Genomic DNA, 55,540 nt, shown 5'->3' on the forward strand with positions numbered 1-55,540 from the left:
CACCGACCCCGCCACCCGCATCAGTCCGCACCTGCAGCAAACCGAAACGCCACCACCGGCACCATCCCCACCAGACGAACCCCTGAGTGACCCCTGGAACACCACCTGGAACACCGACGGGACCAACCCCCAACCGTTTTAGGGTCCTGAGCAAGTTCAAATATCCTGTCGATATGACGACACCGCCCAACCATGACGAGAGTTCCGAGAACGTGACCGACTTCGCTGACTTCAAGGCGCGGTTTGACGCCTTCACGGCCGGCTCGGGTTCGCCCGACGACTCAGCCCTTGCGTTCGTGGATGCACCGCTCAAGCCGCTCCCACTGCTGACACCACCTGACACTCCGGTTCTGTTCCGCCTCCGCGTCGACCTCGCCGATTCACACCCGCCGATCTGGCGGCGACTCACGTTGCCGTCGAACCTGACCCTCGACGTTCTGCACGACGTGCTGCAGACCGCGTTCGGCTGGACCAACAGCCACTTGCACCGATTCGCGCTCGCCACAGACCGCCACAGTCACGAGACGCAGGGGATCCTCACCCCTTACGACGTTGAGGAGGGCGACGAGGGCGTGCTGGAAAGCGAGCTGCGTCTCGATCAGCTCTTGGCGAAGAAGAATGACTGGCTCCGCTATACCTATGATTTCGGTGACGACTGGGACCACACCATCAAACTTGAAGACGTCCTGCCGCAGCAGGCGGTGACGGATGCCGCCGTGCGCTGTGTCGACGGTCGCCGCCGGGGGCCGGTCGAAGACGTGGGCGGGATTTACGGCTGGGAACACCTTCTTGCCGTGGCTGCGGGAACGACGCCACCTGACTATCCGGAGCAACGGGAGATCGCCTTCGAGATGGGCTTGCACCGGTTCGTCGACGAGATCGATCTCGCCGAAATCAACCGGGGTCTGGAACGGCTGGCGGGGTCGGACGCCGCACTCGGCTGGCTGCGCCGCCACACTTCCTCGGGCGGCACGCCTTCCAAGCTGGACATCCTCTTCGCGGGAGTGAGTCCGGACGCGCAGCGTCACCTCGCTGGCTACCTCGCGTCCGCAGACGTGGTGGAGCCGACGCCGATCGATGAGGCCGAGGCCGCGACGGCCACCGCGGTGATCCGGACATTCCTGGGGAACGTGGGCGGCGGAATCCGTTTGACCAGTGCCGGGTATCTCCCTCCCGCGCGCGTCCGGGCGCTGATGGAAGAGCTCGATACAGAGAAGATCTGGCGGGGCGAGGCGAACCGGGAGTTGCAAACCTACCCGCTGCTGTTTCTGCGGGAGACGGCTGCGCAGCTCGGCTTGGTGCGCAAATTCCGGGGCGACCTGCTGCTGACCAAGCGGGGTGCGCAGCTGCGCGATGCTCCGGTGGAGCTGTGGCAATACCTCGCGGCCCGCCTTCCGCTCGAGCGCAGTGATGACGGCCGGGACAGCGCATTGCTCCTCCTGATGCTCGTGGCCGCCGGTGAAGCCCGCTCTTGGGATCGCCTCCGCGAGTCGCTCGATCTGCTCACCTCAATGGTGGGCTGGACTTTTGGCGGGCGAGGGCGCTACGGCAACGACTCCGCGCTAAGCGACGCGTCAGACACCCGACGGGTGCTCGGCTGGGCTGGAACGGGCAGCCTGCTTCCGCCGAGCGGGTCGGTCTCGCACGGACTCGAAACGGATGCCGCACGGCAGCTTGCGCGTGCCGCGCTCACCCGCTGGACGTGAGCCCGAGATTCTCGCGAATGGACCTGCTCAACACCGTCTGGAACGACCCAGCCCGGCCAGGAGGAGCGTTGCAAGGCTGAGGGCGACACTCATGCCTAACCGGATTCCCATGCGTTCACCGCACTCCACCGCACGCATCGCCCTTTCGTTCAGGGTGAATGACGGCCCCACGCATCGGTGTGCGGCTCACGTCAGCACCGAGGACATCGACCAGATGGACGGTAGGACTCACACAATCCGCGCACGGCACGGACCAGTTCCTTCGATAAAATGGAAGTCACCTGCACGAGGAAGTGGTGGCGCAATCATTTGGAACCGGTCCCGGCGTCGTGCTGACGCTCACGCGAACGTCAGAGAACCCGACGTGAACGCTGAGCTGCCCGACCTCGAACGCACCGTCGATGAGGGCCTGCTGATCGCGGTGTCGGCCGTGCGCATGGCGGTGAAGAACGACATCATCGTTGGCGCGCTCCGCGAGCACGACGACTACGACGCCGCGCGGTACGCCGCCGATGCCCGCAGTGAGCTGCGCCACCTGGCCCGGCAAAACGAGGAGTACGCCCGGCGGGTCAGCCGGATGAGCAAGGACCTCGCGTCAATGAAATGGCGGCTGAGCCTGACCGACGACCAACGACACGACCTCAAGCAGTTCGCCCTGCGCTTGCGGGTGCACGAGCGGCTGGCTCTGGCCCTCGACGCCGTGGCCGATGATGACGACCAGGTGGGACGCATCGTTGCGAGTGCTCAACGGTCGGCGAGTGAAGAGGTCAGCTCGGCCGTCTCATCGAAGCTCATCGAACTGGCCGTCGATCAACGTGAACCCGACTACGCCGAGCATCGTAACGAGCGCCTGGAAGCGTTTGTGCTGATCAACCTGGCCATTTTGAAGGCCAAGCACGAGGCTGAAACCGGGGAAGAATTCAACGAATACTGAACAGCTGGCCGAGCACTTCGTCGAATGCCGGTGAGCTCAGTGTGACGAACAGCCCAACGTTGACGACGACCGTGAGCCAGAACGCGCGGCGAAAACGCGTCTTCTGCGTCTTGTGCCGAACAATTTGCTGTGCCACGATTGCGCCCGGCCAACCGCCGACCAATCCCCAGAGCAGAAGCGTTCGCTCCGATACCCGCCGGCGTGCGGTGCGGGCCCGGCGTTTGTCCACGAGGTAGAGCACGAAGCAGACCAGGCTCGCCGCCAGATACAGACCGGCCACCCACAGCGGCAGCGACCAGTACCAGCCGACGCCCAGGCAGACCACCGCGAAGCCGGCAATCGCGAGATAGCTGCCGCGGTCCCGGCGAGAGCAGGCGTCAACCATGACCTCATTTTACCAACCCGGTTTCCGGAACTATCGAGTTTTCGAATTGACGGCTACCGATATTCCGGATTCGGTTCAAATCCGAAGCGTTCGCCGCTGTCCCAGTCCTGGCGCAGGTTGCCGTACGCCGGGATGCCGCCGTTCTGCTTCAGGATCGAGGCGAGGTGCATGAGGTTCCAGCTCATGAACGTTGTGTTGCGGTTGGTGAAGTCGTTCTGCGGACCGCCAGACCCCTCGTCGAGGTAACTCGGGCCTGGACCGATTTCGCCGATCCAGCCGGAATCGGCGGCGGGCGGAATCGAATAGCCAATGTGCTGCAGGCTGTAGAGCAGGTTCGACGTGCAGTGTTTCACGCCGTCTTCGTTGCCGGTGATGATGGCGCCGCCGACCTTGCCATAGAAGATGTACTGGCCCTTCTCGTTGAATTCGCCCGAGTGGGCGTAGAGTCGTTCCACGATGCGTTTGGTCACCGAGCCGTTGTCGCCGAGCCAGATCGGCCCGGCCAGCACGAGAATGTCGGCGGCCTGCACCGCCTCGAACAGGGACGGCCAGGCATCCGTTGGCCAGCCGTGTTCGGTCATGTCCGGGTAAACTCCGGTGGCAATGTCATGGTCGATGGCGCGAATCAGGTTGACCTGCACGCCCTGCTCCCGCATGATTCGAGCGCTGAGATCGACGATGCCCTGGGTGTTGCTCACCTCGGGACTGCGTTTCAGGGTGCAATTGATGAAGATGGCGCGCAGGTCGGAGTAGTCAAAGGCTGCCGTGTCGGCGCGGCTGGTTTCATTCACCCAATGAGTAAATCACCCGGCCGAGGCCGATAACAGGGGTTGACTTTACCGTCGATGGCGCGCAACAGCCGGCGCTGCGACCTGAAAGCCGAAGCGCCCGGCTGATATCAGCGGATGCTGCCCGCTACTGGGTCAGTAGCCCGCGTCGTCCCGCCGCGCGTCGCAGGACCAGGCCGAGACCGGCCAGGTCCAGCAGCAGGATCAGGACCAAGAGGGGCAACGCGTTGGTCCCAGCACTGTCCAGAGTCGAGCCGAAGAGCGGTGTCATGTTCAACGCTGCGGGCGAGGAGTTGCCGGTGCTCACCGAGGCTGCATCGGTGCCGCGAAACAAGACCAATGTCGAGGCAGCCGGAATTGTGCTGGTTGTTGAGAACGGTTTGCTGGCTGAGGAATCACCGAATATTCTCCCGGCACTGTCGCTGAGTGTGATCGTTGCGGACACGTCGCTGATGATCTGGCTGCCTAGATGATTCAGCCGGCTCCGGGCATGCCGTGTGCCTCGGCGGCGTTGGCCGCGCAGATGCCGATGAGCGAGAGGCTCCCGACGGAAGATCGGATGCCGCGCCGGTCGTGTGGCCACCGCCGGAGTTGAGGCTGGTCCATGTAACTACGGCAGAGTGACGTGCGCGACAGGAGCGGCGACCGCAGCCACGATGGGCGTTACCGGCGCAGCGCCGGGAAACGCGACGACGTTGCCCGCCACGCTGTCTATCTCGGTGGGAAGCCCGGAAAGCAGCGCTGTCGCGATCGAGGTGAGGCGCGGGTGCGGCATCCGCTGTATCGCCGGAGCCTGGCGACAGAGCGCCGAGCAGCAGGGTGACAGCGGCGCACAGCAAGGCGACGCCGGTGCGAAGCAGGGCCAGTCGCAGGATGTGCCCACGCAATACCGAAATTATTTCGTCCATGAGACACACCCACCCTTATGGGAGATAGAGACTTCGGTAATTACTTTCTTATTTGAGAAGCGCCAACGAATCGGTGTCATCCCCAGAAATCTCAAAACGCGATGACCGCTTAAAAGGCGTTAAAAACTCCAAAAGGGTGTCTCGTGCGTGGCCGGGCATGCCCGCGCGGCGCGGGGAGGTCTCGATAGCTGGTATAGTTTTCAAGTGATCTCGGGGCGTTAAAGTTCGCGGAATCGACATGCGCTCGTAGCTCAACGGATAGAGCATCTGACTACGGATCAGAAGGTTGGGGGTTCGAATCCCTTCGGGCGCACAGATAAACCCCGTCTCATCAGACTTTTAGCTTGGTGGACGGGGTTTTCTCGTTGGGTAAGGTCCCGCTATTGTCCCGCTTTGAATAACGTAGCCAGTGCGTCGCGGGCCCCCGTCACTGACTTCGGGCAACTGATATAACTCTCCTTGGTCAGCGTGTCACTGGCATGCCCGGGCAAATCGGCCGCTGTTTGCGAGCCCTTATCCTCGCTAGTCACTGTGGCGGCAGTTTTGCGCAGCTCGTGCGTGACGAGTCCAGACATTTCGGCGGTCGCGCAAACGAATCGCCAGGCACGCGCAACATTCTTCGGGCTGTACGCCTAGCCGCTCGACGTGGAGAAGATTAGTTCGCCGCTGCGCGGCAACGTGAGGAGTCTGTCCGCAATCCAGTCCGGCACATCGACGGTGCGGCGCGAGCGAGGTGTCTTCGTCTTGCCTTGGTGCCGAGCGTTGGGGCCGCCATCGAAACTCTTGGGCAACTGAATAACTGTTCCGCTGACAGTGATTTGGGTCACCCCGCACCAGAGTCACATCCAGTATCTCTGTGTTGTTTCCCGCTCCTGAGTGTTGAACCGTCCCGGGTTTCATGCCGCCGTTTTGTTGGCGGCTTCGATATTTATCGGGCCGTTTGTTTCAGCGTCGTAGTTGCGTTCATATTCTTCGGGCGGCATGTTCCCGAGTGCGCTGTGCAGGCGCCGATTGTTGTACCAATCCAGCCAGTCGAAGGTGAGCTTTTCGACGTCAGCGAGGGTCTTCAATGGGCCCGCCACGAATGGTGAGGTCTTTGCCACGGCCTCGTTCTTGTAAAGCCCCATGACCGTCTCCGCGGCCGCGTTATCGTAGGCGTCGCCGATGGTTCCGCTCGAGGCGACGAGGCCTTCCAGAGCGACAGTCTCGGTGAATTTAATCGATGTGTATTGAGATCCGGCATCGCTGTGATGTATCAAACCGGGCCGTATGGCGTGGCCGGCATGGTCGCGGCGCCAGAGCGCCATATTCAAACAGACCTCAACGAACGGTGTGTCTTTGACCGTTGACGCATGCCAGCCCACGATCGCACGAGAGTACAGGTCGATTGCGAATGCCACGTAGACGAAGCCGCCCACGTCGGCACGTACGTGAAATCCGTTACCCAGCTGTGGTTCGGCCGGGGTGCACTGAAGTTTCGTTTGAGTAGGTCAGGGGCTTGAGGTGAGTCCTTGCCGGTCGAGGCCGACGCCCGGGGTTTCCGGCCCCGGACGAGGCCGTTCATGCCCTCGAGGCGCATCAAACGGTCGAACGTGTGCTTGGACACGTCAGCGAACCCGGCGCGGCGAAGCCACGCCGTCATCTTCCTCCGACCATAGAGGATCTCGGGTTGCTGACGACCCTGGACGTCTCGCACTTTCAATGCTTTGAGATGGTCGACGAGGACCGCGTCGCTCTGAACTTGCGCGGCGGCGGCGCGGGTCTTCCATGCCCGACATGACCGTGAAGTGACAGCGACGCCCTGCTCGCGCAGGACGCCGCACGTCAACTCGACTCCATGGCCGTTCGCCTTCATCTGGACGATGAAAGCGACTAGGGACGGTTGCGAGGGTCGAGCTCCCTGAGCTCAAGAAAGACGCGGCTGCTTTGAGGATGTCGTTCGTCTCGCGCAGGTCACGGTTCTCGCGCTTGAGGCGTTTGATTTCCTCGAGCTCCTCGGTCGTGGGCCCGGTGCGTTCGCCGGCGTTGGTCTGCGCCTGGGTGACCCACTTCCGGAGCGTCTCGGCGCCGATGTTGAGCTTGGGGGCCAGGTCACGGCACGCGGGCCACATTGACGGGTAATCCTTCAAACGATCAAGAGTCATGCGGACCGCTCGTTCGCGAACCTCTGTTGGGTGTTTCTTGGGCATATCCGAATCCTTTCACCAGAAAGAAAGCGGCAGGAAATCAGGGACGGTTCAGTCAGAGACCAAAAGAGTCACGCAGCCCACACGAATCATGACCAGCCTGCCAGCTGATAACCAGACCAGCTACAACCATTACAGAGACACCGCGAGCCAACAATCCTCCTGTGCATAACCCCCACCATGGCCGCACCCCGTGCCACGATCGCCGCATGCCTTACATGTGCATCCTCGAATGCCACGATGGCTCCTTCTATGTGGGCAGCACCTGGGACATCGACCGCCGCCTCTGGCAGCACAACGCCGGCGAGGGCGCCGCGTACACAAAACGCCGCCGACCCGTCAGGCTCGTCTACCTCGAAGAGTGCTCTCACATAGCAGATGCTTACGCCCGCGAAAAGCAGGTCCAAGGCTGGAGCCGCGCAAAACGCATTGCCCTGATCGAGAGCAGACTCAGCGATCTTCCCATCCTCAGCGTGCGCTCCAGCAAGACCCGGCCCGACGCGTCGCCGTCCGAGCCTGAGTAGCCCCCCGCTGGTCGAGGAGCCGGAACGCACTTCCCCGGCGTCTCGAGGTCGGCTCACCAGGTTTTGACTGCTCGCACGCTCGCGCTCAACCAGCGGCACGCACCTCGCCGGCGCCTCGAGACCTCATGAGCCGCGCGAGGAGGGCGAGCAGCCGCTAGCCGCGGGCCAGGGACACGCCCGACTCGGCGGCGAGCGCCTTGATCAGAGCAGATGCGTTCTCCTCCGACCACCCCGCGTCCACGGCAGCATCCACATAGTGTGCTGCGGCGGTGACACTGGGTACGGCTACCCCGAGTCCCGCCGCAAAGTCCTGAATCAGGCCCACGTCTTTCTGCATCAGCTTCAGTGCAAATGACGGCGCGTAGTCGTCGGCAAGGACCGCCGGGCCGACGCCATCAAAGATCGGCGACCGAAAATCGGTCACCTTCAGCACCTCAAGCACCTTCGGCAGATCCAGCCCCGCCTTCGCGGCGAGCGCGAGCGACTCCCCCAGTGCCAGCAGCTGCGAGGCCACCACCAGGTTGCCCACGAGCTTCATGCGCACTCCCGAGCCGCCGGGGCCCATCAGATGCACCGTCTCACTGATCGGCTCGAACACGTGCGCCGCCTCCGCAAACACGTCCGCGTCACCGCCCGCCACGATCCACAGTCCGCCACTGTTGGCCTCACCGCGGGAACCGAAAACGGGTGCATCGAGAAAGCGGACGCCGCGCGCGTCGTACGCCGTACGCTCAGCCGCACTCACCTCGGGGCTGATGGTCGACAGGTCAATTATGATCGAGCTGGTCTCCACGACGGAAGCCAAACCACCCTCGCCGAGCACCACCGCGCGAACGGCGGCGTCATTGCTCAGACAATACATGACGATGTCGGCCCCCGCCACGGCGGCAGCGGCGCTCGGGGCAGCGGTGGCGCCCGCGGCAACCGCTTCTGCCACCGGAGCCGCCGAACGGTTCCATACCGTCACGGTGTGAGAAGCAGCGAGCAGATTTTTCACCATGCCGAGCCCCATGGTTCCGAGGCCGAGGAATGCGATCGTGGTCATTTTGTGTTCTCTCCTGCTGTGATGAGCGCTGCCGGGGTGTTCGTGGCTTTCCAGGACTGTAAGAAACGAAGGAATGCTGTGGCGCCCGGATCCTGCAGCCCAATGCTGCGCTCCTGCAGCCATGAGGCACGGCCTCGACGGGACTGCAGTTCCTTTGATGCGATTACTCCCGCTTCGGCGGCGTTGATCGCCGCGTCGAGGGCACTCTCGCCCGCCGCAGCGTTCACCAGGGCGTCTGCGGCCGGGAACATGGCATCAAGAATGGTCTTGTCGCCGATCTTCGACTTGCCTCGCTGGCTGATCGATTCCGCCGCGGCCACCGCGAAGGCACCAATCTGGCCATCGGCGAGCGAGGTGGAGGCACCCCACACTTTCGAGCCGGCCAGCAGTGCACCGGCTACCAGAGCAGCCATGGTGGACGGGTTCGCGTTGGCGAACGCCTTGGCGCAGGCCAGCACCACCTCGGCGGGAGTCGAGTCGGCCGGAAGCACGGCCAGGGCCTCTTCCACGGCTGCGGCTCCGAGCGACACGGTGATACCGAGGTCACCATCGCCGAGGGCACGGTCAAGCTCGCCGAGTTCGTCCGAATAACTGGTGAACTCCCCGAGGCAATTGCGAATTGCGGTACTGAGGTCGTTTCCGTTCATGGGTGTCACGCTTCCTTGAAGAATGGGGATTCCGCTGGCGCGTTGAGCAGAGCGAGGCGCTCGTCGTTCAGCGCGAGCAGCGAGATGGAGGCTCCGGACATTTCCAGGCTGGTGGCATATTCACCGATGTAGTTCTTGTCGATGGTGATTCCCTGCTCGGTGAGCAGCTGGTGCACGCGGCGAAAGAGCAGGTACAGCTCCTCGAGCGGTGTCGCTCCCATGCCGTTCACGAGCACGGCCACGCGGGCGCCCGCGGTAATTCCAAGGTCGGCAACGAGGCGTTCCATCAGGGTTTCCGCGATTCGGTCGGCTGTTTCCACGGCTCCACGATGAAAACCGGGTTCCCCGTGGATGCCGATGCCCACCTCCATCTCACCGTCATCGAGGTCGAAGCTCGCCTTGCCCGTGGTGGGCAGAATCGTCGGCGACAGGCCAATGCCCATGGTGGCGGTGTTGTTGATGATGTCTTCCGCCACCGCCGCAACCTGCTCGAGGGAATCTCCCCGCTCGGCAGCAGCGCCGGCGGCCTTGAAGGCGAACATGATCCCGGCCACGCCGCGGCGGTCTGCCGCGCGTTCCTTGGGCTGGCTCGCCACGTCGTCACGGCCCACCGCGGTGAGCGTGGCGATTCCTTCCAGTTCCGCCATGTCGGTTGCGAGGTCGAAGTTGAACACGTCGCCGCCGTAGTTGCCGTAGAGGTAGAGCACTCCAGCCCCGCCGCTCACGGCTTTGGTCGCTTCGAGCACCTGAGCGGACGAGGGTGACGAGAACACGTTTCCAATCGCCACGCCGTCACACAGGCCGCGGCCCACGTAGCCCTTGAAGAGGGGAAGGTGTCCGGAACCGCCACCCGTGACGATGCCTACCTTGCCGGCGACGGGCGCATCCGCTCGCACCAGCACGCGTCGGTCTTCTCCCGGGGTTTTGAGAAGGCGGGGGTGAGCCAGCAGGATGCCCTCGACGAACTCGTCCACGAAGGCGCTCGGCTCATTGATTATCTTTTTCATGTGTATCTTGGTCCTTTTCCAGCTCAGGTTCGTATCAGGGAAGTGTCAGACGTCGGCGTCGCAACACCAGTCGGAGGGATGGTCTTGTGGGGTCGTCTCGTTCGCGTTGACATAACCGAGTCAAGAATCATGACCGCAATGAGGATCACACCCTGGGCGATGGCGTACTCATACGACGAGAGTCGAATGGCGGTGAATCCGCTCGACACCACCTGCAGGGTGAGGGTGGCCAGCACAACGCCGAAAACCGAGGCAAAGCCGCCGGTGGGATTCGTGCCTCCGAGCACCGCGATCACAATCACCAGCAGAACGTACGACGAGCCGTAATCAGCGGATGCGGTGGGGTTGCGCGCCAGAAACAGCACACCAGCCAGGCCCGCGAGCATGCCGCCCACGGTGTAGGTCTTCATGAGCACGGCGCGCGTCGGGATGGCCGAGTAGCGCGCTGCCACGGGGTTGGCGCCCTCCAGCTGAATCATGCGACCCAGCGCCGTGCGGTTCACGAGCACCGCCACCAGAATGGCCGTGATCACGAAAATGATGAACAGCACCGGAACGTTGGCGAGCGCGGCTTGACCGATGGCGCCCAGCACCGTCGGCGCCCCGTAGAGGGTCGACCCGCCGGTCCACACGATCGCGATCCCGTTGTAGATCTGCATGGTGGCCAACGTGGCCAGAATGGGCGTAATCCCCACCACGCTCACCAGGAATCCGTTAAAGGCTCCCCCGAGCATCCCCGCCACGATCCCGGCCAGCACAATCAGAAACCCGAGGCTGTTCGCCAGATCCGGGTTCGTGGCGGCAATGGCCGTATGCAGGGTCGAGATGGTGATGGCTGAGAAGTTGGCAATGGCCACGAGAGACAAGTCAATACCGCCGGTGAGCATCACCAGCATCATCGCGATGGCAATGATGCCAATTTCGGGAGCGGCAACGGCAATGTTCTGCAGGTTGATCGGGCTCAAAAACACCCGCGGGTTCAGAAACGTGAAGAGGGCCATGGCGAGCAGGAGCGCCGCCACCATGCGGCCGGCTCCCCGTTGAGCGCCGCCGGGGCGCACGAGGCGTCTCGTGAAGCGCCCCAGCTGATCATTGAGGTTGCGCAGCGGCGGGGGGTTCGGAGCGGATGCCCTGGCGCGCTTGTCTGTTGTCGGCGTCATGAGGCCATCTCCTGCTCTGTCTTCTGCTCCGTGTCGAGGTCCTGAATCACGCGCATGCGTCGGGCGTCCCGTCTCGCGGCAATGGCCTGGATACCCACACCCACGACGAGCAACACGCCTACGGCGGTGCGCAGCCAGGCGCTCGGCACGCCCACGAGCAGCAGGCTGTTCTTGATCACCTGCACGAGGAGAACCCCGAGCACGGTGCCGGTCACCGAACCGCGACCACCGAAGATGGCTGCACCACCGAGAATCACGGCGGCGATGATGTCGAGTTCTCCACCCACCAGGTCACGGGGATTGGCGCTGCGACTCAGCACAATATGAATGACACCCGCGATCGCGGCGAGTGCACCGACCAGCATGTACACCGAGATCTGTGTGCGCTTCACCTGAAACCCGGCGCGGCGGGCAGCTTCAATGTCGCCGCCGATGGCATAGAGGGAACGCCCGAACATGGTGCGCTTCAACATCCACCCCACGGCCAAGCACAGCACCAGAACGGGAACAACCAGCACGTGCAGGTAGGCCCGCCCAATGTCGGTGGTGATGTCGAACAGGTTGCTTGTGGCGAGGTCGGCCATCGATTTGGGCAGGTCGGCGTAGTAGGTGGCTCCCACGTAGGTGTACATCGCGCCGAAGAAGATCCCCTGGGTGCCGAGGGTCACAATCAGCGTGGGCAGGTTGAACCGGGCAATGACCACGCCGTTGATGAGCCCCAGTGCCGCTCCCACCGCAATGGCGATGAGGAAGATGCCGGGCAAACCCGGGTCGAAGCCGGCGCTCAGACAGAACGTCACCGTGGAGTAGCCGGCAAAGATGGCGATCGCGGCGAAGGACACATCGATGCCGCCGGTAATCACCACGATCAGAACGCCGAGGGCAAAGATCACTGGAACGATGGAGCTTCTCAAGATGGAGAACCCGGTGTTCAGGGTAAAGAATGTGGGGTTGGCGATCGACATCGCCACAATGAGCCCGAGGAGCACCAGGGCGAGGACGCCTTCGTTGTTGGTGCCGCGGAGTTTGCGCACGAGATCCATTAGGCCGACATCCGCTCTTGAATGGTGTCGACAGAGATTTGATCTCCGTCGAGAACGTGGGTGAGTCGACCATTTCGAATCACCAACACGCGGTGGCATGACGCCACGAGTTCCGGGGCGTCATCAGAGATGATGATCACCGACATGCCCGTGGCCGCCTCACCGCGCAGCAACTCCAGAATCTCTTCCTTCGAGCCGATGTCGACACCCACAGTGGGGCCGTTCAGCATGAGCACGGTGGGGGCCGTGGCCAACCACTTGGCGAGAACCACGCGCTGGGCGTTTCCGCCCGACAGCGTTCGAACGGGTGCTTCTGCGTGGGGGGCGTTAATCTTCAGCCCCGTAAAGAAGCGTTTGATGGTGGCCGCGGTTGCGGTGCGGCTCAGCATCCCCCACCGGGTGCGGTGGGAGTTGAGTGAGGCGGCCACGATGTTGTCGGCAATGGACTTGTTCAGGAACAACCCCTGGGACAGGCGGTCTTCGGGTACGTAACCGATTCCGGCCCGAACGGCGTCTTGAATGGTGCGAATGGTCGCCACCTCACCGCCCACCCGAATCTCCCCCGCGTCGGCGGGCGTCACGCCAAAGAGCGCCTCCGCAATCTCGGTGCGGCCCGATCCCAGCAGACCCGTGACGCCGAGGATTTCGCCGCGGCGCAGTTGGAAGGAGATGTCACGAAACGCACCGGCCAGAGACAGGTTGCTGACTTCGAGAGCGAGCGGTGCGGAGGCATCGAGCTCACTTACCACCCGGGATTCATCAACCTGACGCCCGGTCATGTGGTGTGAAATGGATCGCTGATCGAAATCGGATGTCGGACCGCTCACGACGCGTTGACCCGAGCGCATGATGGTGAGCCGTTGGGAGATGGCGAGCACCTCTTCGAGCTTGTGCGAGACAAACATCAACGCGACGCCCCGGGCGCGCAGGCGCTCTACGAGAGCGAAGAGTCGACTGACTTCGGTGTGAGTGAGGGCCGTGGTGGGCTCGTCCATGATGATGGCGCGCGCATCGTTCACGAGTGCGCGGCAGATGGCGGTGAGCTGCTTGTCGGCCACCGACAGGGAGCCCACTTCGCGGTCCAGATCGAGGTCCAGATCGAGTTCCTGAATGATGGCCGCCGCACGGGGCCGCACGGAGCGGGCCGAATACAGGCGCCGCCGGCCGGCCACCTCGGCCGTGAGCACGATGTTCTCGGCCACGGTCAGGTTGGGAAAGAGCGAAAAGTCTTGGTAGATCACCTGGATGCCGCCCTGAATGGCCGCATGCGCATTGATGTGGTCGAACGAGACACCATCAATGATGATTTCACCGGAGTCGGGGCGCTCGGCGCCCGAAATGATCTTGATCAGGGTGGATTTGCCACAGCCGTTCTCGCCGGCGAGACAGTGCACCTCGCCGGGAATCAGATCGATGGACACATCTCTGAGTGCGGGCACGCCCCCGAAACTCTTATTAATTCCTCGTGCCGAAACGAACGGGGTTGTCGTCGAAGCAATCGTCGTGGAATCCACAGCACTACCTTTCTCACCAGAGCGCTGGGGTGTGCACGTGTATCGTGCACACCCCAGCCGGTCGAACTACTTAGAAGTTGTACTTGGCCGCCGTGGCCGCGTCAGCTGCTACCGAAGCAGCACCGACGAAGACGTTGTCGTAGCCGTCCAGCTTCTTGAGCGAGTTGTAGCCCTCAATGCCGAGGTCGGTGCCGTCTTCGATGGTTCCACCGTCGGCGAGGATCAAGGCGATGGCCAGCTGTGCTTCACCGGCGAGAGCAGGATCCCAGAAGAAGATCTTGTCGATGGAGCCGTCGGCCAGGTACTGGTTGGCGACCGAGGGGATGGAGGTTCCCATCACGCACACCTGGTCTTCGAGGCCGGCTTCCTGCACGGCGCGGGCGATGCCGGGAACGTCGTTTCCGGCCGATCCCTGGAAGCCAGCGATGTTCGGGTACTTGGCCAGAACTTCCTTAGCTCGCTCGTAGGCCGTGCCCTGGTCATCCGTGCTTTCGATCGGCGTTTCCACGCGCGTCATGTTCGGGAAGTTCGCCTGCTGGTTGTCGTAGGCGGCACCCACCCACTCCATGTGGGTCTTGGCCGTCAGTCCACCCACGAACTGCACGTACTCACCCGTGTCACCCATGCACTCGGCGAGGTTGTCCATGATCTCGGAACCGTAGGAGGGGTTGTCAAACGCCTCAATGTCGATGTCCACGTTTTCGATGCCCGTTGCCTCGTGCGAGACCACGATGATTCCCTGGTCCCGTGCCTGCTTCAGCACCGAGCTGAGCGCCTCGGGCGAGTTGGGCACCACGGTGATGGCCGTGGGTTGCTGCGCAATGAGGTCCTGAACGATCTGCACCTGCTTCTCGGGGCTCACGTCGTCGGCGCCCTCCTGACGTGCATCGATCCCGGTGCGGTCGGCGAAGGACTTGACGCCCACCTCCATGCGCTGAAACCACGGGATGGTTTGGGCCTTCACGACCGTGACCATCACCATGTCGTCAGCGGCCGGCGTGGAGCTCGATCCGCTTGCAACGCTGCCCACTGAAGAGCAACCGGTGAGAGCGAGAGCGGCTCCGACGAGTAGTGCCGTGCCCCGAAGGGCGTGCTTGTGATTCATTCCGTTAACTCCTTTGTAAACGCTTCGTGACTCGGCCACGATCGGGGGCGGCACGTTTGCGATGCGCGCTCTTCGAGGAACTTATCCGCAAACTGCACGGTACGTCAAGCGATAACGAGCATAATTTGCGCAGTTTCACGCAATTGTGTGCGTACTGTGACCAAATTCTACGCGCACGAATGCCACATCCGCCGGGTTGAGTGCATGAAAAATCCTGATCATCTATGTATTCGTGCCAGATCACGAGCAAGGCCGCTGGATGCCATCACGAGAAAAGAAATCTCACAAACCTTCGTCTGCGCGTTTTTATTCGTAAATGTGCGCGTTTTCGCGCAGAAGGTTTACAGTGGAATGATGGCGCAGCGAACATTCGTCAGAACAACCTCAGGGGAGCCACACGCATGTCCAGACAGCTAGAGATTGCCGAGATTCTCAAAGCTCAAGGGTTCCAGTCCGTCAACAGCCTCGCCACGCACTTTGCCGTGACCACCTCCACCATTCGGCGAGACCTGGAACGACTCGAATCGAAGTCGCTCATTCAGCGCACACACGGCGGAGCCATTCCCGTTGAGCCAGCGGATGCCTTCGACACGTTCACCGGTCCGCTGCACCACGCCGAGAAGTCGGCCATTGGGCAGGCCATGGCGGATCGCATTCTCGACGGCCAGATTGTGCTGCTCGATGGCGGAACGACCACGCTCGAGGTCGCCCGTCACCTTACAAAACGGCGCCTCACTGTGGTGACCAACGACCTGGCCGTGGCCATGGAAATCGCGCAGAAGCGGTCGGCGCACCTGGTGTTCATCGGCGGCGAGCTGCTCCCCGACGTATACACAATGTGGGGGCCCGCCTCCGTGCTGCAGCTCTCCAACCTGCGGGTGGATGTGGCCGTGTTTGGGGCAGACACCGTCTGCGACGACGGGCTGTACCACACGAGCAGCTACGAGGTGGAGCTCAAACGGCTGATGCGATCCATCGCCAAAGAGGCCTTCTTCGTGGCTGACAGTTCCAAGTTCGGTCGCGAGGCACTCTTCAAGGTTCTCGAGGTGAAAGACTTCACCGCCGGCATCACCGACGACCTTCTCGACCCCCTTCGCGCTTCCCAATTCCCTATCCCCATAATCCAAGTCCCCAAGCACCCCACCCTTTAGCCCCGCCCGCAGCTCCCCGCCCGCTGGTCGCCGCCGCCCCGCTGGTCGAGGAGCCGGCACGCTTTTCGGGAGTGTCTCGTTAACGGTGTTTCCGGCGTTTTTCATTAGTAGGTTTCTGCGTTCGGCCAGCGGTCTCGGAAGGTGATGGCGAACGCGTTGAGAGCTGGCTTCCACCGCATCGTCCAACGAGCTCGGCCCTCACCGATGGGGTCGAGACTTCGCGTGACCAGATACAAGCATTTCAGTGCGGCCTGCTCGCTGGGGAAATGCCCTCGAGCACGCACCGCCCGCCGGTACCGGGCGTTAAGCGACTCGATCGCATTGGTGGAGCAGATCGCCTGACGAATCTCGGGATCGTAGGACAAGAACGGAGTGAACTCTTCCCACGCCGATTCCCATAACCGGATGATCGCACCGTATTTATTGCCCCAGATCTCGGTCAGATCATCCAACGCCGCCCGCGCCGTGTCAACGGTCGGAGCGGTATAGATCGGTTTCACCGCTCGTTTCATCGCATCCCAACCCTTCTTGGCGGAGAGCGTGAACGTGTTCCAGATCAGGTGAATGATGCACGTCTGCACCGTGTCAACGGCCACACGTTCCCGACAACGTTCGGCAATCCTTTCAACCCGTCACAGACCAGGAAGAACGTGTCGGACACACCACGATTCTTGATATCGGTCAGGACAGACATCCAGAACTTGGCGCCCTCACCGCCAGTGCCGGCCCACAACCTGAGAATATCCTTATCGCCATCTAAAGTCGCGCCGATGGCCGCGTAGATCGCCGCGTAGACGCCGTCCAACGGGCGTGCCTGCCACGTCTGCATCTCCGCGATCACCTTGTCCGTGATGCGGGAAATGGTCTCTTTCGATACCTGCGCACCATAGATCTGGTTGTAGCGTGCGCTGATCTCCCCGGTCGTGAGGCCGCGGGCATACAACGACAGCACGATCTCATCGACCCCGGTCAAACGGCGTTGTCGTTTCGGCACGATCACCGGAGTGAACGTGGCGTCCATGTCGCGGGGCACCTGAATGGTCACCGGCCCTGTCGTGGGACTCATCACCGTTTTGGGCCGAGTCCCGTTGCGCCCGTTCGAGTCGTCGCGCTCGTCCGGGGCACGGTTCTTTTCATGGCCAAGGTGATCGGTCATTTCCTCGTTCAGCGCGGCCTCAAGAAATGTTTTCGTGAACTGGCCCAGCAGCCCATTCGGACCGTCCAGGGCCAAGCCTTGCTCCTTAGCCAGGCGCACCCATTCCTTCGCCGCCACCGCCTCACGGGTCGGCTCAGATTTCGTTTTTTCGTCACAGCATCAAGTGTCGTCATCACGGCACCGTACCCGCCAGACCCACGTCCAGCGCGTCAGGCCGGCAACACCGTTTAAGAGACAGTCCCACTCAGCCTCCCGTAAAAGACGCATTACTACGCGTTCGCAAGCGCCAGTGACACCGATAACGAGAAATGAAATCAGAAGATATCGACTTATGTGAGGTTCTCTTTCGAATGATTCTACGAATCAATGTAGCCGTGCGTCTTGACATGATTTCTGGGGCGGGGATACCGTGAAGAAGGTTACCTACCAAGAGTTTCTGTAGCGAGGATCATAATTGTGAGTGCATTGGGAAAGACACAACAACCGCCCTCGACTGTGAGTGCGCGGCCGGAACGTGAAATGTGGTCCGGGCGGAGAGTGTTCATTCTCGCTGCCATCGGGTCCGCCGTGGGACTGGGTAATATCTGGCGCTTCCCCTACGTTGCCTACGAAAACGGCGGCGGGGCGTTCATTATCCCGTACCTGGTCGCCTTGCTCACTGCCGGAATACCGCTACTCTTCCTCGATTATGCCATCGGGCACCGATTTCGTGGGTCACCGCCGCTGGCAATGCGGAGACTGCATCCCAAAGCCGAAGCCATTGGCTGGTGGCAAGTCGGAATCTGTTTCGTCATTGCTGTGTACTACGCGGTGATCATTGCCTGGGCCGGCATGTACTTCATATTCTCCTTCACCACCGCTTGGGGCGACGACGCAGCGGGTTTCTTTACCGGCGAGTTCCTCCAGGTCAGCGATCAGGTGAACCTGGGCTTCGACTTCGTGCCCTCCGTGCTCATTCCGCTGATTCTCGTGTGGGGCGTGGTTATCGCCATCCTCGCTTTGGGAGTGCAAAAGGGAATTGCCCGCTCCTCCATCGTGTTTATGCCGTTGCTGTTGATCATGTTCCTCATTCTGGTCGTCCAAGCGCTGTTCCTTGAGGGTGCCTGGACCGGACTGGACGCGTTTTTCACGCCGGACTGGACCCGGCTCGGTGACAGTTCTATCTGGGTGGCTGCCTATGGGCAGATCTTCTTCTCACTGTCGGTGGCCTTCGGGATCATGATCACGTATTCCTCCTACCTGCGGCGAAAAACCGATCTGACCGGTTCCGGGTTCGTCGTCGGCTTCGCCAATTCCGGCTTCGAACTGCTGGCCGGCATCGGGGTCTTCGCGGCCTTGGGATTCATGGCGGCATCGAGCGGGGTTGGTGTGGACGAAGTCGCTGTCAGCGGTATCGGTCTGGCATTCATTGCGTTCCCGACCATCATTGCGCAGGCGCCGGCGGGTGTTCTGTTGGGAGTGCTGTTCTTCGGTTCGCTTGTGTTCGCCGGTCTAACGTCGCTGATCAGTATCGTCGAAGTCATCATTGCCGCCGTTCAGGACAAGTTAGGCTGGCGGCGGGTGAAGGCAGTGCTGGTCGTCGGCATCCCTATTGCCCTGATATCGATCCTGCTGTTTCCAACGACGACGGGCCTGAACCTGCTCGATGTAACCGATGCCTTTGTCAATAGCTTCGGAATTGTAGCCGTCGCACTGGTGGCCGTAGTGGCGATGTCCGCTGGGTTCAGCGCTCTTCCCCGGCTGCGCGAACACATCAATGCAACGTCCTCGATTAAGCTGGGCCGCAGTTGGCAGATTTTCATCGGCGGTGTCACTCCGGTGGTCCTGGGTTACATCCTGATCGACACCGTCACCACCAGGATCAGCGAGGGCTACGGCGGTTTACCGGACTGGTTTGTCGGCGTCTTCGGCTGGGGCATGGTGATTGCCTTGGTGCTGATCGCCTACCTGCTCTCGAAGATTCCGTGGAGTCATCGATCCGCCGCTTATGAGAAAAATATCCATGAACCGATCCTGGACGCCGAACTCGATGCGAATAAATCCGCCGCGGATGAGACCATGGATCGCGAAACTCGCCTGCCCGAAACCGCCGCATCCGGATCCTCAGCGGGGGAAAGGAAGAACCCATGAGTACCTCCGCGATCGTCATGATGATCATCGCTCTGTTGGCCGTATGGGGAGGGCTGGGGATGGCCCTGCTCAATCTCAAACGGCATCCGGAAGCCATCGACGACGAGGAAGCCGACGCTGTTTTGCACGACGGCGCATCCGTGTCGCCACGACGGTAGGTTCGTGACCCGCAAAGTGACGTTGATTTGCCCGCGGCTGAGTCGGTTCGCCAGATCGGCTGTTCGCGGATAGTTCTTCAGCACGCCCCGCTGCCCGGAGCGGGCGACCTTTGTATGAGCTTGAGAAAGCGGGCTCGCGCGACGACGGCCGTGAGGAGCAGATTTTCTGAAAGCGACGAAAATTTGGCACCCGGACCCCTAAGCCACCTGTTCGCAATGCCACAAATTTGCGTTGTTCGGTGGCCGGGAGGGCGGTTCGACTGCGGCGTGCTTTGTCCCTCCGCCACGACAGGTTCCTGCTGCTGAGGTCCCCGTCGCGGCAGAGACCGTTGCTCGTGTAGAGGATCACGGCAGCAGGATGGTCCCAACGGGTATTCCACCGAACGAGAGCTCATCGGGGTATTCCGCGAAGACTTCAACCTTTGGGCGCAGTTTGCGCCGAATTGAGATTCGTAGAGCAGGTAGATGCCGAGTTGAACGTAGTCGACCTCGATGTCGTCAAAGAGGTTTTGGGTAGCGGGCAGGGTCGTTGACACCATCGTGTCGGCACGCAGGTTGTGGTGGACGGCGCGACAGAAGCTGCGCCAGCGATATCCGGATGCTGGCCCAGTCCCGTTGACCGTCCAGCGCGGCATCGGCCAAAGTGCGCCACACTATCTCCACGTTCGTCATCGCATACTCATAAAAATACGGAAGGCAGTATCGGTATTTACATGGACGAAGACAGTGGGTCTTGGATTCTTGATGTTGGCGGGAGCACTGCTCGAATCCCTTCCGGCGCACCGCTTAACCCCGTTCGCCACGTGTCGGACGGGGTGCTTTGTGTCTTTTATCGGCGGGGATAGAATCGGCATCATGTCCCTGCCGCGCTTTCTGTTTGCCGACCAGCTCGGTCCCCACTACGACGACGGTGGGCCCATTGTGCTGGTCGAGGCGGCTGCCGTTCTGGGGCGACGCACGTATCACCGGGCTAAAGCCCACCTCATCCTGAGCGCACTTCGCCACCGCGCGCGGGAGTTGGGTGATCGCGCAGAGTTTCTGCGAGCCGAGCACTACCGGGACGTGCTCAAGGGCCGTAATCTCGAGGTGATCAACCCCACCTCGTGGGGCGCACGCGCGCTGGTCGCAGAATTGGGCGCATCCGTTCTGCCGAGTCGAGGCTTCGTGACGAGCGAACAGGACTTCGCCAGTTGGGCCGACGGCCGGCCCGCATCCCGGCTTGTGATGGAGCAGTTCTACCGCCACGTGCGCACGACCACCGGCACACTTATGCGTGGCCCTGAGCCGGAGGGCGGGCGCTTCAACTTCGATCACGACAATCGACAGCCGCCACCGAAACGTGCGGCCAGTCTCGGCCTGCCCGACCCGTGGGCCCCGGTCGAAGACGACATCGACGAGGAGGTGCGCCGAGACCTTGACCGCCTCGTCGCCGAGGGCCGAGTGCACTTGATCGGAGCGGATGGCCCGCGCCGATTTGCGGCCACCCGCGAGGAAGCGCTCGCGGCGCTGGATGATTTCGTCGAAACGCGACTGTCGGACTTCGGGCCCTTCGAGGATGCCTCGCTGATCGGGGATAGCACGATGGCCCACTCGAGGTTGAGCGTCCCACTCAACCTCGGCCTCCTGCATCCGCAGGAAGTCATCGACGCGGTCGTCCTGGCGTACCACTCCGGTCAGGTTCCGTTGCCCAGCGCCGAGGCCGTGGTGCGCCAAATCATGGGCTGGCGGGACTGGGTCTGGCACCTGTACTGGCACCTCGGTGAGAACTACGTCGCGGAGAGCAATTTTCTTGGAGCCCACGAGCCGCTTCCGCCAGCGTTTCTGGAATTGAACGGTGCCGCCGTCGAAGCGCGGTGCTTGAGCCACGTGCTCGATGAGGTTTCCCGCACCGGGTACGCGCATCATATTCAGCGCCTCATGATTCTGGGCAACTGGTCATTGCAGCGAGGCTACGAACCGTCGGCACTGTCGGATTGGTTTATCAATGCCTTCGTCGACGGAACACCGTGGGTCATGCCGGCCAATGTTGTCGGCATGTCGCAGCACGCCGACGGCGGCATTGTCGCGACGAAGCCCTACGCCGCCGGTGGCGCCTATATCTCGAAGATGACTGATTTCTGCGGGGGCTGTCGGTTCAATCCGAAAATTCGGCTGGGTCCGGAGGCCTGCCCGTTCACGGCCGGATATTGGGCATTCCTGGATCGCGTGGAGCCGCGCATCCGCGGTAATCACCGCATGGCCCAGCCGCTCGCCGGCCTGAGGCGTCTTGTGGACCGCGACGAGGTTGTGGCTCAGGAGCGCACGCGCACGGACTGGTAGGGACTATCCGGCGAAGGCGGTGCTCGGCAGGTCGCGTTCGCCGGAGATGATCGCGTCGACGACGCGTCGGGCGACATCCGCTGGCTGATAGCCGGTAGGTAGTGGCGGTGCTGACCCCTGGATCGGTCGGGTGGCCAGTCCCGTTTCGGTATGGCCGGGTCGTGCATCAAGAAAGCGGATGCCGTCCCGTCGCATCTCCCGGCCCGCCGCTTGCGCGAAGGCCGCGAGGGCTGCCTTCGAGGCCGAGTATGCCGCCATGTTCGCGGTTGGGCGCTCGCTCACAATGCCGCTGAGCGTGACAAAGAACGGATCACGATGCCCGCCGGATGATTCGGTCAGAGCGGGACGGGCGGCCCGGAGCAGGCGCATCGGTGCCGCCGCGTTCACCGCCATCAGCGTATCTATTGTTTCGTCAGCGACATCCGCTAGGGGGCCGAACGCTACGACTCCGGCGGCGTTGATGATTCCGTCGAGGCGGCCGTGTGCGGCTAGGGCGGCGGACACGAGCTGTGCGGCCGTGCTCGGATCACTCAGGTCGCCAGTGACCGTCGCTCCAAAGATGCCGAGTTCGGCGAGACGCTCAGCGCTGCGCCCGTGCAGGGTGAGCAGAGCGCCCTCTTCGCTCAGAAGCTGGGCAATTTCGCGGCCCAAGCCACCGGTAGCGCCGACGATAAGAACGGATGAACCGGAGAGGGAAGCCATGGCTTCATGATAAACGAGATGCTGAGTGCTTGCGCAAGATTAGGGTTTCCGTCCCCAAGTTGGGATAGCATCGACCAAAGCGAGCATTTCTCAACTTGTCGGCGTTCGTTTTGTTCCCAGGGACCGGTACGTGGTTGCACCCGATTTTCTCGCCGGGCAATGTTCGGGCGCACGGTGAGGAAGGCATTCCTGCGAGGGGCTGCCTCGGTGGGACGAGGGGTAGGGCCCTCGTTCCATCGCCCGACCTTTCGATGGCCGGCGTGGGTTAAACGTCGAGTGTTGGGTCCTCGTCACGCTCGCCAGGGCAGTCGACGCGCAGCTTGTCGCACAGTGCGGCGAGCTGCAGCAGTTCGGCCTGAGTCAGGGACTCGCCAATGCGCTCGGTGATCGCGCCCATGTGCATAACAGCGACCCGTCGAAACAGAGCCAGGCCTGCCTCGGTGAGCTCGATGATCGCGCCGCGCCCGTCGCTCGGGTCGCTGAGCTTGTGTAGATATCCGCGCGACACGAGCCGATCAACGAGGCGACTCACGCTCGGCTGAGTCAACAGCACGTGCTGATTGAGATCACGCAAGCGGATGCGTCGCTCCGGCTGCCGAGACAGGTTGAACATCACGTCGTACTCGTTGAGCGAAATCTCCTTGGACGGAAAATTCGCGGCCAGGCTGCGCATGATGGCCACCTGGGCGCGAAACAGCGATTCCCACGCGCCCACCGCGATTGTTCGATCCACCACCTGCGGCTCCTAACCTCGTTCTATCAAGGATAGAGACTCGGCGGGGCAGGCCGGGCCAGGGTCGGTGGCTGGGCCGGGAGCATCCGCTTGCTGAGAAAAAACGGATGCCGTGCATGAAACTCGCAGGTGATTTTCTGGCCCAAAGGTGGCGCCCGTTACCTATTCGTTATATGTTTTAGGTGCGTCAACCGTTTGCTGTGGCGGACGACGTGAAATGTGATTGCAGGACACTCTTGGTGCAAGGGAAGAGGGTCAGTCGTAGCCTCTGCGACTGGCCCTCAGTCCTTTTAACCGGCAGCACGTGAGCGGCCGTTCAGAACAGGTCGGGGCTCGGCGTGGTCGACTGGCGGATAGCGACGTCCGCGTGGCGGTCGAAGCGGTAGCCGACACCGCGCACTGTGCGCACGATGTCTTCGTAGCGGCCGAGCTTGGAGCGCAGACGGCGAACATGCACGTCGATGGTGCGTTCGTTCGGGGTGTCTTCCTCGTCGGCGGAGTTCCACAGCGACGAAATGATTTCGGCCCGGTCAATGGTGCGGCCCTCACGCAGCACGAGGTACTGCAGCAGCTCGAACTCCTTGTAGGTCAGTGCTGCCGTCTCGTTATCGAGAATGACGCGCTTGCGGGAGATGTCGACGACGACACCGCTGCGGGCTCGGTCGAGTTCTTCGGGCTCGGCGCGGTGGGCGGCGAGTGCGGCCGGATCCTGCAGGGCCAGGCGCACGACGTCAACGTCGCGGCCGCCGGCGCCCTGGGGGGCCAAAGCGACGGCGGCGTAGGTCTCGGACGAGGGGGCGATGTCGGCGGCGAGGGCCTTGAGCGCCTCGACGATGCGGTTCAGGCTTGTGCCGGCCGCGGCCGCCTTGGCTTCATCGATGCCGACGTAGAGCACGAAGCCGCGAGCCTCGGTGCCGCTGGGCACGGCGCGAATGCGGGGGGTGGCCACCGGCGGGGCCAGGGTCAGGTCGGGGCGGTTGAACGTGGGGCGAGTGGCGTGGATGTGTGCGAGAGACATGGGAGAGGTCCTTGACTGTTCGATCGACGGGAGCCCGACGGATGCGCGAAGCGCCTATTCCGTGCCTGAGACTCGAGGTGTGGCCCGTGGGGCCGGAAGGCGAATGCATCGAAAAGCATTCGGGGCGTCAGCCTGAACTGTCAGGCAGTGAACGCGAGGGGGAAAGTCGCGGTTAGCGGCACATTCGGCAACAGCGGATGGCGGGGGTGCCGGCCATCATCCTGGCGGCAGTCCCGGGGGCCTCGAGGGAGGTCAGGGGGCGTGCGCTGGTTGTCATAACTGTGAGTAAAGCGGAATGTGACGCCGCGTGTCAATTTGGCGTCGCGGTAAGTCACCGAATGACGTGCAACACGTTCGCAGCGTGCTGCCCGTTTAGGCGATTCCGTGCAAAATCACGTCTTTGTGAAATATTGCATGACGAAACGTGGATTGATCAAAGATTATTGATGTGACCCGGGCCTAGCGTGTCGTCGGTCGCAGGACCTGCATGAAATCAGACCAGGCCGTACAATCGGTCGCCCGCATCACCGAGGCCGGGCACGATGTAGCCCAGCTCGTTCAGCTTCTCGTCGACGGCGCCCAGCACGATCGTCACTTCGCGGCCGGCCAGTGCCGCCTCGACGGCGGCGAGGCCTTCCGGGGCCGCCAGAATGCAAATGGCCGTCACGTCGACCGCGCCGCGGTCGAATAAAAAGTTGATCGCGGCGATGAGCGAGCCGCCGGTGGCGAGCATCGGGTCGAGTACGAAACACTGCCGATCCGACAGATCGTCGGGCAGGCGTTCGGCGTAGGTCGTCGGCTGCAGCGTCTCTTCGTTGCGGGCCATTCCGAGAAAACCAACCTCGGCGGTCGGCAACAGCTTGACCATACCTTCCAGCATTCCCAGGCCGGCGCGCAGAATCGGCACGACGAGCGGCTTTGGGTCGCTGATCCGCACGCCCTGCGCCGCCGATACGGGGGTCTGCACGGTCACGGCTTCCACCCGTACGCCGCGCGTACCTTCATAGGCGAGCAGCGTCATGAGCTCTTCGACCAGCGATCGGAACAGCGGCGACGGCGTGTCCTTGTCGCGGAGCACGGTGAGCTTGTGCGTGATGAGCGGGTGGTCGGCAACGTGGACTCGCATAGGCTCGATTCTACTAGACGGGTTGAGGTGAGACATGGGTGCACGAGACCAACACGATGAGTGGATGCTGCTGGCCCTGACCGAGGCGCGCGCCGCCCTGGCTTCCGACGACGTGCCAGTCGGCGCCATCATCGTCGACAGCGCGGGCCAGGTGATCGGCCGGGGCCGCAACGAGCGCGAACTGCACCAGGACCCCACCCTGCACGCCGAGGTCGTCGCCATTCGCCAGGCCGCCGCGCACACCGGGGACTGGCACCTGACCGAATGCACCCTGATCGTCACGCTCGAACCCTGCGTCATGTGCTCCGGCGCCATCCTCGCCGCCCGGCTGCCCACGGTCGTCTTCGGCGCCTGGGATGAAAAAGCGGGAGCGGCCGGGTCGGTCTACGACGTGCTGCGCGACCGCCGACTCAACCACCGGGTCGAGGTCTTCGCTGGCGTCAACGAGGTCGAGTGCGGCACCATTCTGCGGGAATTCTTCGAGGATCCGGCGCGCAGAAGCCGGCGCTGAGTCCTACTCGAGTCCCTTGATCACGAAGCTGTCGGTCGGCGGGTCGGCCAGGTTCGGGTCGAAGTAGATATCCGGCTCGAGATAGATGGTGCGGACCAACGGCACGGCGGCTCGAATGCGGGTCTCCACGGCGTTGATATTCGCGGCGACGTCGGTAAAGCGGTGGTCGCCGTCAAAGGCGAGTTTGGCGCCGACCAGAATCTCGTCCGGGCCGAGATAGAGGGTCTTGAGGTGAATGATGCGCCTGGTCTCCGGGCCGTCGAGAATGGCCGCCTCGATGGCATCGAGATCTCTCCTGCTGGCGCCTTCGCCGACCAGCAGGCTCTTGGTCTCAATGCCGAGAATGATCGCGACGAGCACGAGCAGCGCGCCAATGGCGAGCGTGCCGATCGCATCCCAGATCGGCTCGTCGGTGATGATGGTCAGGCCGACACCCACGAAGGCGAAGGCCAGGCCGGTGAGCGCCGCGACATCTTCGAGCAGTACGACGGGCAGCTCGGGCGCCCTCGCGTGCCGCACGAACTGCACCCAGCTCTGCTTCCCTCGCACATGGTTCGATTCCCGAATCGCGGTGCGCAGCGAATAGCCTTCGAGGACCATGGCGATAGTGAGCACCAGAATCGGTAGCCAGACATTTTCGAGCGGATGCGGGTGCTGCAGCTTGTCGAAACCCTCATAGAGCGAGAACACACCGCCGATCGAGAACAGGATGATCGACACCACGAAGGCGTAGACGTAGCGTTCGCGCCCATAGCCGAACGGATGCTCCAGGTCGGCCCGCTTTTTCGCCTTGCGACCACCGAGCAGCAGGAGCAACTGGTTGCCGGCATCCGCTACCGAGTGCACCGCCTCCGCCAGCATCGAGGAGGAGCCGGAAAAAGCCCAGGCCACGAACTTGGTGATGGCAATGCCCAGATTGGCCGCGAAGGCCGCCACGATTGCCTTGTTTCCGCCCGATGCGCTCATGGGATCATCTTAGAACCGGCGCCAGCTGGCGGAGGCTGCGCTCAGGTGGGGCGTTTTGGGCACCTCGATGACGGAAAAAGTAGACTGATCGGATGACTTCTTCCCCGAATGTGACTCTGCCCACGATCGCCTTCCTCGGCGCCGGCTCCATGGCTCGCGCCATTCTGGCCGGCCTGCTGAAGCCCGGCGTCACCGTTGAGGGCGGTATTCGCGTCACCAACCGCACCGCGGTCAAGGCCGCCGAGCTGGCCGACACCGACGGTGTCACCGCCTACGCGACCGAAATCGACGCTGACGCGAACCTCAAAGCCATCGACGGCGCCCAGATCGTCATCATCGCCGTCAAGCCGTACATGGTCGCCGATCTGCTGGCGGAAATCGGCACGTCGCTCGCTCCCGGCACGCTCGTGCTGAGCGTCGCGGCCGGCGTCACCATCGACACCTTCGAATCGCTCCTGCCCAGCACCGTGCACGTCATCCGCACCATGCCGAACACGCCCGCCGTCGTCGGCATGGCCGTCACCGGCATCAGCGCTGGCACCCGATCGACCGACGCTGACCTCGAACTCACCCGTGCCCTGTTCGCGACCGTCGGCGACGTTCTGGTCGTTCCCGAGAGCAAGCTCGACGCCCTCAGTACCATCAGCGGCTCCGGCCCCGCGTACGTGTTCTACCTGATCGAGCAGCTCACCGAAACGGCCATCGCCAAGGGGTTCACGCCCGAAGAAGCGGCCATCATGGTCAACGGAACCTTCCTCGGTGCGAGCTCGCTGCTCGCCGTTTCGGACAAGTCGCCGAGCGAACTGCGCCGCCTGGTCACAAGTCCGGCCGGCACCACCGAGCGCGCCGTCTGGGAGCTCGAAAAGGGTGGCCTCAAGGAACTCTTCGACACCGCAACGGATGCCGCCCTGGCGCGTGCGAAGGAACTCGCCGCCTCCTAGCGCCTACAGCCCCTCGGCGATGGCGGCCGTCGCCTGCAGCCAGGCTGAGCGGGTGCGGGGCGCCAGCGCGTCGACGTTGAGCGGTCCGCCGCCGACCAGCGAAGCGTCGTAGGGAACGTCGACGACGGTGCGGGTGAGCTGGCGAAAGTGGTCGTGCAGGCGCGCGGACAACTGCTCATCCGCGGTCTTCGACGGTGAAGCGAGTACGGTCACCGCCTGGGCGACCTTGTCGGCGTGCCCCTTCTGGCGCAGGCCGTCGAGCAGCGAGGCTGCACCGTAACCGGTGTCCTCGCGGATGGTCGAGACGATCACGAGCTGGTCGGAGGTCTCCACGGCCGCCTCCCAGTTACTGGCCCGCATGTTGTTGCCGGTGTCGATGACGAGCACCCGGTAGAAGCGGCTGAGCGTTGTATGCAGTTTGCGGAATGCGACATCGTCGATGCTCGCCGCTCCGGCCGGATCGAGGTCGGAGGCGAGTGCATCGAACTGGGCGTCGCCCTGCGACCGTACATAGTTGTCGAGGTCGCCCACCCGGGAGCGAGCATCACCGAAGCGATCCAGGTCGCGCAGCAGATCGACGGCCGTATTGGTGTGCCGAGCGGCCTGGGCGCGTACGCCCAGGGTTCCCATGGTCTCGTTGTTGTCCCAGGCGAGGGTATAGCCGCCGCGATAGATGCCGAACGTTGCCGCAATGAGCAGCGTTGCGGTTGTTTTGTGCGCCCCGCCCTTGGGGTTGAGGACCACGATCGTGCGGGGGCCGTTCAGACTGCGCTGCACGGCGCTGATGGCGCTGCGCTGCATCTGCTCGGTGGGACTCGGCGCGAGCGAGACCAGCCCGCCGGTGAGGCGGCGCATGGCGCCCTGCCAGCCGTGCTCGGCCGGACCGGTCGGTGCCGGCGGCCGCGAGCTCAGAAAATCGGCGAGGTTGGGCGGGACGGTGGTCGATGTCGCGGCGGCCGCGGCAGCGGGCGAGGTAACGAATGGCGAGGTGGCTGGACGTGATGTGACCGGCACCGATGTGACCGGCACCGATGTGACCGGCACCGATGTGACCGGCGCTGACGCGACTGGCAGCGACGGTGTCCGCTCTGCTCCGCCGACGGATGCCCGCGGCTCCACGGCAACAGCCAGAGGAGCGAGCAGGGATTCGAACAGGCTGACGGGTTCATCGTCGGGTTCATCGGCGGCGGCTTCTGCGGCGGGCGGCTGCAGCAGCGCAGCAAACGGGGTGCGCGCATCCGCTTCGATCGGCACGGCAGGCCGCGGCGAATTGTTCTGCACGGGGAGCGGCACGGTGTGCGCGGGCTTGGGATGCCGCCCGACGACGACCGGTCCGGCGGACTCGACGCGTCCGTTCGGGTGCACCGTCAGCGGCCAGTCGCCCTGCTCGTCGCTGACCTGCAGCAGCACAGACTGCCCGCGGGTGCGGGCAGTCTCGACGACGAGACCGATGATCTCCTCGCGCACGCCGGCCTCATCGTTGCCGGTCACCGTGCGCGTTGCGCCGTTGATGGTGACCTCGCCCGTCGTATCGGTTTGCACTTCGGCGATGATGTCAGCGGTGGTGTCAGGCACCGTGAATCCGGCCTCGGGCGCAACGGTATCGGGGAGCGCGGGAACGTTTCGTGACATGGATGAGCCTTTCCGTCCTCGGACATGACGCCACAGGCAGCCTCGCCGAGCTGCGACGAGTTATATCCGTAGTAGGAGAATAGCCGGTCGCCGTCCACGAATTGGAGGATTATTCACCGAATCCGGGTGCATTCCGCCAGAACGGATGCGGATCGGCTAAGATCCGAGCGCCGCGAACCGCTCGATGTCGGCTTCGGCGCCCGACACGATGATGAGGTCGTGGTTGGAGACCACCGTCTCAGCGGTGGCATAGGTGAACGGCTTTCCCGGACTCTTCACGCCGACCACCGTGACGTTGTACTTGCGACGCACGCCGGAGTCAACCAGGTTGAGGCCGCGGATCTGCTTCGGCGGGTACATTTTCACGAGGGCGAAGTCATCATCAAACTCGATGAAGTCGAGCATGCGACCCGACACGAGGTGGGCAACGCGTTCCCCGGCCTCGGCCTCGGGGTAGATCACGTGGTTAGCGCCGATGCGTTCGAGGATCTTGCCGTGTGACTTGGAAATGGCCTTGGCCCAGATCTGCGGGATCTTCAGGTCAACCAGGTTCGCCACGATGAGCACGCTCGCTTCGACCGAGGCACCGGTTGCGCAGACGGCGATGGAGAAGTCCTGGGCGCCGATTTGCTGCAGCGCCTCGAGGGAGCGGGCATCCGCTTGCACAGCGTGGGTGACTCGCTCCGACCATTTCTGCACCAGCGCCTCACTCGTGTCGACCACGAGCACTTCGCGGCCGAGACGGTCGAGCTGGCCGGCTGTGGCAGCACCGAAACGCCCGAGCCCGACGATCAGTACGGGAGCGTCGTGTTTGATGCGATCAACCAACGATGGGCCTCTCTTTTGGGTGTTTGAACAGTTGCCTGCTCTGCCTTGCGGCCAATGCTGCCGCGAGAATCACTGTACCAACCCGGCCCATGAACATCGTGGCCGCCATCACGTACACGCCTTCCGGTAAACCACCACGCCGAAAATCAACAGGGCGATCGAGCGGTTCGACGGCCAGCGAGCCTGGCCAAAGTTGCCTGACTGAACGGACTACCCAATGATCGGGCGTTCTTCCGGGAGCGAGTAGAGAACATTGCGTTGTTTGAGCGCAAGGGCAGCAGCCAGACCGATCGGGCCAATCCGGCCGGCCAGCATGAGGAGGCTAAGCACGTATTTTCCCGCCGGGTGCAGCTCTTCGCTGAGCCCAACAGACAGGCCGCAGGTAGCGAAAGCGGAGATAACTTCGAAGAGGATGCGATCCAGCGGCTCATCGCTGATCATCATGATGAGCCCGGTCGCCACGAGCACGAGCGTGGCGCCTAGGAATGTGACACTGATGGCGAGCCGCAGGGTGCCGTCGGGAATCGTCCGTCCGCCGATCATGACGCGCCTATCGCCACGCGCTTCCGCGACGATGGCGAGGAAGAGGACCGCGAGCGTGACCACTTTGATGCCTCCCGCAGTCGATGCGGATCCGCCACCGACAAACATCAATGCGTCCGTCATGAGGAGGGTGATCGGGTTCGATTCGCTCGTGTCCGTGATGGCGAATCCGCCGGAACGCATCATGGTCGAGGCGAATAAGGCGTGGAAGAGCTTGTCCGGGATGCTGAGGTGTTCGATTGACCGTTCATTTCCCCATTCCATGGCTCCCCAGGCAACCGCTCCGGCGATGAGCAGAAGTGTGGTCGTGCCGAGGGTTAGCTTGGTGTGCAGGGTCCAGCGCTTTCTATTCCACTTGTGTTGGATCAAGGTCAGATACACGGGGAAGCCGAAACTTCCGACGAATACTCCAATCATGATCGGGGTCAGAATCCAGTAGTCGCCATCGAACTGGCCGAGGCCGCCCGCATGCGAGACGAAGCCGGCGTTGTTGAACGAGGAGATTCCGTAGAAGAGTCCGTGCCAGACGCCTTCCCACCAGTTGTCTTCGATCATCACGAACCGTGGGATCAGGACTGCCACGAGTGCCGCTTCGATCGCTAGCGTGGTCAGCACCACGGTGCGAAGCAGACTGCCGACCTCACCGAGCCTCGACGTGCCGAGGCTCTGCTGAACGAAGACCTTGTCGCCGAGGCCCAGGTGCCGAGTAACCGCCCGCGCCAGGAGCAAGGCAATCGTGACAATGCCGAGCCCACCAATCTGGATAGCGAGCAGAATCATCGCCTGTCCGAAGAAAGACCAGTGAGTTGCTGTGTCCAGCGTCGTCAGGCCCGTCACTGTCACGGCCGAGACGGCGGTGAAAATGGCATCGGGCAGGGGCGTCCGGTTCCCATCTGCCGCAGCGATCGGAAGAGACAAGACGATGGCGAAGAAAAGAGCGGCCGCGACGAAGATGAGTGCTGCGGCCCGGGAGGGCGAACGCTTCACGAACTCGCGGATCAGGGACCGAGGCTCCTGCGTTTGACTTGGTTCGGAGTGGGCGTGGTGCATGGGGATTCTCCGCTCGACGATGAGGGTCGCTGACCAAACTCGTCGACACTCTAATGACTAAATTAAGCCGCAGGTATCGATCCGGCCCGCCATCGGTCCGAGAGTCGTGACCTTGGTGCGCAACTGCCAACGATATCGATCAGGGCAAGCTCATTAATACCGTGTGTAAACAATAACGCCCTCACGCGGTCCCGGATGCGCACCAAAATAGAGAGTGGGTGGGGGAGGGACGGCCCTGTCCCGGTTCTCGACAACACCAAGAACCCCCGATTGACCTGCGACCTGTGCCAGTTTGACATGGTACTACCCAGCGGTGGTTTTTACCCAGTACGAATGACTACCCTGAGGGTATGGCAGACATCTTCACCGTGGTGGCAGACTCGGCGCGACGCGACATTTTGCGCATCCTCTTGGAGCGGGCTGATCCCGCCGGCGAGCCCGGGAGCGCGGGGCGCAGCGAACTGAGCGTGTCCGACATCGTCGGTCATCTCGGGCTGAGCCAGCCGACTGTCTCCAAGCACCTCAAGGTGCTGCGTGAAGCCGGTCTGGTCACCGTGCGCGAAGACGGGCAACACCGCTTCTACCGACTGGAATATTCGCCGCTCGAGGAGATCGAGGATTGGCTGATCCCGTTCCTCAGCGTCGACTTCGATCAGGCCGTCAAGACCGCCGATCTGGAGGGTGAGGGGTTGAAAGACGAGCAGCGCGCCTTCGCCTCGGCCATCGGCAAGGCTTTCGCCGACGCCTCGCAGATGTCCCAGGTGGTCAAGGATGCGACCGCGAAGAAGTGGCGCAGAAACGGTTGAAATCGGGCGTTTCGCGTTCCCACGACCGGCCCGATCCGACGGTTGAGTAGTTGGAGAGCGTTTTGTCCGATAGAATGGTGTTTTCGTGTCAGTCGCGGGCCCCGCGACTAAACCAATACTTGTGAGGTCCGTGTGGGTTCTGTAATTAAGAAGCGACGCAAGCGTATGGCGAAGAAGAAGCACCGCAAGCTGCTTCGCAAGACTCGCCACCAGCGTCGTAATAAGAAGTAGAACGACTCCTCGTTGTTCTGTGAGCAAAGCGCTAGCCCTTCGGGACTGGCGCTTTTTGCTTGCCTGAGAGACGGCTGGGCGGAGGAGTGTTCCTGCGCGTTGCACCGGTAGCATAGCGTCGATGTGCCATTACCCCGAATGGGGGTGGCGGTGCCATGGTGCGCGGCATCACTATTGATGGAAAACGTGGGCGTTAGCGTCCGAGAGGCTACACCCGTGAACCACGCTCCCTCGGCGCTCTTGCGTCGATGTACTGCTGCCATAATCATCCCGCTGCTGGTGCTTGCTGGGATTATACTGCCTACCAGCACTTTCACGGCACAAGCGGCCAGCGCGGCCGCCACGCTCGCGGTGAGCGCGCAAGGCGCTGCCATGGCTGCGGATCCCGCTGATCCCCGCCAATCAGTGATCGTGCAGGCGGCGTCATCCGCTGCCGGCGTCGCCCTCGCCGAGGCTCAGAGCCGAGCGGGCGTCAGGATTGACAACCGCTACCGCGCGGCATTCGCTGGTTTCTCGGCCAAGCTCACCGCGGCCCAAATCGCGCACTTGCGCAGCAGCCCCCTGGTCGAGCGGGTCGAGCTGGATACCGCAACTCACATCGACACCTTGCAGCCGGATGCCCCATGGGGACTAGACCGCATCGACCAGCGTTCTTCGGCTCTTTCTGGCACCTACGACTACGGAACGTCAGGGGCTGGCGTGACGGTCTATGTGATCGACTCGGGAATCCGGCTTACCCACACCGAGTTCGGTGGCCGTGCGACGAGCGGCTATGACTTCGTCGATGATGACAGCGACGCCGGCGATTGCAACGGCCACGGCACGCATGTCAGCGGCACCATTGGCGGTACGACCTACGGTATTGCGAAGTCCGTGAGCATGGTCGCCCTCCGCGTCTTCGACTGCGGAGGGAGCGGCTACGTCTCGGACCTGATCGCTGCCGTTGACTGGGTCGTTACCTACCGGTCAGGCCCCTCGGTCATTAACATTAGCGGCGGCGGCGAGTCCAACGCCCTGCTGGACGAGGCAGTGGAAAACGCCTCGGCAGCCGGCGTGCCGGTCGTCGTCGCTGCGGGCAACAGGTCGCAGGACTCGTGCGGTACCGCCTCTCCGGCCGAGACGCCCGCGGCGATCACCGTCGGCGCAACCGACGAGGGCGACTACCGGTCGAGCTACTCCAATTTCGGGGAGTGCGTCGACCTGTTTGCCCCCGGTAGCGGGGTTCGCTCCAGCTTCATCGGGTCGGATACTGACAGTACGCTGATGAGCGGTACATCCATGGCAGCGCCCCATGTTGCTGGTGCCGTAGCGCGGTACCTACAGGTCAGCGCGTCGTCAACTCCCGCGCAAATCGACGACTTTCTTTCCGCACAGGCAACGCAGGGGGTGGTCTTCGACGCTCGGTCAACGAGCAACTATCTGCTCTACGTCTCGCCGGGGAACAGCGACGTCTCGCTGGGGAACAGCGACGTCACCCCGCCGACCGTGACTAGCCGGGTGCCGGTCGTCAATGCACGGTCGATCAGCCAGACGGCGAACATCTCGGCGACGTTTAGCGAACCGGTCATCAATGTGACGGCGAGCTCGTTCTCACTGCGCTCCCAAACGGCAACGGTAGCTGCGGCCGTGACCTACGCCTCGGGGACAAACGTCGCCACGCTCAACCCGTCGTCGACCCTCGCAGCGGACACGCTCTATACCGTGACCGTGACCGGTGTGCGTGACATTGCCGGCAACGTGATCGCCGGCACGAGCTGGTCGTTTCAGTCGGGTCCGGCACCCACGATCATCGCGGCGGTCCCCAGAACGGATGCCCGCGCAATCAGCCGGACCGCCAACGTCACGGTCACCTTCAGTGAGCCGGTGACGAAGGTTTCGACGACCACGATCACGATGAAGACGGGAACGACGCTCGTGCCAGCGGCCGTCACGTATGACGCGACAACCCGCACGGCGACCCTCAACCCCACAGCCACCCTCGGCGCCGACAGACTCTTCTCGGTCAACGTGTCTGGCCTGCTGGACGCCGTCGGCAACCCGTTAGTGCCCACCTCCTGGTCGTTCACGTCGGGGCCGGTACCCACTATTACCAGTGTCAGCCCGGCATCGGGGGCGACATCCGTTAGCCGTACCGCCAACGCGACGGCGACCTTCAGCGAAGCGATCATCGGCGTGAGTTCGTCAACGGTAAAATTGACGAATGCTTCGACCGGCACGGTTATTACGGCAGTGAGGAACTTCAATTCGACGACGAAAGTTCTCACGATCAATCCCTCCGTGACGCTCGCGTCCAACACGCTGTACCGGGTGACGATTACGGGCGGTACCAGTGCGGTGCGGGATGCGGCCGGCAACCCCCTTGCAACGAAAACCTGGACGTTCCGAACCGGTAGTTCCATCTAACAGAGCATGGTCTAGTCGAGTAACCGCGGCCTCGTAGGCTAGACCCATGCCCACCGCACACCTCACCCTGATCGGCAAGCCCGGTTGTCACCTCTGCGACGACGCACGCGACGTGGTCGGCAGCGTTGTGGCCAAGCTCGCCGATGACGCATCGGCCCTCACTATCACGCTCGAGGAACGTTCCATTCTCGATGACGCCGAGTTGCACGACCTCTACCTGGAGGACATCCCGGTGCTCCTCATTAACGGCCAGGTGCACAATTACTGGCGCATCGATCCGGTGCGCCTGCGCACCGCCCTACTGGAGGTCTCATGACCATTCGTCACATCGTCTGCTGGAAACTCAGCGCTCTCACCCCGCGCAAGAAGGCCGACGACGCGGCCCAGATCGCTGCCGACTTGAACGCCCTCGTCGGGGTTGTGCCCGAGATTCGCGCGTTGACGGTGGGGCCGGATGTTGCCGGCAACGAGAACTGGGACGTCGCGCTGATCGCCGACTTCGACGACCTCGAGGCCCTCGACCGCTACCAGAAGCACCCGGAGCACAAGAAGGCTGGTGCGTTCATCCGTACCGTCGTCGCCGACCGCCTGGCGGTCGACCTCGAGGTCTAGTTGATCCTTACGGCTCGAGGCGGGTCGGGCCGCGGAACAGGTAGGTGACCTCGCGAATCGACGCCTGGTGCAGCATGAGCATCAGTACGCGCGCGAGGCCCATGCCGAACCCTCCGTGCGAGGGTACGCCGTAGCGGAAGAAGTCCAGGTAGCCCTCAATCTCCTTCGGGTCGAGGCCCTTCTCGATCGCCTGCGCTTCGAGTACCTCGATGCGGTGCTCGCGCTGGGCTCCGGTCGAGATCTCGGTGCCGTTGAAGATGAGGTCGTAGCTCTTGGTAATCGACGCGTCGCCCTCGTGACGCATGTGATAAAACGGGCGAATGCTCGAGGCGTAGTCGGTGAGGAACACGAATTCGTGTCCGTACTTCTCGGCCACGTAGGCGGCGATCTGGCGCTCGCCCTCCGGGTCCATGTCGTCGTCGTCGCGGGGAACCTCGTAGCCGCGGCTCTTCACGATCTCCTTGGCCTCGGCCAGCGGGATGCGCGGGAACGGCGTGCTCGGAACGGTCACCTCGACGTCGAACAGGGCCTTGACCTCGTCGCCGTGCCGGGCCTTGACGGCGGTGAAGCCGGCGACCATGAGGTCTTCGTGCAGCTGCATGACGTCGTCGTGGCTGTTGATCCAGCTGATCTCGGAGTCAACACTGGTGAACTCGGTGGCGTGGCGGCTCGTGAACGAGGGGTCGGCGCGGAATGCCGGGCCGACCTCGAAGATCTTGCCGAAGCCGGCCGACTGCGCCATCTGCTTGAAGAACTGCGGGCTCTGCGCGAGGTACGCCTTCGTCTCGAAGTAGCCCACCTCGAACAGTTCGGCGCGACTCTCGCTCGCGCTGGCCATGAGTTTGGGGGTGTGCAGCTCGATGAAGTCGTGCTCGATCCAGTACGTGCGCAGCGCGTGCTCGAACGTGGTCTGAATGCGGAAGATGAGGTTCTGCTTCGGGTTGCGCAGGTCGAGGAAGCGCCAGTCCATGCGCTTGTCGAGGCTCGAGTCGGCCGCGATCGGCGTCTCGGGGATGGCGGCCGACACGACGGTGAGGGTGGCCAGCTTGATTTCGATGCCGCCGAGCTTGACCCGCTCGTCGTGCTTGAGCGCACCGGTCACCGTCACGAAGGTGCCCTGGGCGAGACCCGAGATACTGGTCGCCGGCTCGTCGGCGACGACCTGGCCATCGGCATCCGTTGTGCGGGGATTGACCAGCTGCACGGCGCCGGATTCGTCGCGCAGTACGACGAATTGCACTTTTTTCTGGTCTCGAACGGTATCGACCCAACCGGACACCGATACGGGGCCGTCGTCGAGAGCGGACAGGTTCTTGATTAATACGCGCGAAGTCACTGTTCGAGCTTAGCCGGAGCCGCCCAAGGTCCCCGCCGAGGGGAGCCCGGTGTAGAAGTATTGAAGTTGCTGCCGATCGTGGATGACCTCGCCCGGAGCATCAGCATCGTTGACGTCTGAGCGCTCTCACGGCGGTTTCAAGGCTGGGGCCTCCGTAGACTAGTCGGGTGGTAGCCAGTCAAGTGCATCTCGTGCGTCACGGTGAGGTCTTCAACCCCGAACGCGTGCTCTACGGACGGCTGCCGAACTACCGGTTGTCCGAGCAGGGTGTGCTCATGGCCGCCACCGCCGCCGCCGAACTGGTCGAGCGCGGCCGCCCGGTTGTGCGCGTGATCGCCTCGCCGCTGCAGCGAGCGCAGGAATCGGCCGCACCGATCGCCGCCGCCTTTGGGCTGCCGGTCGACAGCGAGGAACGCATTATCGAACCGACCAACGCATTCGAAGGCAAGCGGATGCGCGGTTCAGACGGCGCGCTGCGCGACCCCCGCAACTGGCCGGCTTTGGTCAACCCGCTCCGGCCGAGCTGGGGCGAACCGTTTCGGGCTGTCTCGAAGCGGATGCTCGCGGCGATCGATGACGCCTGGAACTCGGTCGACGAGGGCGATGTTGTGCTGGTCAGCCACCAGCTGCCGATCTGGATGGTGCACCGCTCCCTCGCCCATGAACGACTCGCCCACGACCCGCGCAACCGGCGGTGCGATCTGTCGAGCATCACGACGCTGTCCTGGCGCGGCGACCACTTCGCTGAAACCGGTTATGCCAGCCCGGCCGCAGAACTTCTCGATCCGAGCAACGACGTGGGTGCCGTATGAGCCGCGTGAAGAGTCGCCGGGTCGCCCCGCTGTTGGCCGGTCTCGCCGCAGCCGCATTGTTGCTCGCCGGCTGCTCCTCTGACCCGCTCGCCGAGCAGTACCGCGAGGGCTCGAGCAAGGGCTTCATCGCCGGCGACGGCAGCGTCACCGAGATCCCCCTCGAAAGCCGCGGCGAGGCCATCGAGTTCTCCGGCGTGACCGAGACCGGTGAAACAGTCACCAGCGCCGACAAGCTTGGCGAGGTTCTGGTCGTCAATTTCTGGTACGCGAGCTGCGCGCCGTGCCGGGCCGAGGCATCCGATCTGCAAAGCATCAACGCGCAATTCGAAAATGAGGGCGCGAGTTTTCTCGGAGTCAACGTGCGGGACCAGGCGCCGAACGCGATCGCGTTCAACGAGACCTACAGCGTGACGTACCCCTCGGTGCTCGACGTCGACACCGGCGCCATGCAGCTCGCCTTCAGCGGCAGCATCCCGCCGAACGCGGTGCCCACCACACTCGTGCTCGACGCCGAAGGCCGGGTTGCCGCCCGCATTCTCGGCCAGGTCACCTCGCCCTCCATTCTGGAAACCCTGATTCGCGACACGATCGCGGAGACTGGCGCGATCATTGATAGCGGCACCGGCGAGTGAACAATCCCTTCGGAGAGATCGTCTTCAGCGGGCAGCTGCTCTTCGCTATTCCCATCGCGCTCCTGGCCGGGCTGGTGTCGTTCGCCTCCCCGTGCATTTTGCCGCTCGTACCCGGCTACCTCGCCTACATCGGCGGCTTCACCGACGGGCGCACCGGAACCTCCAAACGGGATCGGCGCGGCCGCAACCGGCTGCTGGCCGGGGTCGGCCTGTTCGTGCTCGGCTTCACCGTGGTGTTCGTGCTCACTGGCGTCGTTTTCGGCGCGGCCGGATTCTGGCTCAACTCCTACCGCGACCTGATCACCCGGATCGCCGGCGTCGTGGTCATTCTGCTCGGCCTGGTCTTCGTCGGCCAGTTCGGTGCGATGCAGCGCACCATCAAAACCAGTTGGCGCCCCAAGATGGGCCTGGCCGGAGCGCCCCTGCTCGGCGCGGTGTTCGCGGTCGGCTGGACGCCGTGCACCGGCCCGACCCTCACCGCCATCAACTCCCTCAGCCTTGGCACCGGCTCACCCTGGCAGGGCGGTCTGCTCGCGTTGTTCTATTCCCTCGGCCTCGGTATTCCGTTCCTGTTGATCGCCCTCGGCCTCAACTGGGCCACCGGATCGGTCGCATTCCTGAAACGGCATATACGTGCCATCAACCTGTTCGGCGGCGTTTTGCTCGTCGTTATCGGAGTCCTCATGGTGACCGGCATCTGGAATGCCTGGCTCCTCGACCTGCAAGGGGTGATTGGCAGCTTTGTCCCGGCCATCTGACCACTACGATTCCCGCCCGCAGACACCGGGGGTCGTGCAGCCCAAGCTCGGCCTGACCGGCTGGCTGCGCTGGTTCTGGCGTCAGCTCACGAGTATGCGCACCGCCCTGTTTCTGCTGCTGATGCTCGCCATCGCCGCCATTCCCGGATCGCTAGTGCCGCAGCGCAGCTCAGACCCGAACGGCGTCACCCAGTACTTTGCCGACAACCCCGACCTGGCACCGGTCCTCGACCAGCTGCAAGCCTTCGACGTGTACACCTCGGCCTGGTTCTCGGCGATCTACCTGCTGCTGTTTATCTCGCTCATCGGCTGCGTCATTCCGCGCACCAAACACCATTTTCTGGCCCTGCGCGCGAAGCCGCCGACCACTCCGGCCCGGCTCTCCCGCCTGTCGGGTTTCATCGAGCATGACGCGCCGGCTGAAACGGATGCCTCCGCCGCCATCACCCACGCCCGCACCCTTCTGAAATCCAGCGGCTACCGCGTCGCTCGGTTCGAGGCTGAGGGGGAGTCATCGGTCTCGGCCGAACGCGGCTACCTGCGCGAGACCGGGAACCTGATCTTTCACGGCGCCCTGGTAGGCGTTCTGGTCACCGTCGGATTCGGCGGCGGCTACGGCTTCAGCGGCCAGCGCGTGCTGGTCGAAGGCCAGACTTTCGTGAACACTCTGCTCGCGTACGACTCCTTCAACCCTGGACGTTTCTTCGACGACGGAACCCTCGACCCCTACACCCTGAGCCTCGACGACTTCGCGGTGGCCTACGAGCAGCTCAACCTGCAGGCCTACGGCCAGCCGATCGACTTCACCGCCGACGTGACCGTTACTCCCAAGGGCGCAGAAGCGGAGCCCAGCGTGGTTAAGGTCAATGGGCCGCTGCGCACGAATGGCACGAGCATCTACCTGCTCGGCAACGGCTACGCACCGACCATTCAGGTCACGGCCCCCGACGGCACCGTGGTGTTCTCCGATTCGGTACCGTTTCTGCCGCAGGACGCCAACCTCACCTCGCTCGGTATCGTCAAGGTGCCAGACGGTCTGGCCGAACAGCTCGGCATGATCGGTTTCTTCTATCCCACCCAGGACAAGGCCGAGTCCGGGGCGAACTTCTCCAGCTACCCCGACCTCGAGTATCCGCTGCTCACCCTGAACGTGTACACCGGCGACCTCGGTCTCGATGACGGCGTACCGACATCCGTTTATGCCCTCGTCACCGACGATCTGACCCAGCAGAACGGCGGCTCCACCGGTGTCGACTCGATCGAACTCAAGCCGGGCGAGTCCACCGAGCTGCCGAATGACCTCGGCACGGTCAGCTTCATCGACAACGACCCGGCAGCCTCGGCTGCCGGCGATCTCAAGCAGTCGGTTCCGCGCTTTGCCAGCTTCGACATTCACCACGATCCGACCCAGATCTGGCTGATCTCCTTCTCCGCACTCGTGCTGTTCGGCCTGTTCACCGGACTGCTCGTGCCGCGTCGCCGAGTCTGGGTGAAGGCGACCACGCGTGCCGATGGAACGGTTCACCTCGAATATGCCGGCCTCGCCCGTGGTGACGACCCAGCCCTCGGCAGCGCCGTCACGGCCCTGGCCGACCGACATCTGAAACTGCTCAAGTCCCACCAACCCATCGTCGCCACCCCCGAAACGACTTAGGCTTAGATCGTGAATCTGACTGACCCCGCACTGCTCAACTCGTACTCGCTCTACGCGCTGTATTCGGCGATGGGCGTCTACGCCCTCGCTTTCATCGCCTTCGCGATCGACCTCGCCCGCCGCTCGAGCGCGGTCGGCGTGATCGAGGCGGCCGACCTGGTGGAAACGGATGCCGCTGCTTCGGCCGGCGCCGCAGCATCCGCTGGCGGTACCCGCACCCTTGAGCGACCGGCCCTGAAACGGCCGGTGCTGTCCCGCCTCAGCGCGCGGATGGACAACGATGCGGCCATGCCCTACGGTCGCTCGTCGAGCCTACGAGTGGGCGTCTCGCTCACCGTGCTCGCCTGGGCACTGCACCTCGTGGCAACCGTTATGCGCGGTTTCGCCGCCGACCGGGTGCCGTGGGCGAACATGTACGAATTCGCCATGACCGGAACCCTGCTCATCATGACGGTGTTTCTGCTCGTGCTGGTGCGCTCGGACCTGCGTTTTCTGGGAACCTTCGTCACCGGCCTCGTGCTCGTGCTGCTCGGAATTGCCGCCCTGCAGTTCTACGTCGAGGTCGCCCCGCTGCCGCCGGCGCTGCAGTCGGCCTGGCTGGTGATCCACGTTTTCGTGGCGTCCCTCGGCACCGGAATGTTCGCGCTCGGTTTCGCCTTGTCGACCGTTCAGCTGTTGCAGTCGCGGCGGGAGAACCACGTGCTCGAGGGAGCTGCCGCGCCGCGCGGGGCGATCGCATCCGCTCTGCGCCTGCGTTTTCTGGCCACGCTGCCGTCGTCAGTGACGCTGGAGAATCTGTCCTACCGCATCAATATCGTCGGCTTCATTTTGTGGACCTTCACCCTGATGGCCGGCTCGATCTGGGCCGAACAGGCCTGGGGCCGCTACTGGGGCTGGGACACCAAAGAGGTCTGGACTTTCATCATCTGGGTCATCTACGCCGGCTACATCCACGCCCGTGCGACCCGCGGCTGGCGCGGATCACGCTCGGCCTGGCTGTCGATCATCGGCTTCAGCGCCGTCATGTTCAACTTCGGCATCGTCAACGTGTTCTTCAAGGGCCTGCACGCCTACTCCGGCCTGTAGCCTGCAGTCATTCGAAAGCGGGTAAACGGTTGCTTCAGCCCGTCTGAATCAACCTTTCACCCGCTTTCGCCATTCGGTTGCGCGCTATCCGGCGGCGAGGAGCGCGTGGGTGTGCGCGAGGCGCGCCAGCCACCAGTCACGGCGCTCCGGACTGGCCGCGTGCTGCGTAAGCAGAGCAGGGTCGGGGGCGACCCGGCGCACCGGAATCGCGCCGTCGACCGGGAGCAGAGGGTGGGTCGTGACGTCCTCGGCCAGCAGCGAGGCCGTGCCCAGCCCGCAGTCGAAGTACAGGCCGGGAACGGATGCGGCCAGGTGGGCGCCCATGGACAGCCCGACCGAGGTGTCGAGGGCGCTGGAGACGACGACCGGAAGGCCGGTCTGGCCGATGATCGACAGGGCGGCGCGAATGCCGCCGAGTGGCTGCGCCTTGATCACCAGGATGTCGGCGGCGCCGGCCCTCGCCACGGCGAGTGGGTCGCTGCTCTTGCGCACGCTCTCGTCGGCGGCGATCGGCACGCTCAGGTAGGTCGTGCGCTGGCGAATCTCAGCCAGTTCCGGCACGGTCAGGCAGGGCTGCTCGACGTATTCGAGATCAAAGGCGCTCAGGGCGTGAATGGCATGCTCAGCCTCATCCACGTTCCACAGTCCGTTCGCATCGATCCGGATGCGTCCCTCCGGGCCGAGCACGCGGCGCACCTCGGCGACCCGGGCGACATCGTCGGCCAGAGTCTGATCGGGGCTGGCCACCTTCACCTTGGCTGTGCGGCAGCCGGGAAAACGGGCGAGCACTTCGGCGACCTTGTCGGCGGAGACGGCGGGCACGGTGGCGTTGACCGGAATGCTCGTGCGCAGCGGGTGCGGCGAGTCCTGCCAGCCGAAATCAATCGCGGCCCGCAGCCAGTTGACTGCCTCAGCGTCGTCGTATTCGACGAAGGGAGAAAACTCCGTCCAGCCCTGCGGCCCCTCGAACAGCAGCGCTTCCCGGCTGTCCAGGCCTCGAAACCGGTCGAACAGTTTCAGGGAGACGACGTGCGCGGAACCGAGAAGCTCTTCCAAGGGGGGGACCGTGGCATCCAGTGAGGTCATCATGGATCCAGTCTGGCAGCCTCCGGCTGGGTAGTTGGTCAGAGCGAATCCTGATAGAGGTCATCCCCCTCATGATCGTGGTCGATGCCGTTCGGCTTGACATTGACCAGGGCGACCGCGATTCCGGGGGCGATGAGCAGATAGGCGTCTTGGAACCGGCCCTCCCCGCTGTTTACCCGCAACCAGTACGGCAGCCCGGCAGCGATGGCGCCGTCGATCTCCACCTGGATCGACTCGACCGAACGGCCGCCGAGGGAATAGGGCTTGCCGCCATAGACGATGTCGATGCGGTTCATGGTTCGTCCTTCGAGCTCAGTGGCGCGAACGGGGAGCGAGGTTCTGGAACGATTTGCAGGCCGCCGGAGGAGTTGGCCGTGGCCATGAGCGCCTCGATCCACTCGCGGTTCAGGGTGGGGGAGCGGCTGCCGAAATATTTGTATGCGATTGGGATGCCGGGGTGCAGCCAGATGGTGCTCCGCCCGTTGCCCGCCTGCGGGTCATCGCGCCAGGTGAAATAGAACGATTCGCCGCGCCGAAGCTTGGCTCCGACGACCACCTGGATATGCGCCAGAACTCGATCGTCGAAGTCCGCGGTGAGGATCGAGTCGTAGGTCAGCTTTCCCATGTCTCGCTCCAGCTCGCGTGCATTCGGTTGATCCTGACCCCGCTAGTCGCGCAGGTAGTGCTCCAGCCGGGGCACGTGCAGAAGAGCCAGGGCGCGTTTCTCGATTTGCCGCACGCGTTCCCGGGTGACGCCCTCGATGTGGGCGATCTGGTCGAGGGTACGGGGCTCGTTGCCGTCGAGGCCGAACCGGGCCCGCAGAATGGAGCGTTCTCGGGGCGGCAGTGTTTCCAGAAAGAAGCGGATGTCCGCGGCACGCAGGGTCAGGGTGGCGTGCTCGTCGGGCTGGGGCAAGTCGTCGTCGATGATGAGTTCAGCCATATCGCCGGCGCCATCACCGACCGGGGTGTGCAGGGAGATCGGTTCGTTGTCGTACTGCAGCAGCCGCAGCACATCGCGCACTGGAAGCTGCGCGGCCTCACCGATCTCGCGTGCTGTCGGGTCGCGGTCGAGCACGCTCGTGAGATCACGACGGATCCGCTTGATCTTATTCAGCTTCTCGGCCGTGTGCACCGGGATGCGGATCATGCGCGATTTGTCGGCCATGCCGCGGTGGATGGCCTGGCGGATCCACCAGGTGGCGTAGGTGGAGAACTTGTAGCCGGTCATGAAGTCATACTTTTCGACCGCACGCACCAGACCCATATTGCCGTCCTGAACGAGGTCCATGATGGGCACCCCGCGACCGGAATAGTGTTTGGCAATGCTGACGACCAAGCGCAGGTTGGCCTCGATGAACTGGTTCTTGGCGCGGCGCCCGTCTTGCCCGAGCCAGGCCAGGTCCCGATGCTCCACCGAATCGCGCGGGATGGCATCGCCGTCCCGCAGCAGTCGAGCCTCAGCGAACAGACCCACCTCGATGCGGCGCGCCAGATCAACCTCCTGCTCGGCGTTGAGCAGAGTCCCCTTGCCGATGCGGCGCAGGTAATCGCCGAAGGCATCCGTTGATGCGGCGCTGTAGCTGGCCGATGCCGCGGCGCGGCGCGGCGCGGCATTCGCTGCCGGGCGCGGCAGCGAAGCGGCGTTGGTGTTTCTCTCAACAGTCGTCGTCATGAGCGCTTGCCCCCGCACTGGCTGCTGCTGTCTGTGATATTCATGGCCACCTCCCCGTGTATTCCAAGTCTTTAGTACACCCCCGAAGAGGGGTGGCGATCAAGGGCTTGACATATTGTTTGGTAAAGATTACCTGAGGTTATTTCGTCTTTACAACCGTGGGTATTACGAGTTGGTGAAGCCGCAAGCTGCGCGTCCGCCCCCGTAGGCTGACAGCATGAGCGAACAGGTATCCGAAATCTTCGATGCGAGCCGATGGAAGGCCGTTGCCGGCTTTGAAGACCTCACCGATCTGACCTACCACCAGGATCTGAGCGGCCGAATCGCCCGCATCGCCTTTGACCGGCCCGAGGTGCGCAATGCCTTTCGCCCCCGCACGGTCGACGAGTTGTTCAGCGCTCTGGAAGACGCCCGGCTGAACTCGAAAATCGGCGTCGTTCTGCTCACCGGCAATGGCCCGAGTGCCAAGGACGGCGGCTGGGCCTTCTGCTCCGGTGGCGATCAGCGCATCCGCGGCCGGGACGGCTACAAATACTCCGAGGGCGAGACGGCAGCGGGCATCGACCGCGGACGCGCCGGACGCCTGCATATTCTGGAAGTGCAGCGTCTCATCCGCTTCATGCCCAAGGTCGTCATCGCGGTCATACCCGGCTGGGCGGCTGGCGGCGGGCACTCCCTGCACGTGGTCTGCGACCTCAGTATCGCCAGCGCCGAACACGGCAAATTCAAGCAAACGGATGCCGATGTCGGCTCCTTCGACGCCGGTTACGGCAGCGCCTACTTCGCCCGCCAGGTCGGCCAGAAAGCCGCCCGCGAGGTGTTCTTTCTGGCTCGCGAATACTCGGCCCAGCGTGCGCTCGAGATGGGCGCGATCAACGCCGTCGTGCCGCACGCCGAACTCGAAACCGTGGCACTGGACTGGGCTCGAGAGATTCTGACCAAGTCGCCCACCGCGATTCGCATGCTCAAGTTCGCCTTTAACGCCGTCGACGACGGGCTGGTCGGCCAGCAGGTGTTCGCCGGCGAGGCCACCCGCCTCGCTTATGGCACCGATGAAGCCGTCGAGGGCCGGGACTCCTTCCTGGAGAAGCGTGAACCGGACTGGTCGCCGTACCCGTGGCAGTACTGACGTGAGGCCGCTGCTCGCGGTCGCGCCGGAGCATCCGCTCGACTTTTTGGCCGTGCTGCGAAACGCGCTCGCCGGCAGCGGGCCGGCCGTGCTGCCGCTGTCGACCGATCGGGCTGCGGGAATGCCGGTCCTCGGCGACGTGCCGAAGCGGGTCGCCGTGGTGATCGAGACCTCCGGGTCGACGGGGGCGCCGAAACGGGCCATGCTCGCCACCAATGCGCTGCTGGCCGGTGCCGCGGCGTCGGCGGTCGCCCTCGGTGGACCGGGGCAGTGGCTGCTGGCCCTTCCGGTGCACTACATCGCTGGGGTGCAGGTGCTGGTGCGCTCGATCGCCGCCGAGACCACCCCGATCGTGCTACCGCCTGGCCACTTCGATCCGCAGAATTTTCTTCGTCTGGCCGAGACCATGACCGAGCCGCTGCGCTACACCGCGCTGGTTCCGGTGCAGTTGGCCCGGCTGCTCGACGCATCGGAGGACCCGGCCCTGCTGGCCGTGCTGCGGCGCTTCACCGCGATTTTGGTCGGCGGGCAGGCCATCCGACCCGAGCTCATCGCGCGGGCGGCCGAACTGGAGGTGCGGGTCGTGCGCACCTATGGATCGTCGGAGACGGCCGGTGGGTGCGTCTACGACGGGGTTCCGATCGGGGACACCCTCGTGCGTCTCGTCGACGGGCAGCTCGAGCTGTCGGGCGCGGTGCTCGCCGAGGGGTACCTCGACGATGCCGCGCGCACCGCTGACCGGTTCATCGTGGAGCAGGGGGTGCGCTGGTACCGCACCGGCGACCTCGGCGAGGTCGATCCCCTGAGCGGTCGCGTCACGGTGCTCGGCCGGGCCGACAACGTGATCATCTCCGGCGGCGAGAAGGTGTCCCTCGATGCCGTCGAACGGATCGTGCGGTCCTGTGTGGGCTTCGAGACGGCGATTGTGCTCGGTGGCGATGATGCCCAATGGGGCCAGGTGCCGGTTCTGGTGGTGGCCGGGCCGGAAGGCGCGGCGGCGGATCTGGCTGTCGTGGGGTCATCCGTTGTGACGCTGCTGGGGCGTGCCGCCAGGCCCGCGCGCGTCGTGCGAGTGGAGCAGATCCCGCTGCTGGCCTCGGGTAAGCCCGACCGGGTGGCGTTGGCCAGTTCTGTGTTGGCCAGTCCTGGGCCAACAAGTAGCATGGTGGCGTGGCACAAGGAGCTCGGCCGGTCAGGCCCAAACAACAAAGACTGAACCCTGCGGCGACGCTGGCGGGTGCCGCTTCCGGTGGCAAGAAAAACGGCAAGTCAGGCCATCCAGCCTTCAAAAACGTACCGCGCAAGGGGCCCGCCGCGGTCACGCCGGCCACGGCCGTAGACTGGATCGCCGGTGCGCGCCTACGCACCCTGCCACTCGCCATCGCTCCTGTGCTGCTCGGCACCGGAGCCGCCATCGTCGCGGCCGGCCCCGGCGTCTACCACCCGGTGCGCGCGCTGCTCGCCCTCGCGGTGGCCCTGCTGCTGCAGATCGGCGTCAACTACGCCAACGACTATTCCGACGGCATTCGCGGCACCGACGCTTTTCGGGTCGGCCCGGCCCGACTGACCGGCGGCGGCGTTGCCAACCCCCGTACCGTGCTGCGCGTCGCCCTGGTCTTCTTCGGCCTCGCCGCCGTGGCCGGCCTGACCCTCGTCATTCTGACCCAGTACTGGTGGCTGCTGCTCGTCGGCGTCGTCGCCCTGTTGGCGGCCTGGTTCTACACCGGTGGCAGGAAGCCCTACGGCTACCTCGGCCTCGGCGAACTGTTCGTGTTCGTCTTCTTCGGGCTCGTCGCCACCGCCGGCACCACCTACGTGCAGGTCGGCGACTTCACGACCGAGAGCGTGCTCGGCGGTGTGGCGATGGGACTGATCGCCTGTGCCGTGCTCATGGTCAACAACCTGCGGGACATCGTGCCCGACAAGGCCGCCGGCAAGCGCACCCTCGCGGTGCGCATCGGCCGCACGGCTTCCCGGGTCGTCTTCTGCGTCTTCCTGCTGCTGCCGTTCGTGATCGCCGGACTGTTCAGCCTGGTTTATCCGCTCGGGATCTTCACGTTCTTCGTGCTGCTGCTGGCGCTGCCGGCCTGCCTCATCACGGTCACCGCGACGTCGGCCAGGGAACTCCTCCTTGCGCTGAAGCTGACCAGCCTCGCGGCGCTGGCCTACGGGCTGCTACTGGGACTTGCTTTCGCGTTCTGAGTTGGTGGTTTCTTCGGCATTCAGCGCCTGGTCCTCGACCTCAGAATCCGGGTTTACCGGCTCCTTGCCGGGGTGCCGCGCCTGATACAGGTCACGCGCCACGCTCTCGCGGGACTTGCCGAGAAACAGGTAGGACAGGCACAGGCCGAGCATGGCAGCGATGACGGCCGCAGCCCAGGGCCAGAAACCGAGGGAGAGCAGGATCGCCAGCGGTACGGCAAACATCAGCACGCGCATCACGGAGTAGTACAGCCAGGGGGCCACGAATTTCATGGGCCAAGTTTAGAACGCCGCGCCTGAGCATCCGCACATGTCTCTCACGGCCAAGCGCCATAGAATCAAGACATGCCCAAGCTCTTGATCGGACTAGGACTGGCCCTGGTCATTCTCACGGTCTACACCCTCGTAGACTGCGCCGTCTTCGACCGCAAACGCATTCGAGGTTTGCCGCGCTGGGTGTGGATTTTCGTCATCGTTCTGGTACCGCTGATCGGCCCGCTGCTCTGGCTGCTGGTCGGCCACGGACGCTCCACGCCCACCACCCGGTCGTACCGATCGGTCGCTCCCGATGACGACCTCGATTTTCTGCGCGGCCTGAACGGCGGCGGCGTTGCCACAGCAACCGGCGAAAACCGGCCATTCAACGAGAAAGACCAGCAGGAGCGCATCCGTCGGATGGAGCAGGACCTCGCCGATCTCGACAAGAACGATCCGACACCGGGCAATGGTACCGGCGTAGACCCGAAGAAGGAGAAGAAGGAACCGGGCGAAGGCGAGCAGCCTGGCCGTCGGGATGCCTGAGCCGTTCAACGGTAGCCCGGCGACCGATTTTAGTTTCTCCCTTCTAAACGAATTTATACGTCTCGGGCTGCGCGACCTCGTGCTCTGTCCCGGTGCGCGTTCGCAGGCGCTCGCGCTGGCCGCGGCCGAGCTGGAACGGGCCGGCGGTATCCACTTGCATGTGCGCACCGATGAACGCAGCGCCGGCTTTCTCGCGCTCGGCCTTGCGCTCGAGACCGGTCGGCCCGCCCTTGTCGTCGTGACGTCGGGCACGGCCGTGGCCAATTTGCACCCGGCCGTGCTCGAAGCGCACCATGCCGGGGTGCCGATGATCCTGCTGACGGCCGATCGTCCGGCCGAGCTGCGCGGCATCCGTTCAAACCAAACCACCGTGCAGCCCGGCATCTTCGGCGTCGCCACCCGACTGTGCCTTGACGTTCCGGCGCCGGTCGGCGAACCCGACGAGACCGGCATTGCCCAAGCGTTGGCCCGCCAAGCGACGGATGCCGCCACCGGCGAAGGCACCGCCGCACCGGGCCCGGTGCAACTGAATCTGGCGTTTCGGGAGCCGTTGTCGGCCGCGCTTCCTGCTGGATTGCCGAGGGTGACTCCGGCTGCCCCCGTTGCACCTGCCGTCTCGACCGACGGCCCGACCATGCTGCTCGCCCCTGGACCACGCACGGTTGTCGTTGCCGGCGATGGCGCCGGTCCGGAGGCCGAAGAACTCGCCCACGCCGGGGGCTGGCCGCTGCTGGCCGAAGTGTCCAGCGGGGCTCGGTTCGGCCCGAACCTGATTGTGCACTATCGCGAGCTGCTTGGCGCCGTGGATCTGGGCGGCGAGGTCGAGCGCGTGATCGTGTTCGGCCACCCCACGCTCAGTCGAGAAATTCCCGCCCTCATTGAACGCCCCGGTGTGGAGACAATTGTGGTCGCCCCGACCGGAATCGAGTGGTATAATCCCGGCCGCTCCGCGCGCGCCTTCACCCGCTCGATTGGACCGGATGCTTCGTGCGCTGCGGCCGCGCGCACCCCGGCCGGTCGGGCGTGGCTGGGGCGCTGGGTGATGACCAGCCGGGCCCTCGCCGAGGCGGCGGCCGATGAGGGCCGGGCCCCGATCGACAAACGCGGCATCACCCGCGCCGAGCTGGCCGTGCTGCGGGCACCGCTGACCCGGGCGCTGCTCGTCGACGCGGTGTGGCGGGCGTCGTGGCCGCACGACCGGCTCGTACTCGGTGCCTCCCGGCTCATTCGGGAGGCGGACAAGCGCGTTCCCGGCAAGAAGATCACCGTGCTGGCGAACCGCGGGCTGGCCGGAATCGACGGCACCATTGCGACGGCGCTCGGAGTGGCGCTGGCCAGCCAGGCCGAACCGGAACCGCGTTCGGTCGGAGTGACACGGGTGCTAATGGGCGACCTGACGTTTCTGCACGACGTTGGCTCGCTGTTGCTCGCTCCCGGCGAACCGCGGCCGCGGCTGCAGGTCATTGTCGGAGTCGACGGCGGCGGCAGCATCTTCGACGGCCTCGAGGTCGCGGCAACGGCCCCGGTCGAGGCGATGGAACGGGTGCTGTACACGCCGCGCAGCGTCGACCTTCAAGCCCTCGCTGCTGCCTATGGCTGGGAGTACGAGGTCGCAGCCACGCGGGCCGACCTGGAGCGCGCCCTCACCGGTGCCCCGACCGGTCCGGCCATCCTCGAGGTTTCGCTCGTTCGCTGAGTCTGTGTCGCGCGGGGCTCGGCTGCCGCGAGCTAGCCGAAGGCCTCGACGATCGGGCGAAACTTCATCTTCGTCTCGGCCAGCTCGCGGTCGGGGTCGGAGTCCAGCACGATGCCGCAGCCGGCGTAGGCGGTAATGCCGCCCTCGGGGGCGACTTGGGCGCAGCGCAGGGCGATCGCCCATTCACCGTCGCCGTCGGCGCCGACCCAGCCGACCGGCCCGGCGTAGCGGCCGCGGTCGAACGGTTCGAGCTCGCGAATGAGGCTCAGGGCTTCGAGGGTCGGCGTTCCGGCGACCGCGGCCGTCGGATGCAACGCAGCGATCAGGTCGAGCGAGGTCGACCCGTCGCTCAGCGTGCCCTCGAGGTCGGTCGCGAGATGCCACAGGTTCGGCAGCTTCAGCGTGAACGGAATCTCACTGGTCGCGAGCACCGAGGTGTGCGGGCGCAGCGACTTGAGCACGCTCTGCACGGCGAACTCGTGCTCGTCGCCGTCCTTCGACGAGGTCGCCAGGGTCAGGGCCGCCTCGCGGTCGTCTTCGGCATCCGCTCCCCGCGAGATCGTGCCGGCCAGCACCCGGGCATTGACCGAGCCGTGGTCGGCGCGAATGAGGGTTTCCGGGCTCGACCCGATGAGGCCGTCGACGGCGTAGGTCCAGCAGTCCGGGTAGCCGAGCGCGAGCTTGCTGATGGCGCGGCGCAGGTCGGACTCGGCCGGCACTCGCCCGACCAGGTCGCGGGCGAGCACGACCTTGTTGACCTGTTGCGCGCGAATGCGTTCGATGCCGGAGCTGACCGCGGTGCGAAAGTCTGCGGGGGGTAACGCTCCCGGGAGCAGCGCGATGCGATACTCGTCGCCGAGCGGATGCAGCGCGAGCGGGTTCGCGCCGGCGCTCTGGCCGGTCACGTGAATGCGCGTCACCCAGCACTGGCCGTCTTCGCGGCCGACGATGATCTCGGGCACGATCAGCACGCTGGTCTGCGCGGAGGACTCGTCGAAGGCGAACGCACCGAATGCCAGCAGCCCGGTGCCGGTGCGGGCCAGCGGGTCGGTCACGGTGGCCAGCGCGACGACTTGTTTCCACGCCGCCGCAGCATCCGTCATGCGGGTCGGGCCGGAGAATTCGAGCCGCAGCGCGCAGCCGATGCCGGCCAAACCCTGGTTGCGACGCATCCAGAGCAGGGGCGTGCGGCCATCGAGCAGCAGGATCAGTTGGCGGATATCGGCTATCGGGGAGGTTTCGACCGTCAAGGCCTGCACATTCACTTCTGTAGCCTACGCCCGCGCCGCTGCTCCTATACGAACGCGTACCCCGGCAACCATGCAGTTTCGCCCCGCCCGCGCGACCTAGAATGATGGGGTGAATAGAGCAGACCTGAACAAACGGCCCGCGCAGGTGGCTGCCATGTTCGACGAGGTGGCCGCCCACTATGACCGCACAAATGCGTTGCTGTCGGTCGGCAACGCGTCGCTCTGGCGCCTCGCCACCACCAAGGCCGTCAACCCGCAGGCGGGGGAGCGCATTCTGGACATCGCCGCCGGCACCGGAACGTCCAGCGCAGCCCTCGCCCACAGTGGCGCCCACGTCGTCGCCGCCGACTTCTCGGCCGGCATGATCGAGGTCGGCAAGACCCGTCACGCGCACAACCCGAACATCGAATTCGTGCAGGCCGACGCCACGGTGCTTCCCTTCAAAGACAACGAATTCGACGCCGTCACCATCTCCTTCGGGCTGCGAAACGTGGTCGAACCGAAGAAGGCGCTCGCCGAGTTCTACCGGGTGACCAAGCCCGGCGGCCGCGTCGTCATCTGCGAGTTCTCGACCCCGCCGCTCACGCTCGTGCGCCAGAGCTATTTCGCCTACCTCAACCACGTGATGCCGCGGGTCGTGCGGCTCGCCTCGTCGAACGCCGAGGCCTACGACTACCTGGGGGAGTCCATCGCGGCCTGGCCGACCCAGCCGGTATTAAGCGGATGGCTGCGCTCGGCCGGCTACTCCAGCGTCGCCTACCGCAATCTCACGCTCGGCATCGTGGCGCTGCACCGTGGAACCAAATCCTGATCAACTCGATAGGCTGACTTACGTGAAATCCAGAGCCCCCGTGATCCGACGCAGCGCGTCGGTGACTAGCCAGGCGGGCCTCGGCGATCGTATCTTCTCGACTTCCGCCGATCGTGGCCTGGCCGCGAACATCGATTCCGGCATTGAACAGGTCGAAGACGCCCTGCTCGCCGAACTGGTCTACGCCAACGAGATCGCCACGGTCACCAGCCGCTACCTGCTCAACGCGGGCGGCAAACGGGTGCGTCCCATGCTTGCGCTGCTCACCGCGCACCTGGGCGAGGGCATTGTGCCCGACGTGGTCACCGCTTCGACGGCCATCGAACTGACTCACCTCGCCTCGCTCTACCACGACGACGTAATGGACGATGCCGACAAGCGTCGCGGCGTACCGAGCGCCCAAACGGTGTGGGGCAACTCCATCGCTATCCTCACCGGGGACCTGTTGTTTGCCCGTGCCAGTCAGCTGATGGCCCGGCTCGGTGAGCGCGCCATCAAGCTGCAGGCGACCACCTTCGAGCGCCTCGTGATGGGCCAGTTTCAGGAGACGGTCGGCCCGCGCGCCGGCGACGACCCGGTCGAGCATTACATTCAGGTGCTCGCAGGCAAAACCGGCTCGCTCATCGCGGCAGCCGCGCAGGGCGGGGTGGTGTTCTCCAACGCTCCGGCCGAGTTCGAGCAGCCCGTCGTCGACTTCGGCGAGAAGATCGGCGTGGCCTTTCAGCTCATCGACGATGTGCTAGACCTGTCGCCGCAGCCGCAGGAGACCGGCAAGGTGCCGGGAACGGACCTCCGGGCGGGAGTGGTGACGTTGCCGCTGCTTCGGTTGCGGGAACGCGCCGTGAGCGATGGGGCATCCGCTGATCTGCTGCAGCGACTCGAACGCGACGTCATGTCGGCCGGCGCTGAACAGGGTGAGGCTGCCGATGCGGCCATCACCGCGCTGCGCGAGCACGCCGTCACCGCCGAAACCCTCGCCGAGGCGCACGGCTGGGCCCGCGACGCGGTAGCTGCCCTCGCCCCGCTGCCGAAGGGCTCGGTTAAGAAAGCTCTCACCCGATTCGCCGAGACCATCGTCGAGCGCTCCAGCTAGAGCGTGTTGGGGCTTGCCCCGACTGCTCGCGCAGTAAGGAAACTTCCGTGACCAAATTGAGACTGGCTATCGTCGGCGCAGGCCCGGCCGGCATCTACGCCGCCGATATTCTGCTCAAGGCTGAGCGCAACTTTGAGGTCTCGATCGACCTGTTCGACCACCTTCCCGCGCCGTATGGGCTGGTGCGCTACGGCGTCGCGCCCGACCACCCGCGCATCAAGGGCATCATCACCGCCCTGCGCGGGGTGCTCGACAGCGGCGATATTCGCGTGTTCGGCAACGTGCGGTTCGGTGTCGATATCACCCTCGACGACCTCAAGAAGCACTACAACGCGGTCATCTTCGCGACCGGGGCCGTGCAGGACGCCGACCTCAACATTCCCGGCGCCTCGCTCGACGGTTCCTACGGCGCAGCCGACTTCGTCAGCTGGTTCGACGGTCACCCCGATGTGCCGCGCACCTGGCCGCTCGAGGCGCGCGAGATCGCCGTGATCGGCAACGGCAACGTGGCCCTCGACGTGTCCCGCATGCTGATCAAGCACGCCGAGGACCTGCTTCCGACCGAGATTCCCGGAAATGTGTACGACGGGCTCGCGGCGTCACCGGTGACCGACGTGCACGTGTTTGGGCGCCGCGGGCCGACATCCGTTAAATTCACGCCGCTTGAGCTGCGCGAGATCGGCGAGTTGAACGACGTCGACATGATCGTCTACGACGAGGACTTCGACTACGACGAAGCCGCCAAGGATGCCGTCGCGAGCAACAAGCAGGTTTTCGTGATCGACAAGACGCTGAACGCGTGGCGCGCCCGCGAGACCGGCACGGCCAGCCGCCGCCTGCACCTGCACTTCTTCGCCAAGCCGGTCGAGGTCGTCGATGACGGCACCGGCCGGGTGGCTGCGTTTCGCTGGGAACGCACCATAACGGATGCCGCCGGCGGCGTCGTCGGCACCGGTGAGATTCGCGAGATCCCGGTTCAGGCCGTGTACCGGGCGGTCGGCTACTTCGGGTCGGAGCTGGCCGACGTGCCGTTCGACAAGAAGCGCGGTGTGATTCCCAACCGCGAGGGTCAGGTGCTGCGGCGTGACCCCTCGGCCGGGACCGGCGGGCTGTTCAACCAGCAGATGTACGGCGTCTACGCGACCGGCTGGATCAAGCGCGGGCCCGTCGGCCTGATCGGCCATACCAAAAGCGACGCGATGGAAACCATCAAGCACCTGATCAATGACCTCGGGAACTGGTGGCGGCCCGAGTCGCCGTCGGAGGAGAGCATCGTGGCGCTGCTCTCCGATCGCGGCGTGCGCTACACCGGACTTGACGGCTGGCACAACCTGGACCAGCACGAGCTCGCGCTCGGTGAGGCGGCCGGCCGCATCCGCATTAAGGTCGTCGATCGCGACGAAATGGTCGCGGTCTCCCGCGCGGAGTAGCCCGCGCCGCCCCTCTCTTCTGACCGGGCCCGGGCCCGGAAACCGGGCCCATGATCCATCATGGGCCCGGTTCCATAAGGTGGGCCCGGCGACCAAAATGGTGCGGGAGGTGCGGGAGGTG

The 55,540-nt window shown here is 64.1% G+C and carries 56 protein-coding genes, 1 tRNA gene and 2 pseudogenes; 29 read left to right on the forward strand and 30 right to left on the reverse strand.

Translation table 11 applies throughout. From position 1 onward, the window contains the following. The first annotated feature begins 173 nt into the window (after positions 1–173). Positions 174–1,706 carry a plasmid pRiA4b ORF-3 family protein gene (locus tag E3T41_RS01850; protein ID WP_134477069.1) on the forward strand — a complete coding sequence of 511 codons (1,533 nt, stop codon included), beginning with the start codon at positions 174–176 and terminating at the stop codon, positions 1,704–1,706. A 364-nt stretch (positions 1,707–2,070) separates the two neighbouring features. Next, complete coding sequence (locus tag E3T41_RS01855) at positions 2,071–2,640, forward strand: hypothetical protein (RefSeq protein WP_104131628.1); 570 nt, start codon at positions 2,071–2,073, stop codon at positions 2,638–2,640. Here the strand turns inward: E3T41_RS01855 and E3T41_RS01860 are convergent. Together E3T41_RS01860 and E3T41_RS01865 are read right to left on the reverse strand one after the other, a co-directional pair. After that, positions 2,627–3,025 carry a DUF1294 domain-containing protein gene (locus E3T41_RS01860; RefSeq protein ID WP_134477072.1) on the reverse strand — a complete coding sequence of 133 codons (399 nt, stop codon included), beginning with the start codon at positions 3,023–3,025 and terminating at the stop codon, positions 2,627–2,629. The two genes, E3T41_RS01855 and E3T41_RS01860, sit on opposite strands and share 14 nt — an antisense overlap. A 53-nt stretch (positions 3,026–3,078) precedes the next feature. After that, positions 3,079–3,816, reverse strand: coding sequence for a flavodoxin family protein (locus E3T41_RS01865; protein WP_092453204.1), 738 nt, complete (start codon positions 3,814–3,816; stop codon positions 3,079–3,081). Positions 3,817–4,082: 266 nt separating this feature from the next. On the opposite strand from E3T41_RS01865, the gene E3T41_RS01870 reads away from it, so the two are divergent. Next, entirely contained in the window at positions 4,083–4,286 is a 204-nt protein-coding gene (locus E3T41_RS01870) for a hypothetical protein (RefSeq protein ID WP_092453201.1), read from the forward strand. Positions 4,287–4,423: 137 nt separating this feature from the next. On the opposite strand, the gene E3T41_RS17760 is transcribed toward E3T41_RS01870, so the two are convergent. After that, positions 4,424–4,588: a hypothetical protein gene (locus E3T41_RS17760; RefSeq protein ID WP_158251556.1), complete on the reverse strand. Its 165-nt coding sequence runs from the start codon at positions 4,586–4,588 to the stop codon at positions 4,424–4,426. 373 nt (positions 4,589–4,961) lie between these two features. On the opposite strand from E3T41_RS17760, the gene E3T41_RS01875 reads away from it, so the two are divergent. Next, positions 4,962–5,034: transfer RNA gene (locus tag E3T41_RS01875), tRNA-Arg, on the forward strand. 319 nt (positions 5,035–5,353) lie between these two features. Here E3T41_RS01875 and E3T41_RS01880 read toward each other — a convergent pair. The 4 genes and pseudogenes from E3T41_RS01880 to E3T41_RS18720 form a co-directional block, all read right to left on the reverse strand. Next, entirely contained in the window at positions 5,354–5,548 is a 195-nt protein-coding gene (locus tag E3T41_RS01880) for a hypothetical protein (RefSeq protein WP_104131630.1), read from the reverse strand. A 69-nt stretch (positions 5,549–5,617) separates the two neighbouring features. Further along, a pseudogene (locus tag E3T41_RS18710) lies at positions 5,618–6,145 on the reverse strand (transposase); the annotation flags it as partial. Continuing rightward, positions 6,031–6,363 carry a hypothetical protein gene (locus tag E3T41_RS18715; protein WP_370256889.1) on the reverse strand — a complete coding sequence of 111 codons (333 nt, stop codon included), beginning with the start codon at positions 6,361–6,363 and terminating at the stop codon, positions 6,031–6,033. The gene E3T41_RS18715 and the pseudogene E3T41_RS18710, both read right to left, overlap by 115 nt. Next, positions 6,329–6,910 (reverse strand): transposase, encoded by a 582-nt coding sequence (locus tag E3T41_RS18720; RefSeq protein WP_255455257.1) that lies wholly within the window; start codon positions 6,908–6,910, stop codon positions 6,329–6,331. Before E3T41_RS18720 ends, E3T41_RS18715 begins: the two co-directional genes overlap by 35 nt. Positions 6,911–7,116: 206 nt before the next feature. Here E3T41_RS18720 and E3T41_RS01890 point away from each other — a divergent pair, with 206 nt between their 5' ends. After that, positions 7,117–7,431: a GIY-YIG nuclease family protein gene (locus tag E3T41_RS01890; protein WP_092448453.1), complete on the forward strand. Its 315-nt coding sequence runs from the start codon at positions 7,117–7,119 to the stop codon at positions 7,429–7,431. Positions 7,432–7,585: 154 nt separating this feature from the next. Here E3T41_RS01890 and E3T41_RS01895 read toward each other — a convergent pair whose 3' ends face one another. The 7 genes from E3T41_RS01895 to E3T41_RS01925 form a co-directional block, all read right to left on the reverse strand. Then, the gene (locus tag E3T41_RS01895) at positions 7,586–8,476 is read right to left on the reverse strand and encodes an NAD(P)-dependent oxidoreductase (protein ID WP_134477075.1); all 891 of its coding nucleotides are present in this window, start codon (positions 8,474–8,476) and stop codon (positions 7,586–7,588) included. Next, complete coding sequence (locus E3T41_RS01900) at positions 8,473–9,123, reverse strand: DAK2 domain-containing protein (protein ID WP_092448451.1); 651 nt, start codon at positions 9,121–9,123, stop codon at positions 8,473–8,475. Before E3T41_RS01900 ends, E3T41_RS01895 begins: the two co-directional genes overlap by 4 nt. A gap of 5 nt (positions 9,124–9,128) precedes the next feature. Continuing rightward, the gene (locus tag E3T41_RS01905) at positions 9,129–10,130 is read right to left on the reverse strand and encodes a dihydroxyacetone kinase subunit DhaK (protein WP_170851528.1); all 1,002 of its coding nucleotides are present in this window, start codon (positions 10,128–10,130) and stop codon (positions 9,129–9,131) included. A gap of 23 nt (positions 10,131–10,153) precedes the next feature. After that, on the reverse strand, positions 10,154–11,290 hold the full coding sequence (locus E3T41_RS01910; protein ID WP_241985394.1) for an ABC transporter permease: 1,137 nt from the start codon (positions 11,288–11,290) through the stop codon (positions 10,154–10,156). After that, complete coding sequence (locus E3T41_RS01915; RefSeq protein WP_370256892.1) at positions 11,287–12,324, reverse strand: ABC transporter permease; 1,038 nt, start codon at positions 12,322–12,324, stop codon at positions 11,287–11,289. Before E3T41_RS01915 ends, E3T41_RS01910 begins: the two co-directional genes overlap by 4 nt. A gap of 8 nt (positions 12,325–12,332) precedes the next feature. Then, positions 12,333–13,772 carry a sugar ABC transporter ATP-binding protein gene (locus E3T41_RS01920; RefSeq protein WP_241990995.1) on the reverse strand — a complete coding sequence of 480 codons (1,440 nt, stop codon included), beginning with the start codon at positions 13,770–13,772 and terminating at the stop codon, positions 12,333–12,335. Between the two features lie 145 nt (positions 13,773–13,917). Next, positions 13,918–14,952, reverse strand: coding sequence for an autoinducer 2 ABC transporter substrate-binding protein (locus tag E3T41_RS01925; RefSeq protein WP_092448448.1), 1,035 nt, complete (start codon positions 14,950–14,952; stop codon positions 13,918–13,920). 401 nt (positions 14,953–15,353) lie between these two features. Here E3T41_RS01925 and E3T41_RS01930 point away from each other — a divergent pair, with 401 nt between their 5' ends. Next, complete coding sequence (locus tag E3T41_RS01930; protein WP_092448447.1) at positions 15,354–16,103, forward strand: DeoR/GlpR family DNA-binding transcription regulator; 750 nt, start codon at positions 15,354–15,356, stop codon at positions 16,101–16,103. A 104-nt stretch (positions 16,104–16,207) separates the two neighbouring features. Here E3T41_RS01930 and E3T41_RS01935 read toward each other — a convergent pair. Beyond that, positions 16,208–17,376: pseudogene (locus tag E3T41_RS01935) on the reverse strand (IS256 family transposase). 402 nt (positions 17,377–17,778) lie between these two features. Here E3T41_RS01935 and E3T41_RS01940 point away from each other — a divergent pair. The 3 genes from E3T41_RS01940 (at position 17,779) to E3T41_RS01950 (ending at position 21,866) form a co-directional block, all read left to right on the forward strand. Then, the gene (locus E3T41_RS01940) at positions 17,779–19,389 is read left to right on the forward strand and encodes a sodium-dependent transporter (RefSeq protein ID WP_092448446.1); all 1,611 of its coding nucleotides are present in this window, start codon (positions 17,779–17,781) and stop codon (positions 19,387–19,389) included. Then, the gene (locus tag E3T41_RS01945; protein WP_092448445.1) at positions 19,386–19,547 is read left to right on the forward strand and encodes a methionine/alanine import family NSS transporter small subunit; all 162 of its coding nucleotides are present in this window, start codon (positions 19,386–19,388) and stop codon (positions 19,545–19,547) included. The genes E3T41_RS01940 and E3T41_RS01945 overlap by 4 nt, the downstream gene beginning before the upstream one ends. 855 nt (positions 19,548–20,402) lie before the next feature. Beyond that, positions 20,403–21,866, forward strand: a complete 1,464-nt coding sequence (locus tag E3T41_RS01950) for a cryptochrome/photolyase family protein (protein ID WP_092448444.1) — start codon at positions 20,403–20,405, stop codon at positions 21,864–21,866. Positions 21,867–21,869: 3 nt separating this feature from the next. On the opposite strand, the gene E3T41_RS01955 is transcribed toward E3T41_RS01950, so the two are convergent. The 4 genes from E3T41_RS01955 to upp form a co-directional block, all read right to left on the reverse strand. After that, positions 21,870–22,568: an SDR family oxidoreductase gene (locus E3T41_RS01955; protein WP_134477080.1), complete on the reverse strand. Its 699-nt coding sequence runs from the start codon at positions 22,566–22,568 to the stop codon at positions 21,870–21,872. Positions 22,569–22,833: 265 nt separating this feature from the next. Continuing rightward, positions 22,834–23,241, reverse strand: a complete 408-nt coding sequence (locus E3T41_RS01960; RefSeq protein ID WP_092448488.1) for a MarR family winged helix-turn-helix transcriptional regulator — start codon at positions 23,239–23,241, stop codon at positions 22,834–22,836. A 376-nt stretch (positions 23,242–23,617) separates the two neighbouring features. Continuing rightward, positions 23,618–24,319: a winged helix-turn-helix domain-containing protein gene (locus E3T41_RS01965; RefSeq protein WP_092448442.1), complete on the reverse strand. Its 702-nt coding sequence runs from the start codon at positions 24,317–24,319 to the stop codon at positions 23,618–23,620. A 493-nt stretch (positions 24,320–24,812) separates the two neighbouring features. Next, a complete protein-coding gene (upp, locus tag E3T41_RS01970) occupies positions 24,813–25,445 on the reverse strand; it encodes a uracil phosphoribosyltransferase (RefSeq protein WP_104131635.1) in 633 nt (210 codons plus the stop codon). 34 nt (positions 25,446–25,479) lie between these two features. Here upp and tadA point away from each other — a divergent pair, with 34 nt between their 5' ends. After that, positions 25,480–25,956, forward strand: coding sequence for a tRNA adenosine(34) deaminase TadA (gene tadA, locus E3T41_RS01975; protein WP_206750280.1), 477 nt, complete (start codon positions 25,480–25,482; stop codon positions 25,954–25,956). A 3-nt stretch (positions 25,957–25,959) separates the two neighbouring features. On the opposite strand, the gene E3T41_RS01980 is transcribed toward tadA, so the two are convergent. Continuing rightward, on the reverse strand, positions 25,960–26,922 hold the full coding sequence (locus E3T41_RS01980) for a cation diffusion facilitator family transporter (protein WP_134477083.1): 963 nt from the start codon (positions 26,920–26,922) through the stop codon (positions 25,960–25,962). A 92-nt stretch (positions 26,923–27,014) separates the two neighbouring features. Between E3T41_RS01980 and proC the strand changes: the two genes are divergently transcribed. Further along, positions 27,015–27,863, forward strand: a complete 849-nt coding sequence (gene proC / locus E3T41_RS01985; protein WP_134477086.1) for a pyrroline-5-carboxylate reductase — start codon at positions 27,015–27,017, stop codon at positions 27,861–27,863. Between the two features lie 3 nt (positions 27,864–27,866). Here proC and E3T41_RS01990 read toward each other — a convergent pair whose 3' ends face one another. The 3 genes from E3T41_RS01990 to E3T41_RS02000 all read right to left on the reverse strand — a co-directional run bounded on the left by E3T41_RS01990 (position 27,867) and on the right by E3T41_RS02000 (position 31,853). Further along, positions 27,867–29,495 carry a chromosome partitioning protein gene (locus E3T41_RS01990; protein WP_241990996.1) on the reverse strand — a complete coding sequence of 543 codons (1,629 nt, stop codon included), beginning with the start codon at positions 29,493–29,495 and terminating at the stop codon, positions 27,867–27,869. A gap of 156 nt (positions 29,496–29,651) precedes the next feature. Beyond that, positions 29,652–30,323 (reverse strand): TrkA family potassium uptake protein, encoded by a 672-nt coding sequence (locus tag E3T41_RS01995; RefSeq protein ID WP_092448437.1) that lies wholly within the window; start codon positions 30,321–30,323, stop codon positions 29,652–29,654. A gap of 210 nt (positions 30,324–30,533) precedes the next feature. Beyond that, positions 30,534–31,853: a TrkH family potassium uptake protein gene (locus tag E3T41_RS02000; protein WP_233194913.1), complete on the reverse strand. Its 1,320-nt coding sequence runs from the start codon at positions 31,851–31,853 to the stop codon at positions 30,534–30,536. 413 nt (positions 31,854–32,266) lie between these two features. Between E3T41_RS02000 and E3T41_RS02005 the strand changes: the two genes are divergently transcribed. From E3T41_RS02005 to E3T41_RS02025, 5 genes are all read left to right on the forward strand, one after another. Continuing rightward, positions 32,267–32,722: a helix-turn-helix transcriptional regulator gene (locus E3T41_RS02005; RefSeq protein ID WP_092448435.1), complete on the forward strand. Its 456-nt coding sequence runs from the start codon at positions 32,267–32,269 to the stop codon at positions 32,720–32,722. A 132-nt stretch (positions 32,723–32,854) separates the two neighbouring features. Next, a complete protein-coding gene (locus tag E3T41_RS02010; protein WP_003792170.1) occupies positions 32,855–32,953 on the forward strand; it encodes a 30S ribosomal protein bS22 in 99 nt (32 codons plus the stop codon). A 372-nt stretch (positions 32,954–33,325) separates the two neighbouring features. Further along, complete coding sequence (locus E3T41_RS02015) at positions 33,326–35,356, forward strand: Ig-like domain-containing protein (RefSeq protein ID WP_166787512.1); 2,031 nt, start codon at positions 33,326–33,328, stop codon at positions 35,354–35,356. Positions 35,357–35,402: 46 nt separating this feature from the next. Next, positions 35,403–35,672: a glutaredoxin family protein gene (locus E3T41_RS02020; RefSeq protein WP_092448433.1), complete on the forward strand. Its 270-nt coding sequence runs from the start codon at positions 35,403–35,405 to the stop codon at positions 35,670–35,672. Continuing rightward, the gene (locus tag E3T41_RS02025; RefSeq protein WP_092448432.1) at positions 35,669–35,968 is read left to right on the forward strand and encodes a Dabb family protein; all 300 of its coding nucleotides are present in this window, start codon (positions 35,669–35,671) and stop codon (positions 35,966–35,968) included. The genes E3T41_RS02020 and E3T41_RS02025 overlap by 4 nt, the downstream gene beginning before the upstream one ends. 7 nt (positions 35,969–35,975) lie before the next feature. On the opposite strand, the gene aspS is transcribed toward E3T41_RS02025, so the two are convergent. After that, positions 35,976–37,304, reverse strand: a complete 1,329-nt coding sequence (gene aspS / locus E3T41_RS02030) for an aspartate--tRNA(Asn) ligase (protein ID WP_104131640.1) — start codon at positions 37,302–37,304, stop codon at positions 35,976–35,978. Between the two features lie 167 nt (positions 37,305–37,471). Here aspS and E3T41_RS02035 point away from each other — a divergent pair, with 167 nt between their 5' ends. The 5 genes from E3T41_RS02035 (at position 37,472) to ccsB (ending at position 42,246) form a co-directional block, all read left to right on the forward strand. Continuing rightward, on the forward strand, positions 37,472–38,116 hold the full coding sequence (locus tag E3T41_RS02035) for a histidine phosphatase family protein (protein ID WP_104131641.1): 645 nt from the start codon (positions 37,472–37,474) through the stop codon (positions 38,114–38,116). Then, positions 38,113–38,748, forward strand: coding sequence for a TlpA disulfide reductase family protein (locus tag E3T41_RS02040; RefSeq protein WP_092448429.1), 636 nt, complete (start codon positions 38,113–38,115; stop codon positions 38,746–38,748). Before E3T41_RS02035 ends, E3T41_RS02040 begins: the two co-directional genes overlap by 4 nt. After that, positions 38,745–39,506 carry a cytochrome c biogenesis CcdA family protein gene (locus tag E3T41_RS02045; RefSeq protein WP_092448428.1) on the forward strand — a complete coding sequence of 254 codons (762 nt, stop codon included), beginning with the start codon at positions 38,745–38,747 and terminating at the stop codon, positions 39,504–39,506. The genes E3T41_RS02040 and E3T41_RS02045 overlap by 4 nt, the downstream gene beginning before the upstream one ends. Beyond that, positions 39,490–41,160 (forward strand): cytochrome c biogenesis protein ResB, encoded by a 1,671-nt coding sequence (locus E3T41_RS02050; protein ID WP_092448427.1) that lies wholly within the window; start codon positions 39,490–39,492, stop codon positions 41,158–41,160. Before E3T41_RS02045 ends, E3T41_RS02050 begins: the two co-directional genes overlap by 17 nt. A gap of 69 nt (positions 41,161–41,229) precedes the next feature. Then, complete coding sequence (gene ccsB, locus E3T41_RS02055) at positions 41,230–42,246, forward strand: c-type cytochrome biogenesis protein CcsB (RefSeq protein WP_092448486.1); 1,017 nt, start codon at positions 41,230–41,232, stop codon at positions 42,244–42,246. Positions 42,247–42,330: 84 nt separating this feature from the next. Here ccsB and E3T41_RS02060 read toward each other — a convergent pair whose 3' ends face one another. From E3T41_RS02060 to E3T41_RS02075, 4 genes are read right to left on the reverse strand one after another with little or no spacing between them, the layout of a single operon-like run. Continuing rightward, entirely contained in the window at positions 42,331–43,335 is a 1,005-nt protein-coding gene (locus tag E3T41_RS02060) for an o-succinylbenzoate synthase (RefSeq protein ID WP_233194915.1), read from the reverse strand. A 35-nt stretch (positions 43,336–43,370) separates the two neighbouring features. Next, entirely contained in the window at positions 43,371–43,628 is a 258-nt protein-coding gene (locus E3T41_RS02065; protein WP_134477091.1) for a hypothetical protein, read from the reverse strand. Beyond that, positions 43,625–43,957, reverse strand: coding sequence for an ATP-dependent DNA ligase (locus tag E3T41_RS02070; RefSeq protein ID WP_092448425.1), 333 nt, complete (start codon positions 43,955–43,957; stop codon positions 43,625–43,627). The genes E3T41_RS02065 and E3T41_RS02070 overlap by 4 nt, the downstream gene beginning before the upstream one ends. A 42-nt stretch (positions 43,958–43,999) precedes the next feature. Then, a complete protein-coding gene (locus E3T41_RS02075) occupies positions 44,000–45,007 on the reverse strand; it encodes an RNA polymerase sigma factor RpoD/SigA (protein ID WP_092448424.1) in 1,008 nt (335 codons plus the stop codon). Between the two features lie 217 nt (positions 45,008–45,224). Between E3T41_RS02075 and E3T41_RS02080 the strand changes: the two genes are divergently transcribed. From E3T41_RS02080 to E3T41_RS02090, 3 genes are read left to right on the forward strand one after another with little or no spacing between them, the layout of a single operon-like run. Continuing rightward, on the forward strand, positions 45,225–46,136 hold the full coding sequence (locus E3T41_RS02080) for a 1,4-dihydroxy-2-naphthoyl-CoA synthase (RefSeq protein ID WP_092448423.1): 912 nt from the start codon (positions 45,225–45,227) through the stop codon (positions 46,134–46,136). Beyond that, positions 46,099–47,352, forward strand: coding sequence for an AMP-binding protein (locus E3T41_RS02085; protein WP_241990997.1), 1,254 nt, complete (start codon positions 46,099–46,101; stop codon positions 47,350–47,352). The genes E3T41_RS02080 and E3T41_RS02085 overlap by 38 nt, the downstream gene beginning before the upstream one ends. Continuing rightward, complete coding sequence (locus tag E3T41_RS02090) at positions 47,307–48,338, forward strand: 1,4-dihydroxy-2-naphthoate polyprenyltransferase (protein ID WP_370256896.1); 1,032 nt, start codon at positions 47,307–47,309, stop codon at positions 48,336–48,338. The genes E3T41_RS02085 and E3T41_RS02090 overlap by 46 nt, the downstream gene beginning before the upstream one ends. On the opposite strand, the gene E3T41_RS02095 is transcribed toward E3T41_RS02090, so the two are convergent. Then, positions 48,312–48,611: a DUF4229 domain-containing protein gene (locus E3T41_RS02095; RefSeq protein ID WP_092448422.1), complete on the reverse strand. Its 300-nt coding sequence runs from the start codon at positions 48,609–48,611 to the stop codon at positions 48,312–48,314. The two genes, E3T41_RS02090 and E3T41_RS02095, sit on opposite strands and share 27 nt — an antisense overlap. Before the next feature lie 72 nt (positions 48,612–48,683). Between E3T41_RS02095 and E3T41_RS02100 the strand changes: the two genes are divergently transcribed. Together E3T41_RS02100 and menD are read left to right on the forward strand one after the other, a co-directional pair. Further along, positions 48,684–49,139: a PLD nuclease N-terminal domain-containing protein gene (locus tag E3T41_RS02100; protein ID WP_134477095.1), complete on the forward strand. Its 456-nt coding sequence runs from the start codon at positions 48,684–48,686 to the stop codon at positions 49,137–49,139. Next, on the forward strand, positions 49,132–50,835 hold the full coding sequence (menD, locus tag E3T41_RS02105; RefSeq protein ID WP_134477098.1) for a 2-succinyl-5-enolpyruvyl-6-hydroxy-3-cyclohexene-1-carboxylic-acid synthase: 1,704 nt from the start codon (positions 49,132–49,134) through the stop codon (positions 50,833–50,835). The genes E3T41_RS02100 and menD overlap by 8 nt, the downstream gene beginning before the upstream one ends. A gap of 32 nt (positions 50,836–50,867) precedes the next feature. On the opposite strand, the gene E3T41_RS02110 is transcribed toward menD, so the two are convergent. Further along, positions 50,868–52,100: an isochorismate synthase MenF gene (locus E3T41_RS02110; protein ID WP_241990998.1), complete on the reverse strand. Its 1,233-nt coding sequence runs from the start codon at positions 52,098–52,100 to the stop codon at positions 50,868–50,870. A 94-nt stretch (positions 52,101–52,194) separates the two neighbouring features. Here E3T41_RS02110 and ubiE point away from each other — a divergent pair, with 94 nt between their 5' ends. Genes ubiE through E3T41_RS02125 form a run of 3 tightly spaced genes read left to right on the forward strand, consistent with a single transcriptional unit; the run spans position 52,195 to position 55,419 of the window. Then, on the forward strand, positions 52,195–52,896 hold the full coding sequence (gene ubiE, locus E3T41_RS02115; RefSeq protein WP_092448419.1) for a bifunctional demethylmenaquinone methyltransferase/2-methoxy-6-polyprenyl-1,4-benzoquinol methylase UbiE: 702 nt from the start codon (positions 52,195–52,197) through the stop codon (positions 52,894–52,896). A 22-nt stretch (positions 52,897–52,918) separates the two neighbouring features. Next, a complete protein-coding gene (locus E3T41_RS02120) occupies positions 52,919–53,989 on the forward strand; it encodes a polyprenyl synthetase family protein (protein WP_233194921.1) in 1,071 nt (356 codons plus the stop codon). A gap of 47 nt (positions 53,990–54,036) precedes the next feature. Beyond that, positions 54,037–55,419, forward strand: coding sequence for an FAD-dependent oxidoreductase (locus tag E3T41_RS02125; RefSeq protein ID WP_092448418.1), 1,383 nt, complete (start codon positions 54,037–54,039; stop codon positions 55,417–55,419). Positions 55,420–55,540: the final 121 nt, after the last annotated feature.

Origin of the sequence: Cryobacterium sp. Hh38 (assembly GCF_004403235.1) — a bacterium.
GTDB lineage: Bacteria > Actinomycetota > Actinomycetes > Actinomycetales > Microbacteriaceae > Cryobacterium > Cryobacterium levicorallinum.

What these genes read in the sequence shown, in the direction of transcription:
- tadA (WP_206750280.1), top strand. Translation starts at nt 25,480, where the DNA reads ATGGGTGCACGAGACCAACACGATGAGTGGATGCTGCTGGCCCTGACC.
- E3T41_RS01925 (WP_092448448.1), bottom strand. Translation starts at nt 14,952, where the DNA reads ATGAATCACAAGCACGCCCTTCGGGGCACGGCACTACTCGTCGGAGCC.
- E3T41_RS01905 (WP_170851528.1), bottom strand. Translation starts at nt 10,130, where the DNA reads ATGAAAAAGATAATCAATGAGCCGAGCGCCTTCGTGGACGAGTTCGTC.
- E3T41_RS01900 (WP_092448451.1), bottom strand. Translation starts at nt 9,123, where the DNA reads ATGAACGGAAACGACCTCAGTACCGCAATTCGCAATTGCCTCGGGGAG.
- E3T41_RS01860 (WP_134477072.1), bottom strand. Translation starts at nt 3,025, where the DNA reads ATGGTTGACGCCTGCTCTCGCCGGGACCGCGGCAGCTATCTCGCGATT.
- E3T41_RS18720 (WP_255455257.1), bottom strand. Translation starts at nt 6,910, where the DNA reads ATGCCCAAGAAACACCCAACAGAGGTTCGCGAACGAGCGGTCCGCATG.
- E3T41_RS01980 (WP_134477083.1), bottom strand. Translation starts at nt 26,922, where the DNA reads ATGAGCGCATCGGGCGGAAACAAGGCAATCGTGGCGGCCTTCGCGGCC.
- E3T41_RS01895 (WP_134477075.1), bottom strand. Translation starts at nt 8,476, where the DNA reads ATGACCACGATCGCATTCCTCGGCCTCGGAACCATGGGGCTCGGCATG.
- E3T41_RS17760 (WP_158251556.1), bottom strand. Translation starts at nt 4,588, where the DNA reads ATGCCGCACCCGCGCCTCACCTCGATCGCGACAGCGCTGCTTTCCGGG.
- E3T41_RS01870 (WP_092453201.1), top strand. Translation starts at nt 4,083, where the DNA reads ATGTTCAACGCTGCGGGCGAGGAGTTGCCGGTGCTCACCGAGGCTGCA.
- upp (WP_104131635.1), bottom strand. Translation starts at nt 25,445, where the DNA reads ATGCGAGTCCACGTTGCCGACCACCCGCTCATCACGCACAAGCTCACC.
- E3T41_RS01910 (WP_241985394.1), bottom strand. Translation starts at nt 11,290, where the DNA reads ATGACGCCGACAACAGACAAGCGCGCCAGGGCATCCGCTCCGAACCCC.
- proC (WP_134477086.1), top strand. Translation starts at nt 27,015, where the DNA reads ATGACTTCTTCCCCGAATGTGACTCTGCCCACGATCGCCTTCCTCGGC.
- E3T41_RS01990 (WP_241990996.1), bottom strand. Translation starts at nt 29,495, where the DNA reads ATGTCACGAAACGTTCCCGCGCTCCCCGATACCGTTGCGCCCGAGGCC.
- E3T41_RS01890 (WP_092448453.1), top strand. Translation starts at nt 7,117, where the DNA reads ATGCCTTACATGTGCATCCTCGAATGCCACGATGGCTCCTTCTATGTG.
- E3T41_RS02070 (WP_092448425.1), bottom strand. Translation starts at nt 43,957, where the DNA reads ATGGGAAAGCTGACCTACGACTCGATCCTCACCGCGGACTTCGACGAT.
- E3T41_RS02075 (WP_092448424.1), bottom strand. Translation starts at nt 45,007, where the DNA reads ATGACGACGACTGTTGAGAGAAACACCAACGCCGCTTCGCTGCCGCGC.
- E3T41_RS01945 (WP_092448445.1), top strand. Translation starts at nt 19,386, where the DNA reads ATGAGTACCTCCGCGATCGTCATGATGATCATCGCTCTGTTGGCCGTA.
- E3T41_RS01955 (WP_134477080.1), bottom strand. Translation starts at nt 22,568, where the DNA reads ATGGCTTCCCTCTCCGGTTCATCCGTTCTTATCGTCGGCGCTACCGGT.
- E3T41_RS02040 (WP_092448429.1), top strand. Translation starts at nt 38,113, where the DNA reads ATGAGCCGCGTGAAGAGTCGCCGGGTCGCCCCGCTGTTGGCCGGTCTC.
- menD (WP_134477098.1), top strand. Translation starts at nt 49,132, where the DNA reads ATGCCTGAGCCGTTCAACGGTAGCCCGGCGACCGATTTTAGTTTCTCC.
- E3T41_RS01930 (WP_092448447.1), top strand. Translation starts at nt 15,354, where the DNA reads ATGTCCAGACAGCTAGAGATTGCCGAGATTCTCAAAGCTCAAGGGTTC.
- E3T41_RS02005 (WP_092448435.1), top strand. Translation starts at nt 32,267, where the DNA reads ATGGCAGACATCTTCACCGTGGTGGCAGACTCGGCGCGACGCGACATT.
- E3T41_RS01960 (WP_092448488.1), bottom strand. Translation starts at nt 23,241, where the DNA reads ATGCGCAGCCTGGCCGCGAATTTTCCGTCCAAGGAGATTTCGCTCAAC.
- E3T41_RS02080 (WP_092448423.1), top strand. Translation starts at nt 45,225, where the DNA reads ATGAGCGAACAGGTATCCGAAATCTTCGATGCGAGCCGATGGAAGGCC.
- ccsB (WP_092448486.1), top strand. Translation starts at nt 41,230, where the DNA reads ATGGGCGTCTACGCCCTCGCTTTCATCGCCTTCGCGATCGACCTCGCC.
- E3T41_RS02095 (WP_092448422.1), bottom strand. Translation starts at nt 48,611, where the DNA reads ATGAAATTCGTGGCCCCCTGGCTGTACTACTCCGTGATGCGCGTGCTG.
- E3T41_RS01950 (WP_092448444.1), top strand. Translation starts at nt 20,403, where the DNA reads ATGTCCCTGCCGCGCTTTCTGTTTGCCGACCAGCTCGGTCCCCACTAC.
- E3T41_RS02015 (WP_166787512.1), top strand. Translation starts at nt 33,326, where the DNA reads ATGGCTGCGGATCCCGCTGATCCCCGCCAATCAGTGATCGTGCAGGCG.
- E3T41_RS02025 (WP_092448432.1), top strand. Translation starts at nt 35,669, where the DNA reads ATGACCATTCGTCACATCGTCTGCTGGAAACTCAGCGCTCTCACCCCG.
- E3T41_RS01850 (WP_134477069.1), top strand. Translation starts at nt 174, where the DNA reads ATGACGACACCGCCCAACCATGACGAGAGTTCCGAGAACGTGACCGAC.
- E3T41_RS02100 (WP_134477095.1), top strand. Translation starts at nt 48,684, where the DNA reads ATGCCCAAGCTCTTGATCGGACTAGGACTGGCCCTGGTCATTCTCACG.
- E3T41_RS02060 (WP_233194915.1), bottom strand. Translation starts at nt 43,335, where the DNA reads ATGATGACCTCACTGGATGCCACGGTCCCCCCCTTGGAAGAGCTTCTC.
- E3T41_RS02020 (WP_092448433.1), top strand. Translation starts at nt 35,403, where the DNA reads ATGCCCACCGCACACCTCACCCTGATCGGCAAGCCCGGTTGTCACCTC.
- E3T41_RS02065 (WP_134477091.1), bottom strand. Translation starts at nt 43,628, where the DNA reads ATGAACCGCATCGACATCGTCTATGGCGGCAAGCCCTATTCCCTCGGC.
- E3T41_RS01940 (WP_092448446.1), top strand. Translation starts at nt 17,779, where the DNA reads ATGTGGTCCGGGCGGAGAGTGTTCATTCTCGCTGCCATCGGGTCCGCC.
- E3T41_RS01965 (WP_092448442.1), bottom strand. Translation starts at nt 24,319, where the DNA reads ATGTCTCTCGCACACATCCACGCCACTCGCCCCACGTTCAACCGCCCC.
- E3T41_RS18715 (WP_370256889.1), bottom strand. Translation starts at nt 6,363, where the DNA reads ATGACGGCGTGGCTTCGCCGCGCCGGGTTCGCTGACGTGTCCAAGCAC.